General features: G+C 63.9%; 56 protein-coding genes, 2 pseudogenes and 1 riboswitch (1 of these 59 only partly in view). Of the genes and pseudogenes, 20 read left to right on the top strand and 38 right to left on the bottom strand.

The window, feature by feature from the left end; translation table 11 throughout:
- A protein-coding gene (locus S4A8_RS15500; RefSeq protein WP_353220833.1) for an NAD(P)H-dependent flavin oxidoreductase crosses the window boundary here: on the top strand, positions 1–4 show its final stretch. 1,055 nt of this gene lie to the left of the window's left edge; the window shows 4 of its 1,059 coding nt (coding positions 1,056–1,059); its start codon lies beyond the left edge, outside the window; the stop codon is at positions 2–4.
- A 1,005-nt stretch (positions 5–1,009) separates the two neighbouring features.
- Complete coding sequence (locus tag S4A8_RS15495) at positions 1,010–1,528, top strand: nucleoside deaminase (protein WP_353220832.1); 519 nt, start codon at positions 1,010–1,012, stop codon at positions 1,526–1,528.
- On the opposite strand, the gene S4A8_RS15490 is transcribed toward S4A8_RS15495, so the two are convergent.
- The 17 genes from S4A8_RS15490 to btuB form a co-directional block, all read right to left on the bottom strand.
- A complete protein-coding gene (locus S4A8_RS15490) occupies positions 1,502–1,702 on the bottom strand; it encodes a DUF2905 domain-containing protein (RefSeq protein ID WP_353220831.1) in 201 nt (66 codons plus the stop codon). The genes S4A8_RS15495 and S4A8_RS15490 overlap by 27 nt on opposite strands.
- A gap of 26 nt (positions 1,703–1,728) precedes the next feature.
- On the bottom strand, positions 1,729–2,529 hold the full coding sequence (locus tag S4A8_RS15485) for an SDR family NAD(P)-dependent oxidoreductase (RefSeq protein ID WP_353179283.1): 801 nt from the start codon (positions 2,527–2,529) through the stop codon (positions 1,729–1,731).
- An 82-nt stretch (positions 2,530–2,611) separates the two neighbouring features.
- On the bottom strand, positions 2,612–3,754 hold the full coding sequence (locus S4A8_RS15480) for a TAXI family TRAP transporter solute-binding subunit (protein ID WP_353220830.1): 1,143 nt from the start codon (positions 3,752–3,754) through the stop codon (positions 2,612–2,614).
- Positions 3,755–3,899: 145 nt separating this feature from the next.
- Positions 3,900–4,562: a class I SAM-dependent methyltransferase gene (locus S4A8_RS15475; protein ID WP_353220829.1), complete on the bottom strand. Its 663-nt coding sequence runs from the start codon at positions 4,560–4,562 to the stop codon at positions 3,900–3,902.
- Positions 4,563–4,866: 304 nt separating this feature from the next.
- A complete protein-coding gene (locus S4A8_RS15470) occupies positions 4,867–5,784 on the bottom strand; it encodes a cobalamin-binding protein (RefSeq protein WP_353220828.1) in 918 nt (305 codons plus the stop codon).
- A complete protein-coding gene (gene cobD / locus S4A8_RS15465; protein ID WP_353220827.1) occupies positions 5,784–6,809 on the bottom strand; it encodes a threonine-phosphate decarboxylase CobD in 1,026 nt (341 codons plus the stop codon). Before cobD ends, S4A8_RS15470 begins: the two co-directional genes overlap by 1 nt.
- Positions 6,800–7,726, bottom strand: a complete 927-nt coding sequence (cbiB, locus tag S4A8_RS15460; protein ID WP_353220826.1) for an adenosylcobinamide-phosphate synthase CbiB — start codon at positions 7,724–7,726, stop codon at positions 6,800–6,802. Before cbiB ends, cobD begins: the two co-directional genes overlap by 10 nt.
- Complete coding sequence (gene cobS / locus S4A8_RS15455; RefSeq protein ID WP_353220825.1) at positions 7,717–8,511, bottom strand: adenosylcobinamide-GDP ribazoletransferase; 795 nt, start codon at positions 8,509–8,511, stop codon at positions 7,717–7,719. The genes cbiB and cobS overlap by 10 nt, the downstream gene beginning before the upstream one ends.
- Entirely contained in the window at positions 8,499–9,134 is a 636-nt protein-coding gene (locus S4A8_RS15450) for a histidine phosphatase family protein (RefSeq protein WP_353220824.1), read from the bottom strand. Before S4A8_RS15450 ends, cobS begins: the two co-directional genes overlap by 13 nt.
- Positions 9,127–10,185: a nicotinate-nucleotide--dimethylbenzimidazole phosphoribosyltransferase gene (cobT, locus tag S4A8_RS15445; protein ID WP_353220823.1), complete on the bottom strand. Its 1,059-nt coding sequence runs from the start codon at positions 10,183–10,185 to the stop codon at positions 9,127–9,129. Before cobT ends, S4A8_RS15450 begins: the two co-directional genes overlap by 8 nt.
- On the bottom strand, positions 10,182–10,709 hold the full coding sequence (gene cobU / locus S4A8_RS15440) for a bifunctional adenosylcobinamide kinase/adenosylcobinamide-phosphate guanylyltransferase (protein WP_353220822.1): 528 nt from the start codon (positions 10,707–10,709) through the stop codon (positions 10,182–10,184). Before cobU ends, cobT begins: the two co-directional genes overlap by 4 nt.
- 27 nt (positions 10,710–10,736) lie before the next feature.
- Complete coding sequence (locus S4A8_RS15435; RefSeq protein ID WP_353220821.1) at positions 10,737–11,522, bottom strand: heme ABC transporter ATP-binding protein; 786 nt, start codon at positions 11,520–11,522, stop codon at positions 10,737–10,739.
- Complete coding sequence (locus S4A8_RS15430; RefSeq protein WP_353220820.1) at positions 11,519–12,526, bottom strand: FecCD family ABC transporter permease; 1,008 nt, start codon at positions 12,524–12,526, stop codon at positions 11,519–11,521. Before S4A8_RS15430 ends, S4A8_RS15435 begins: the two co-directional genes overlap by 4 nt.
- Entirely contained in the window at positions 12,523–14,001 is a 1,479-nt protein-coding gene (locus S4A8_RS15425; protein ID WP_353220819.1) for a cobyric acid synthase, read from the bottom strand. The genes S4A8_RS15430 and S4A8_RS15425 overlap by 4 nt, the downstream gene beginning before the upstream one ends.
- The gene (locus tag S4A8_RS15420; RefSeq protein ID WP_353220818.1) at positions 13,991–14,764 is read right to left on the bottom strand and encodes an adenosylcobinamide amidohydrolase; all 774 of its coding nucleotides are present in this window, start codon (positions 14,762–14,764) and stop codon (positions 13,991–13,993) included. Before S4A8_RS15420 ends, S4A8_RS15425 begins: the two co-directional genes overlap by 11 nt.
- A 3-nt stretch (positions 14,765–14,767) precedes the next feature.
- Positions 14,768–15,394 carry a cob(I)yrinic acid a,c-diamide adenosyltransferase gene (gene cobO / locus S4A8_RS15415; RefSeq protein ID WP_353179307.1) on the bottom strand — a complete coding sequence of 209 codons (627 nt, stop codon included), beginning with the start codon at positions 15,392–15,394 and terminating at the stop codon, positions 14,768–14,770.
- Between the two features lie 49 nt (positions 15,395–15,443).
- Positions 15,444–17,342 (bottom strand): TonB-dependent vitamin B12 receptor, encoded by a 1,899-nt coding sequence (gene btuB, locus S4A8_RS15410; RefSeq protein ID WP_353220817.1) that lies wholly within the window; start codon positions 17,340–17,342, stop codon positions 15,444–15,446.
- Positions 17,343–17,492: 150 nt separating this feature from the next.
- Positions 17,493–17,720: riboswitch (cobalamin riboswitch) on the bottom strand.
- A 137-nt stretch (positions 17,721–17,857) separates the two neighbouring features.
- Between btuB and S4A8_RS15405 the strand changes: the two are divergent.
- The 3 genes and pseudogenes from S4A8_RS15405 to metH form a co-directional block, all read left to right on the top strand.
- Positions 17,858–18,895 (top strand): annotated as a pseudogene (locus tag S4A8_RS15405) (homocysteine S-methyltransferase family protein); the annotation flags it as partial.
- 38 nt (positions 18,896–18,933) lie between these two features.
- The gene (locus S4A8_RS15400; RefSeq protein WP_353220816.1) at positions 18,934–19,323 is read left to right on the top strand and encodes a GxxExxY protein; all 390 of its coding nucleotides are present in this window, start codon (positions 18,934–18,936) and stop codon (positions 19,321–19,323) included.
- 9 nt (positions 19,324–19,332) lie between these two features.
- Positions 19,333–22,089 (top strand): annotated as a pseudogene (gene metH / locus S4A8_RS15395) (methionine synthase); the annotation flags it as partial.
- Between the two features lie 202 nt (positions 22,090–22,291).
- Here metH and S4A8_RS15390 read toward each other — a convergent pair.
- On the bottom strand, positions 22,292–23,281 hold the full coding sequence (locus S4A8_RS15390) for a T6SS phospholipase effector Tle1-like catalytic domain-containing protein (protein WP_353220815.1): 990 nt from the start codon (positions 23,279–23,281) through the stop codon (positions 22,292–22,294).
- A 172-nt stretch (positions 23,282–23,453) separates the two neighbouring features.
- Here S4A8_RS15390 and S4A8_RS15385 point away from each other — a divergent pair, with 172 nt between their 5' ends.
- Entirely contained in the window at positions 23,454–24,077 is a 624-nt protein-coding gene (locus tag S4A8_RS15385) for a LysE family translocator (RefSeq protein ID WP_353179312.1), read from the top strand.
- A gap of 15 nt (positions 24,078–24,092) precedes the next feature.
- Here S4A8_RS15385 and S4A8_RS15380 read toward each other — a convergent pair whose 3' ends face one another.
- Complete coding sequence (locus S4A8_RS15380; RefSeq protein WP_353220814.1) at positions 24,093–25,247, bottom strand: Na+/H+ antiporter NhaC family protein; 1,155 nt, start codon at positions 25,245–25,247, stop codon at positions 24,093–24,095.
- 71 nt (positions 25,248–25,318) lie between these two features.
- On the opposite strand from S4A8_RS15380, the gene S4A8_RS15375 reads away from it, so the two are divergent.
- From S4A8_RS15375 to S4A8_RS15360, 4 genes are read left to right on the top strand one after another with little or no spacing between them, the layout of a single operon-like run.
- Complete coding sequence (locus tag S4A8_RS15375) at positions 25,319–25,741, top strand: hypothetical protein (protein WP_353220813.1); 423 nt, start codon at positions 25,319–25,321, stop codon at positions 25,739–25,741.
- Between the two features lie 42 nt (positions 25,742–25,783).
- Complete coding sequence (locus S4A8_RS15370; protein ID WP_353220812.1) at positions 25,784–27,010, top strand: Nramp family divalent metal transporter; 1,227 nt, start codon at positions 25,784–25,786, stop codon at positions 27,008–27,010.
- Positions 27,011–27,070: 60 nt separating this feature from the next.
- Positions 27,071–27,496 carry a VOC family protein gene (locus tag S4A8_RS15365; RefSeq protein WP_353220811.1) on the top strand — a complete coding sequence of 142 codons (426 nt, stop codon included), beginning with the start codon at positions 27,071–27,073 and terminating at the stop codon, positions 27,494–27,496.
- 19 nt (positions 27,497–27,515) lie between these two features.
- A complete protein-coding gene (locus S4A8_RS15360) occupies positions 27,516–27,998 on the top strand; it encodes a GNAT family N-acetyltransferase (protein ID WP_353220810.1) in 483 nt (160 codons plus the stop codon).
- A gap of 19 nt (positions 27,999–28,017) precedes the next feature.
- On the opposite strand, the gene S4A8_RS15355 is transcribed toward S4A8_RS15360, so the two are convergent.
- Complete coding sequence (locus S4A8_RS15355) at positions 28,018–29,328, bottom strand: MATE family efflux transporter (RefSeq protein ID WP_353220809.1); 1,311 nt, start codon at positions 29,326–29,328, stop codon at positions 28,018–28,020.
- Positions 29,329–29,491: 163 nt separating this feature from the next.
- Here S4A8_RS15355 and hslO point away from each other — a divergent pair, with 163 nt between their 5' ends.
- Positions 29,492–30,406 carry an Hsp33 family molecular chaperone HslO gene (gene hslO, locus S4A8_RS15350; protein ID WP_353179322.1) on the top strand — a complete coding sequence of 305 codons (915 nt, stop codon included), beginning with the start codon at positions 29,492–29,494 and terminating at the stop codon, positions 30,404–30,406.
- Between the two features lie 47 nt (positions 30,407–30,453).
- Here hslO and S4A8_RS15345 read toward each other — a convergent pair whose 3' ends face one another.
- From S4A8_RS15345 to S4A8_RS15335, 3 genes are read right to left on the bottom strand one after another with little or no spacing between them, the layout of a single operon-like run.
- The gene (locus S4A8_RS15345; RefSeq protein ID WP_353220808.1) at positions 30,454–32,109 is read right to left on the bottom strand and encodes a diguanylate cyclase; all 1,656 of its coding nucleotides are present in this window, start codon (positions 32,107–32,109) and stop codon (positions 30,454–30,456) included.
- Positions 32,090–32,488 (bottom strand): response regulator, encoded by a 399-nt coding sequence (locus S4A8_RS15340; RefSeq protein WP_353179375.1) that lies wholly within the window; start codon positions 32,486–32,488, stop codon positions 32,090–32,092. Before S4A8_RS15340 ends, S4A8_RS15345 begins: the two co-directional genes overlap by 20 nt.
- Before the next feature lie 41 nt (positions 32,489–32,529).
- Positions 32,530–34,920: a PAS domain S-box protein gene (locus S4A8_RS15335; RefSeq protein ID WP_353179325.1), complete on the bottom strand. Its 2,391-nt coding sequence runs from the start codon at positions 34,918–34,920 to the stop codon at positions 32,530–32,532.
- 358 nt (positions 34,921–35,278) lie between these two features.
- Here S4A8_RS15335 and S4A8_RS15330 point away from each other — a divergent pair, with 358 nt between their 5' ends.
- Positions 35,279–36,673, top strand: coding sequence for a YdgA family protein (locus S4A8_RS15330; RefSeq protein WP_353220807.1), 1,395 nt, complete (start codon positions 35,279–35,281; stop codon positions 36,671–36,673).
- Between the two features lie 39 nt (positions 36,674–36,712).
- Here the strand turns inward: S4A8_RS15330 and S4A8_RS15325 are convergent, their stop codons facing one another.
- Positions 36,713–37,138, bottom strand: a complete 426-nt coding sequence (locus tag S4A8_RS15325) for a lysozyme inhibitor LprI family protein (RefSeq protein WP_353220806.1) — start codon at positions 37,136–37,138, stop codon at positions 36,713–36,715.
- Positions 37,139–37,206: 68 nt separating this feature from the next.
- On the opposite strand from S4A8_RS15325, the gene S4A8_RS15320 reads away from it, so the two are divergent.
- Positions 37,207–37,833 (top strand): hypothetical protein, encoded by a 627-nt coding sequence (locus S4A8_RS15320; RefSeq protein ID WP_353220805.1) that lies wholly within the window; start codon positions 37,207–37,209, stop codon positions 37,831–37,833.
- Here the strand turns inward: S4A8_RS15320 and S4A8_RS15315 are convergent.
- The 3 genes from S4A8_RS15315 to S4A8_RS15305 all read right to left on the bottom strand — a co-directional run bounded on the left by S4A8_RS15315 (position 37,811) and on the right by S4A8_RS15305 (position 40,062).
- Positions 37,811–38,041: a DUF3820 family protein gene (locus S4A8_RS15315; protein ID WP_353220804.1), complete on the bottom strand. Its 231-nt coding sequence runs from the start codon at positions 38,039–38,041 to the stop codon at positions 37,811–37,813. The genes S4A8_RS15320 and S4A8_RS15315 overlap by 23 nt on opposite strands.
- An 8-nt stretch (positions 38,042–38,049) precedes the next feature.
- Positions 38,050–38,967: an alpha/beta fold hydrolase gene (locus tag S4A8_RS15310; protein WP_353220803.1), complete on the bottom strand. Its 918-nt coding sequence runs from the start codon at positions 38,965–38,967 to the stop codon at positions 38,050–38,052.
- 351 nt (positions 38,968–39,318) lie between these two features.
- Positions 39,319–40,062 carry an SHOCT domain-containing protein gene (locus S4A8_RS15305; protein ID WP_353179336.1) on the bottom strand — a complete coding sequence of 248 codons (744 nt, stop codon included), beginning with the start codon at positions 40,060–40,062 and terminating at the stop codon, positions 39,319–39,321.
- Positions 40,063–40,260: 198 nt separating this feature from the next.
- Here S4A8_RS15305 and S4A8_RS15300 point away from each other — a divergent pair, with 198 nt between their 5' ends.
- Complete coding sequence (locus S4A8_RS15300) at positions 40,261–40,875, top strand: IMPACT family protein (RefSeq protein WP_353179338.1); 615 nt, start codon at positions 40,261–40,263, stop codon at positions 40,873–40,875.
- Between the two features lies 1 nt (position 40,876).
- Here S4A8_RS15300 and S4A8_RS15295 read toward each other — a convergent pair whose 3' ends face one another.
- Both S4A8_RS15295 and S4A8_RS15290 read right to left on the bottom strand, forming a co-directional pair.
- Positions 40,877–41,155, bottom strand: a complete 279-nt coding sequence (locus tag S4A8_RS15295) for a peptidylprolyl isomerase (protein WP_353220802.1) — start codon at positions 41,153–41,155, stop codon at positions 40,877–40,879.
- Between the two features lie 124 nt (positions 41,156–41,279).
- Positions 41,280–42,038 carry a hypothetical protein gene (locus tag S4A8_RS15290; protein WP_353220801.1) on the bottom strand — a complete coding sequence of 253 codons (759 nt, stop codon included), beginning with the start codon at positions 42,036–42,038 and terminating at the stop codon, positions 41,280–41,282.
- 41 nt (positions 42,039–42,079) lie between these two features.
- Between S4A8_RS15290 and scpC the strand changes: the two genes are divergently transcribed.
- The gene (gene scpC / locus S4A8_RS15285) at positions 42,080–43,597 is read left to right on the top strand and encodes a succinyl-CoA:acetate CoA-transferase ScpC (protein ID WP_353220800.1); all 1,518 of its coding nucleotides are present in this window, start codon (positions 42,080–42,082) and stop codon (positions 43,595–43,597) included.
- A gap of 222 nt (positions 43,598–43,819) precedes the next feature.
- Complete coding sequence (locus S4A8_RS15280) at positions 43,820–44,269, top strand: CBS domain-containing protein (RefSeq protein WP_353220799.1); 450 nt, start codon at positions 43,820–43,822, stop codon at positions 44,267–44,269.
- A gap of 83 nt (positions 44,270–44,352) precedes the next feature.
- Here S4A8_RS15280 and S4A8_RS15275 read toward each other — a convergent pair whose 3' ends face one another.
- Both S4A8_RS15275 and S4A8_RS15270 read right to left on the bottom strand, forming a co-directional pair.
- Entirely contained in the window at positions 44,353–45,354 is a 1,002-nt protein-coding gene (locus S4A8_RS15275) for a hypothetical protein (protein ID WP_353220798.1), read from the bottom strand.
- A gap of 18 nt (positions 45,355–45,372) precedes the next feature.
- The gene (locus S4A8_RS15270) at positions 45,373–46,194 is read right to left on the bottom strand and encodes an MBL fold metallo-hydrolase (RefSeq protein WP_353220797.1); all 822 of its coding nucleotides are present in this window, start codon (positions 46,192–46,194) and stop codon (positions 45,373–45,375) included.
- Positions 46,195–46,388: 194 nt separating this feature from the next.
- Between S4A8_RS15270 and S4A8_RS15265 the strand changes: the two genes are divergently transcribed.
- Positions 46,389–46,775 (top strand): DUF2267 domain-containing protein, encoded by a 387-nt coding sequence (locus S4A8_RS15265; RefSeq protein ID WP_353179350.1) that lies wholly within the window; start codon positions 46,389–46,391, stop codon positions 46,773–46,775.
- A 190-nt stretch (positions 46,776–46,965) separates the two neighbouring features.
- On the opposite strand, the gene S4A8_RS15260 is transcribed toward S4A8_RS15265, so the two are convergent.
- On the bottom strand, positions 46,966–47,412 hold the full coding sequence (locus S4A8_RS15260) for a beta-lactamase hydrolase domain-containing protein (RefSeq protein WP_353179352.1): 447 nt from the start codon (positions 47,410–47,412) through the stop codon (positions 46,966–46,968).
- Positions 47,413–47,610: 198 nt separating this feature from the next.
- Between S4A8_RS15260 and S4A8_RS15255 the strand changes: the two genes are divergently transcribed.
- A complete protein-coding gene (locus tag S4A8_RS15255) occupies positions 47,611–47,868 on the top strand; it encodes a hypothetical protein (RefSeq protein WP_353220796.1) in 258 nt (85 codons plus the stop codon).
- A gap of 75 nt (positions 47,869–47,943) precedes the next feature.
- Here S4A8_RS15255 and S4A8_RS15250 read toward each other — a convergent pair whose 3' ends face one another.
- The 4 genes from S4A8_RS15250 to S4A8_RS15235 all read right to left on the bottom strand — a co-directional run bounded on the left by S4A8_RS15250 (position 47,944) and on the right by S4A8_RS15235 (position 52,268).
- Positions 47,944–49,218 (bottom strand): WD40/YVTN/BNR-like repeat-containing protein, encoded by a 1,275-nt coding sequence (locus S4A8_RS15250; RefSeq protein WP_353179355.1) that lies wholly within the window; start codon positions 49,216–49,218, stop codon positions 47,944–47,946.
- Complete coding sequence (locus tag S4A8_RS15245; protein ID WP_353220795.1) at positions 49,219–50,448, bottom strand: hypothetical protein; 1,230 nt, start codon at positions 50,446–50,448, stop codon at positions 49,219–49,221.
- Positions 50,445–52,058, bottom strand: a complete 1,614-nt coding sequence (locus tag S4A8_RS15240; RefSeq protein ID WP_353220794.1) for a hypothetical protein — start codon at positions 52,056–52,058, stop codon at positions 50,445–50,447. Before S4A8_RS15240 ends, S4A8_RS15245 begins: the two co-directional genes overlap by 4 nt.
- A gap of 84 nt (positions 52,059–52,142) precedes the next feature.
- Positions 52,143–52,268 carry a hypothetical protein gene (locus S4A8_RS15235; RefSeq protein WP_353220793.1) on the bottom strand — a complete coding sequence of 42 codons (126 nt, stop codon included), beginning with the start codon at positions 52,266–52,268 and terminating at the stop codon, positions 52,143–52,145.
- 353 nt (positions 52,269–52,621) lie between these two features.
- On the opposite strand from S4A8_RS15235, the gene S4A8_RS15230 reads away from it, so the two are divergent.
- Positions 52,622–53,443: a YrhK family protein gene (locus S4A8_RS15230; RefSeq protein WP_353220792.1), complete on the top strand. Its 822-nt coding sequence runs from the start codon at positions 52,622–52,624 to the stop codon at positions 53,441–53,443.
- Between the two features lie 19 nt (positions 53,444–53,462).
- The gene (locus S4A8_RS15225) at positions 53,463–53,603 is read left to right on the top strand and encodes a hypothetical protein (RefSeq protein ID WP_353220791.1); all 141 of its coding nucleotides are present in this window, start codon (positions 53,463–53,465) and stop codon (positions 53,601–53,603) included.
- A gap of 89 nt (positions 53,604–53,692) precedes the next feature.
- Here the strand turns inward: S4A8_RS15225 and S4A8_RS15220 are convergent, their stop codons facing one another.
- Positions 53,693–54,421, bottom strand: a complete 729-nt coding sequence (locus S4A8_RS15220; protein WP_353220790.1) for a gamma-glutamylcyclotransferase — start codon at positions 54,419–54,421, stop codon at positions 53,693–53,695.
- Between the two features lie 289 nt (positions 54,422–54,710).
- Positions 54,711–55,562 (bottom strand): hypothetical protein, encoded by an 852-nt coding sequence (locus S4A8_RS15215; protein WP_353220789.1) that lies wholly within the window; start codon positions 55,560–55,562, stop codon positions 54,711–54,713.
- Between the last annotated feature and the right edge of the window lie 94 nt (positions 55,563–55,656).

The following is a 55,656-nucleotide window of genomic DNA, read 5'->3' as shown; positions in this document are numbered from 1 at the left end:
CTGACTATGCATGAAACGCAGCGGGCTTTTTAGGCCAGCAGGTTGTCCGCCAATAAACGCGAATACACGCGAATAAGGCGAAAGACAGATGGTTTGACGGCCACTTAGGCTGCTGCGCGCACCACATGCTGAAAGCCATCCGCAGACGCAGCACGATAGATGCGAATGTCGGTAATCGACTCTGTGATGGCTTCGTTCCTTAAGAACAACCACAGATTTCGCCGATTACGCAGATGAACAAGCGCGACCTATGCGCCAGCACACAGCGAACGACCGTGATTGGCTTTCTTCGATCTGTGTGATCTGCGTCGATCTGCGGACTTGCCCATCAAGCAAGCAGGTTGTCCGCCAATGAACGCAAATACACGCGAATAAAGCGAAAGACAGGTGGTTCGACGGCCAGGCGTAACGACCGCAACCTCCTGTCTTTGATCTGGGTGACCGGCGGACCTTTGCCTACCGCTAGTGCCACCCGAATCAAGGCGCCAATGCGGTCGCTTGCCCACCACGGCCGAATCAACAAATCGGCGTAATCTGCGTAATCTGTGGATAAATGGCTTTTCCCGCGAGCAGGTTGTCCGCCAATGAACGCGAATACACGCAAATAAGGCAAAGACAGAAGTCTCGACGGCCAGACGTGCTTTTACGCCGCATGCGCACCTGTTGGCCCAACCCACAGCTGCCAACATTTGCGTTTATTGGCGTGCATTCGCGGACGGTTTTTGCCTTGTTTTAAGACGAAAGACAGCTCGTTCGAAGGCCGAGGGTGTGTTCGCTACGCATGATCAACGGCCTGTCTACGAAATAGCTGCCTTATATTCGCGTTTATTGGCGTGCATTCGCGGACCGTTTTCCTTGTTTCAAGACGAAGGATAGATGCTCGAAGGCCGGTGGCGCTGTGTTCGCGACGCATGCGGGACTATGCCCATAATCTAGACTCTGTTTGCCCAACTGCACAGCACGGTTTCACGAGAAACGTTATCCCGACAGTGCCTTACGCGAGACAACCATGATCGACGCCAACGACAGAAGCCATCTCGAGCGCTGTATCGCGCTCGCCGAGCGGGCCGTCGAGGCCGGCGACGAGCCATTCGGCTCGGTGCTGGTGGACGGCCGTGGCCAGCTACGCGCCGAAGACCGCAACCGGATCGCCGAAGGCCCGGGCGATGCCACGCGCCATCCGGAATTCGCGCTCGCGCGCTGGGCCGCGGCCCACATGAGCTCGGCCGAGCGCGCGGCGAGCACGGTCTATACCTCGGGCGAACACTGCCCGATGTGTGCGGCCGCCCATGCCTGGGTCGGGCTCGCACGTATCGTCTATGCCAGCAGTTCGGCCCAACTCGTGGCCTGGCTGACCGAACTCGGCGCGCCGCAACCCCCGGTCACGCCGCGACCGATTCACGAAATCGCCCCGGGCGTTGCCGTGGACGGGCCCGTGCCCGATCTGGCCGAGCGTGTGCGTGCGCTACACATCCGCCGACATGCCGAGCGCCAGGGCACCCTATCGGCCAAACAACCAGAACAATAGCGATGCCACCGCGCTGACCAGCACCATGGTGGTCAGCGGAAAATAGAACACGAAGCCCTCGCGCCGGACGACGATATCGCCCGGCAGGTGGCCGAGTCCGAGCCGGCCGAGCAGCGGCCATAGCAGGCCGGCCACCACCAATATCACGCCGAGGACAATGAGCGTACGCGCCACGATGTGTTGGAAAATCTCCGGCTCGTTCAGCCTTTTTCGTTGAACATCTGGATACGCCCGCCGTCGACCACCAGATCGTGGCCGTTGACGAATGCGGCCTCGTCGCTGGCCAGAAACACCGCCGCATTGGCGATATCCACCGCATAGCCCGAACGCGGCAAGGGCGTGGCGTGGGCGAGATTGCTCGTGAGCTTGTCCAGCTTGGCGGCGTTTTCTTCGTCCGAGAGGGTCTGTGCGCGCGCCGACCCGCCCCAGAAGATGGGGGTGGCGATCGCACCCGGCGAGATCGCATTCACGCGAATGCCGTGTTCACCCAGTTCCACGCTGGCGATGCGGGTGAAATGGGCCGCGGCAGCCTTGGCGCCGGAGTACAGATAACCGCCCTGATTGAGCCGATGCGCGGCGATACTGGCGTTGTTGATGATGCTGCCGCTGCCTTGATCCTTCATCACGCGCGCGGCGTGCTTGATGCCGAAGGCCACGCTGCCGGCCAGCAGGCGCATGAAGTGGTCGAAGCTGTCCTGGTCGATCGTCTCGGCGGTGCTGCGCTCGCCTGCGCCGGCATTGTTGAACAGACAATCGAGTCGGCCAAAGCGTTCGACCGTGGCATCCACGAGTGCGGCCATTTCGGCTTCCTGGCTGACATCGGTACGCATGAACGCGACCTTGTCGCCGAGTTCGGCGGCCAGGGCTTCGCCCTTGTCCACGCTGCGCGCGGCGAGCATGAGCGTGGCGCCTTCCTCGGCAAAACGGCGGGCCGTGGCCTCCCCGATGCCGCTGGTGGCGCCGGTGATGATGACGATCTTGTTTTCGAGTCGTGCGGTCATGGGTGATCTCCTGCAACGACGAAACGCCTGCTCGTGCCCAAGGGCAAGCAGGCGTTTCGTCCGGGCTGGGTTTGTCCCGTATCTATTGTTGTTCGAGTTCGGCCAGGGTCTGTTCGCGGCGCTTGTTCCACAGATCGACAAAGGCGTCTTCATCCATGTCCGAGGCCTGACCGACAATATCCTGCCAGGCCCCGCGCAGCGCCTTCAGACGCGCCAGACGGGCCTCGTTCCACTGCGCGGCGTCGTCGTTCCAGACGCCGATCTCCTTGAGATAGCGAATCGCCCCCGGATGGAACGGCGCATCGATCGGCGGTACCGCCGCGTCCTTGATGGCATAACGCGGCGCGGTGGCGGTGGCATTCTTGTAAATGCCGTAGGTTTCATCCAGCGCCTTGGTCACCGCATAGGCGGTATCGTCGTCCATGCCGGCGCGCACGGTCAGCACCGGGTAACGATAGGCCATCAGCTGGGCCGGCTTGTCTTCCGACAGGCCTGCGCCCTGGGTTTCCGAAACCGGCTTGAACAGCGGTGCGACGTTGTTCAGACGTTCCCAGCCGGCTTCGTCGTTCGGATCGAGATCGAGCCACTTGATACCGCGCGCCTCGGCGAGTTCGTACATCTGGCCAGTGGCGGTCACCGTGCAGGTCACATCGGCCTTGTTTTCCGACAACGAAGCCATGGTGGCGGCATAGGTCGGGAACGTCACCACCTCGACATCATCACGGGTCAGCCCGGCGAAGGCGAGCATGGCATCGCACTTGAGGCTGCTCGACGGGTTGGCCGCGGGATAGGCGACGCGTCGGCCCTCGACATCGGCCACCGACTCGATCCCGGCATCGGCTGCGACCGCCATGCCGAAGGAATTGACCTTGCCCATGAGCACGCGCAGATCCTGCGGGCCGAAGCGCGGCGTGGCGAAATCGAACAGGCCTTCGGTGGCGAAGAAGGCTTCGTTACCGAGAAAGCCGATATCCGCGCGTTTGTTCAGAATCGGTTGCAGGCGCCCGATCGCCGAACCCGACGGCTGGATACGAACCCGCATGCCATATTCGCGGCCGAAGGCATCGGCAATCGCCGAGGCCTCGGCATAGCCGGATGCGCCCAGGTCATAGGCCGTCCATACCATCGTACGCGGTAGCCCATCGGATTGGGCCAGGGCGGCTGTGGTCGAAATCGTGGTCAGGGCCAGGCCCACCATCAGGCAACGCGCCAGTGATCGCAGCATCGGTTCTCCTCCGTTCGCTGTGGTTTTATTGAAATATCGTTTTGCGAACTTTTGCACGAACCGCGCACACACGCAATCGCATCGGTCGACCACGTGGCTCGCGAGCGGGCCGGCACCGACGCATTCGCGCCTGGAACCAGGGCTCTTAGGCGCTGGACGCCGGGGTAAGCAAAACCCAGGTCTGGGCGTGCAGGCCGGCAAAGAGCGGTACGCGCTCAACAATACGCAAACCGGCCTGTGCCACTTCCGCTTCGAACGCAGCGCGCGGAATCATCTTCACCCGCACTGTCCTGCCCTTGAGGCGCATCAGCGCGCGCTTGCTCCAATACTGCAGGCAGGCATCGTCGTAATAGGTCAATACGATCTGGCGCCCGTCCCCGGCCAGCGTCTGCAAGGCACGCACGCGCAGCGCGGGATCATGCAGATGCTGGAACAGGCGCACGCACAGCGCGCGCCGGGCCGAATGGGCCTGCTCGGGCAAGGCCTGAAGCACGTCTGCCTGCTGGGCGTGGTCGCGCTCACCGAAGTCCGTGTGATCCCGATAGATATCGACCATGGCCTGCGACTGATCCAGCGCGCTGACCTGAAAATTCATCTGCTTGAGCAATGGGTAGAAACGGCCATAGCCGCAGGGCAGATCCACGATATGGCCGTTGCAGTCAGCATGGGGTCGGGCCAGCAGGCGCGCGGCCAATCGTTGCTCACGCCAGGCCACGACGCGCTGGAAGAAACCGCGATAACGGCGCTTGGCATAGCGCCGGCCGGCATCGGATTTTTGAAAAGGTCGGGTGGATTCAGCTTGGCGCACGGACACGTCTCGGTTAAGGCCCCGAGATGAGCCTACGCGATCGCGTTGGATGAGATATGAATCGCTATTATCGCGCCTTTTTGATCCGGCCGACCGGGCGTGTTCCACTTAAACAGAAAATAAGTAGACCCTTGTATTAGCTGAATTTAGTAATCTGACTTAGCCATTTGAAGAAAAACTCAAATCCTATTAACTGCATGATGACTGCATTTTTATGGGGCTTTCGATGCGCGCTTTGAGCTGCTGGCTCTAAATTCTGTTTTGCATCCCAGGCGCCGAGCCGGTACACACGCTGCGCGGGTGTTCAGTGCGGGTCGCGGCGGACGCTGTCGAGCTGACGACAGAGGGTGGTCGCGCCGTCGAGCACGCGTACCGTCGCCCGCTGAATGAGATCGGGCGGCACGAAAAACAGATGGTCGTTTTCGACTGCCTGCAGCCCGGGCCAATCGCGCCAGTCGTCCAGCCAGTCGGGGCGTTCCTCGCCCATGCCACTGGCCACGATCGCCTGTGGATCGCGTTCGAGCACCGATTCGATCCCCACCTTGGGTGCCAGCGAAACCGCATCGGCAAAGATGTTGCGCCCGCCGCACAGCCGGATCACCTGGCCGACGAGCTGGTCGCCGGCCAGCGTCTGGAGCGGGTCGTCCCAGACCTGGTAGAACACACGTACCGGCGCGCGCTCGCTGTAGCGTTCGCGCAGCGCCGACAGTCGGCGGGTAAAACGCTGCGCTGCGGCATCGGCGGTGGCCGACGTATCGCCCAGCACGCCCAGATCGCGAATGGCGCGGGCGATATCCGTGAGTTGGCGTGGCCGATCGACATAGACGGGAATGCCCAGCGCGTCGAAGCGGGCCAGCGTGGCCGGATCGCCGCCCTGGCCCGAGGCCCAGGCCACCACCAGATCCGGATTTTTCGCGACCACGGCTTCCAGGCTGATATTGGTGTAGCCGCCGACTTCCGGGATCGCCCGTGCAGCGGGCGGATAATCGCTGTACGACACCGCGCCCACGATACGATCACCCAGGCCCGCGCTGTAGAGGTTTTCCACCAGATGCGGGGCGAGTGCAACAATGCGTTGCGCGGGTGCGTCCAGGCGAATGGTCTGCCCACGAAAATCGCGGACTTCGACCGCTGCCGCCGCCGCAGTGGTCGCTCCAAGCAAGGCAGTCAGCGCCGCGATCACAACGACACGCAAACGCGCGATGGCGCGATGATCCGACATCAGCACAATCCTCTTTCAGCCACCGTCTCGAGCGCGGCGCCGAGCCGTGTCTGCGCGGTACCATTGCCCGGCAGACCGAAGCGCAGCCAGCGGCCGTTATCGCCCAGACGGGTCCATATGGCCTGTTCGGCCAGCGCCGCGTGAATACGGCCTGCCTGTTCGCCATCATCGAAAAACACGCTGGTGAATAGCCCGGCACTGACAACGGCCTGTTGTAAAAACACCGTCTCCAGGCGCGTCGTCAGCGCGTGGGCCCCGGCGGCGATACGCGCCTGCTGGGCGGCCTGCCAATCACGATCGGCCAGCGCATGGCAGCCGATCCAGCGCGCCGGATGGCTCACGCCCCAGGGCCGTAACTGCGCCTGCAGGCAGGCAACCTCGGGCGCGCGCCCGATCAGGAATCCCAGGCGCACACCCGCCAGCCCAAAGAACTTGCCCACCGAACGCAGCACCAGCACATTGGCCGGCCACGCAGTGGTGTGGATGCCGGGATTGCAATCGGCGAATGCGGCATCCACCAGCAACAGGCCATCACGCCGGACGAGTTCATCGGCCAGGCCGGCCAGGGTGTCGCTATCCGCCTGTTCGGCGGTCGGATTGTTGGGCTGGATGACCACCGCATGATCCAGGGCGACGGCGATGCCCTCCAACTCGGCCAGATCGTGGTAGCGCACGAGCTCGTGACCGGCCATGGCCCAGGCCTGGGCATGTTCGGTATAGCCCACCGCCGGCACGCCGATCCGTGCGGGCCCGCGCGTCGTGCGCACCGCCTTAGGCAGTGCCTGTATCGCGAACTGGCTGCCGGGCAGGGCGACGATCTCGCCGGCCGGGGCCTGGTAATAGTCCGCCGCGGTCGCGATCAGGCCGTCGTCGGCCTCGGGCAGGCGTGCCCAGACCCGGCTCGGCACCGCCGGCACCGGATACGGCCAGGGCGCGATCCCGGTCGACAGATCCAGCCAGGCGTCGAGGGCAATGCCATAGCGCGCGCTCGCCACGCGCAATCGGCCGCCGTGGTTCAAGGCCATGCCCAATCCAGTATCGCGATGGTCACAATCCAGAGCCAGAGCGTACGCCCGACCAGCACGATCGCGCGTTCCATATCCGCAGCACCCGGCGGCGTATCGCCGCCAAACACCGGCCGCGACTGATAGGCGCCGTGATAATACGCGCCGCCGCCCAGGCGCAATCGCAACGCACCCGCCCCCGCACACATCACCGGTCCGGCGTTGGGGCTGGCCAGCGCCGACGCCTGGGCGTACCAGCTGCGCAGGCCCGCACGGGTATCACCCACGAGCGCAAACGACAGTGCGGTCAAACGCGCGCTCGGCCAGTTGGCCAGATCGTCGGCACGCGCCGCCGCCCAGCCGAACCGCCGGTAGCGCGGCGTACGATAGCCCCACATGGCATCCAGGGTATTGATCGCCCGATGCGCGATCACCGCCGCCACGGCCGCTGCCGGCCCGGCCGCCAGACCACCGACGACAAACCAGAACAAGCTCGCATGCACACCGTCACTGGCGTTTTCCAGCAGCGATTCGAGCGCGGCCCGGCGAATCGCGGCAGCGTCCATCGTTTGTGTATCGCGACTGACCAGCGCGGCGACCGCACGACGTGCAGCAGTGATATCGCCGCCCTGCAAGGCCACTTCAACCGCACGCGTATGTATTTTGAGGCTGTGCCAGGCAATACACAGCCAGAGCCCGAACACCGCCACGATCCAGCCGACAGGCGTCGGCAACGGCGCAATCAGCAGGCCGGCTAGCACGGCCGGCGGTACGACCAGCGCCAACCAGGCGATGGCCCCCGCCCAGCGCCGGCGCGGCAGACGCCGATCAAGCGCCGCGGCCAGACGGCCAAAGCCAACCAGCGGATGGTAGGCCCGTGGCTCGCCCAGCCATGCGTCCACGGCCAGCCCGGCGAGCACCGCCAGGGTCAGGCCCATAGGCCGCCCCCCAGGACGGCCGCGACCAACGCAGCGACGACCAGCGCGACGGCTTCCACCAGCTCGATCAACGCACCGATCACGTCGCCGGTATAACCGCCGATACGGCGCTGCCAGAGCGTGCGCCAGGTCAGGCCCACCACAAACGCCGCCAGTATCGCGGTCAGGCCCAGTGCGATGCCGGCAAAAGCCAGCGTCAGCCCCATGACGATTGCGGCGACCACCGCCACATCGCGGCGCGACAGGTTCAGCGCCATCGCACTGGCCAGCCCCTGGCGGCGCCGATAGCGTGTGGTCGCCATGAGCACGCCAGCTGCCGTGCGCGCGAGCATGGGGACGACGAGCACTACCACGCCGGCCTGGGGCCAGAGCGCAATCAGCGCCGCGCTCTTGAGCGCCAGCGCCAGCACGAGCGCGACCACGGCCATGGGCCCGGCAGCCGGGTCCTTCATCACGGCCAGCGTACGCTCGGCATCCGCCTGCCCGTGGCCGGCGAACAGGGCGTCCACACAATCGGCGAGCCCGTCCAGATGCAGCGCGCCGGTGATCACGACCCACAGCACGACCACCAGCGCCGCGCCGAGCATGGCATCGATGCCATGCAGCGCGCTGGCCAGTCCGGCCAGCAGCGCCCCGATCGCAAGCCCGACCACCGGATAACACAGCACCGACCGGCCCGAATCGGCAGCCGATACGGGGCCCACGATCAGCCGCGCCATCGGTAGCGTGGTCAACAGGACGAAGGCCAGCCATAGCGGCTGAAAGAACGCGATCAGGCGCCGCATGTCTTGGCTGCACCGAAGTCGATATTGTGGGCAACCAGCTGGGTATTCGTACGCGCACCGTCCGCCACCACGCGCAGACGACTCAGGCAGGCATAGGGCACCTCGAGACGATGCATCGCCGCGCCAGGCATGGCGAGCAGATCGGCCAGCAGGGCCCGCATCAGCCCCCCATGGGCGACCAGTACCACATGGCCGCCGGCATGGGCGGCCACTGCGTCCTCGAAAGCCGCCCGGGCACGCGCACGCAGCGCGGCCAGCGATTCACCGCCCGGCGGGCCGTTTTGTTCCGGGTCGTCGAACCAGGCCTGGGCCGCATCATGATCCTGATCCCAGACCTCGGCGACGGGCCGGCCTTCCCAGCGGCCGAAGTCGATTTCGCGCAGGCGCCTGTCGATCGTGCAGCCCAGCCCGCGCTCGGCCGCCAGTTTTTCTGCAAAGACCCGACAACGGCGCAGCGGCGAGGCAATGACGTGCTGCCAATGCGGCTGCGCATCGGCCTGGGCCTGCATGCGGGCCAGCCCGGCAGCGGACAGCGCCACATCCAGGCTGCCACGAAAGATCGCGCCGCCTTCACATTCGCCGTGGCGCAGCAGATCGACGAGCGTTGCCGTGGCTTCAACCATCGCTGCTTGTCACCCCGGCTTCGTCGAAGGTCGCCATGTCGGCATGCAGGGCGAGCGCGTCGGCGATCACACCCAATGCGAGTGCGGCGCCGCTGCCCTCGCCCAGACGCATATCCAGATCGAGCACAGGCCGGGCCTCGAGCCGTGCGAGCACGCCTGCATGGCCGGTTTCCGCCGAGCGGTGGCCAAACAGTTGCCAGTGCCGACACGCGGGCGCAATCCCGACGGCACACAGGGCGGCCACACTGGCGATGAAACCATCCACGAGCACGGGCACGCCGGCCTGGGCCGCGGCCACGAACGCGCCGGTCAGTGCGGCAATTTCGAAACCGCCCACACAGCGCAGCACGGCCAGCGCATGGGCTGCGCCCGTCAGGCCCTGCCAACTGGAACCATGCCGCGCCAGCCCGGCCGCGACCACGGCCTGTTTACGGGCCAGCCCGGCGCTATCCACACCGGTCCCCCGGCCGACCACCTGGGCCGGTGTCGCGCCGGTCAGGCCAGCCAGCACGGCGGCCGCGCTGGTGGTATTGCCGATGCCCATCTCGCCGCCAATAAACAAATGCGCCGACGCCCATACGCGCTCGCGACCGGCGCGTAACGCCTGTTCGAGTTCGTCGGCCTGCATCGCCGCACCGGTGGTGAAATCCGCCGTGCCCGGGCCGATACGGGCATCGATGACATCGGGGCAATCGACCGGCGGGGCGACGGCGCCCAGATCGACGATCGCAAGCCGGGCGTGGTGGCGTCGCGCCAGTACACAAATGGCCGCGCCGCCTGCGGCGAAGTTGGCGATCATCTGCCCGGTCACGGCCTGATCGAAGGCCGATACCCCCTGCGCCGCCACACCGTGATCACCGGCGAAAACAACGATATCGATATCGCTGAGCACCGGCACCGCACGCCCCTGCCAGCCGGCGAAATCAGCGGCCAGCTGCTCCAGCCGGCCCAGCGAACCGGGCGGCTTAGTCAGCACGCCCTGGCGGGCCTGAGCGGCGGCGCGCGCTTCGAGATCAATCGGGGCAATCGGCTGCGTCAGCCAGTCGGTCATGCGTCGTTCTCCTTGAGCGTCAGCGGTAAACCGGCCACCACCAGCGTCACCCGATCGCAGCGCGCGGCCAGCGCCTGGTGCAGACGCCCGGCCTCGTCGGCAAAACGCCGCGACAACGCGCCGAGCGGCACGATGCCCGAGCCCACTTCGTTGGACACGAATAACAACCGGGCCCGGCTGGCGTCGACCGCGGCGAGCAGGGCATCGCGTTCCTCGGCCCAGCACCCGGGGTGGGTCTCGTCGCCGAGACAATTGCTCAGCCACAGCGTCAGACAATCCACGAGAATACAGCGGTCGGGCGCATCCAGCCGGCGCAGGCATGCACCCAGTGCCTGCGGCGCTTCGATCGTCTGCCAGCGCGCATCCCGCTGCGCGCGGTGGTGCTGGATACGGGCCGCCATTTCCTCGTCACCCGCAAGCGCGGTGGCCACATAGACCCAACGTGACACGTCGAGCGACAGCGCCCGTGTTTCTGCGTGGCGACTCTTGCCGCTGCGCGTGCCGCCGAGCACGAGTTCCTTCATCGCCTTCTCCTGCGACAGACAGCCCGCTCACCCATGCAATACCACCGGTGTATGGCTATCGGGGTGGGTGATCACCCGCGTGTGCGTATCGAACAGACATTGCATGCGTTCGGCGGTAACCACTTCGGCCGGCGTGCCGGCGGCAATCGTACGCCCGTCGCGCAGGGCCAGCATGCGATCGGCATAGCGCGCGGCCAGGCTGATATCGTGCAGCACGCTCACGATCGCCACGCCCTGGGCGGCCAGCTCCGCGACCTGTTGCATGACCAGACGCTGGTGGCCGAGATCGAGCGCGGCTACCGGCTCGTCGAGCAGCAACAGCCGTTCGCCGGCGTCCTCGGCGCGCCAGATCTGGCTCATCACCCGAGCCAGCTGCACGCGCTGTTTCTCGCCGCCGGACAGGCGCGTATAAGGCCGATCGCGCAGATGGGCGATATCGCAGGCCGCCAGCGTCTGCCCCACGATCCTGCGGTCGGCCACGCTGCCCGAGGCATGCGGGCCACGGCCCAGGCGCACGACCTCGGCCACGGTGAACGGGAAATTCAGCGCGCTGGCCTGCGGCAACAACGCGACCCGGCAGGCACGCTCGCGTGCTGGCCAGTCGGCGAGGGTACGTCCGGACAGACGAATCGCCCCGGCCGCGGGCGCCAAATCGCCGATCAAGGCATGAATCAGGGTCGACTTGCCGGCCCCGTTGGGCCCGATCACGGCCAGATGCTGGCCGGCCGCGAGTACGAACCCGACGGCTTCGACGACAGTGCGCCCGCCCGCGCGCAGGCTCAAGGCCTCGACTTCGAGTATCGGCGCCGTCATAGCCCGTACTCGCGCCGCCGGCGCAACAGCGAGATGAAAAACGGCGCGCCGAGCAAGGCCGTCAGCAGGCCCACCGGCAGCTCGGTGGGCGCGACCACGATACGGGCCAGCGTATCGGCCAAAAGCAAAAGAATTGCCCCCGCCAGCGCCGAGGCCGGCAGCAACCAGCGATGATCGGGGCCGATGAGCATGCGCACGATATGCGGCACGACCAGCCCCACGAAGGTAATCGCCCCCGCGACCGCCACCGAAACACCCACGCCGGCAGCGGTGAGCAGCACCAGCCGACGCTTGATGCGATCCACCGCAATCCCCAGATGCCGCGCCTCCGATTCGCCCAGCAACAGGGCATTGAGCGCATCGGCCTGGCGTGGCAGTACCCAGAACACAAGCGCGCTCACCCCGGCCACGATCGCGACCCGTGGCCAGTTGGCGCCATCGAGCCCGCCCATGCGCCAGAGGCTGATCCGGCGCAGCATTTCGTTATCAGCATGAAACTCCAGCAGCGAGCCCACGCTGCCGGCCAGCGCGCCGATGGCAATCCCGGCCAGCAGCATGGTCGCCACCGATGTACCGCCCGGGCCGGTGGCCAAGCGATAGACCAGCAACACCGCCGCGGTGCCGCCGACGAACGCGCCCAACGACACCAGCGACAGGCCGATAAAGCCGGCCGCCCCGCCTGCGAATACGATGACCAGACTCGCGCCCACCGATGCGCCCGCGGTTACGCCGATCAGCGAGGGATCGGCCAGCGGATTGCGAAACAAGCCCTGCATGGCCGCCCCGCAAATCGCCAGCATCGCCCCGACCAGGGCGGTAAGCAGCGCGCGCGGCAGGCGCAACTGACGCACGATCAGCGCCAGCCGATCCAGGCCATCATCGCGGCCGACCAGCACCGCCAGCACATCCAGCGCCGGCAGGCGCACCGCGCCGAGCATCACCGCTGCCAGCAGACAGACCGGCAGGGCGAACGCGAGCAGCCAGACGAGCCGGCGCGGACTCATGCGCCAGCCTCGGCAAGTAGCGCGTCGAGATCGATCGCAGCTTCCACGGCATCGGCCAGCCGTTCGAACTGGCGCTCGCGCAGGCCCGCGAGATCTTCGGTGGCCGCGTTTTCCAAACCCGCCCAGGCGAGCACCGCCGCACAGCCGGCCGCGCTGTCGAACAGCCCGTGCAGATAGGTGCCGGCGACCTGGCCATCGGCGCTGATCGCGCCGTCGAAGCCGTTATCGAGCGCGACAAAGGGGCGCACCAGATCGGCGCCGCGGGTCACGCCACAATGAATTCGATAGCCGGCGACCGCTGCCTCGCCATTGCTCTGACTCTCCACCAGCCGGCCGCTGACGTTTTCGAGCCGTTTTTCGGTGCCGACTTCTGTCGCGATATCAAGCAGGCCCAGCCCAGCAACCGCGCCCGGCGCGTCTTCCACACCGTGCGGGTCGTCGATCGCCTGCCCGAGCATCTGATAGCCGCCACAGATGCCGAGCACGTGTCCGCCGTAGCGCAGGTGCCGGGTGATATGCGTATCCCAGCCATTGGCTGCTAGCCATTGCCGATCCGCGCGCACATTCTTGGAGCCCGGCAGCACGATGAGATCGGCCCCGCCCGGGCGCTGACCGGGCCCGACCCATTGCAGATCCACACCCGGCTGCAGACGCAGCGCGTCGAAATCGGTGTGATTGGAAATCCGCGGCAAGGCGGGCACCTGGACCACGAAACGGGCATCGGCATCGACGCGCTGATCGCGGGCGATGGCATCCTCGGCGTCGAGATAGAGCCCATCCAGCCAGGGCAGCACGCCAAATACCGGTTTGCCGGTCTCGCGCTCCAGCCATTCCAGGCCGGGTTCGAGCAGGGCGATATCGCCGCGAAACCGGTTGATCACGAAACCGACGATGCGCGCCCGCTCGGATTCGGACAAAAGGGCCAGCGTGCCCACGATCTGGGCGAACACGCCGCCCTTGTCGATATCGGCCACCAGCACGACCGGACAATCCACTGCCTCGGCGAAGCCCATATTGGCAATATCGTTGGCCCGCAGATTGATCTCCGCCGGGCTACCCGCGCCTTCCACGAGCACGAGCTCATATTGTTCGCTCAGGCGTGCATGCGAGGCGCGCACCGCAGCCATCGCGGTCGGCTTGTAGTGGTGATAGTCGCTTGCCGACATGCCGGCCACCGCGCGGCCGTGGATGATGACCTGGGCGTTGCGATCGCTGGAGGGCTTGAGCAGTACCGGGCTCATGTCGATGGTGGGCGCGACCCCGCAGGCCGCCGCCTGCACGGCCTGGGCGCGGGCGATTTCGCCGCCGTCGCTGGATACGGCACTGTTCAAGGCCATGTTCTGCGGCTTGAACGGGGCGACCGACACACCGCGCCGGTGCCAGGCGCGGCCCAGGCCGGCCACCAGCGTCGACTTGCCGGCATCGGTGGCCGTGCCCTGGATCATGAGCGTCTGAGGGCGTGTCCTAGCAGCCATCGGCCCAACCCGGTTGCGGGCGAATGGCATCGGTGAGGGCATCGATCACGAGCCGCGCGGCATATTCGCCAAACCGGGTGTGCTTGCCCGTGTAGCGTAACGGCTCGCCGGCGCTGTTACAGAATACGGCGCTGGCATCGGTACCGGTACCGGTCGCGATTTCATTCGAAATCGGGCTGCGCGCATCGAGCGCTTGCAGCGCCGCGGCCTTGGCTTCGGTCAGCGTGGCCAGGGTTTCGACCTGTGCCGCCGGGGTCAGGGCTAGCGTGGTCGCCAGGGCGAGATTGATGGTGCCTATTTCGCAGGGGCCGGGGCGCAGTTCACGCCGATCCGCCCGATCGCCGGCCCGCCGGGCGTTGGCCAGGCCGGCGGTCACGACCACACACAGACGCTCGCCCTCGATATCCACCGTAGCGAACCGCAGACTGCGCATCGAAGCGGCGGTGAGCATGCCGACACAGTGCGCGGCGAGCCCGCGCTGGGCTGCGAAATCGGCAATGAGGCTGTCCGGCGTATTCAACGCGGCGCGATCGTCGTCGCCGACATGGCGGTTGGCAAAGCCCTGCGCCATGCTCCAGCCACCTCTCGCCGCCGCAGAACTCAGACAATGCCAGGGCCGATCGAAAGCAATCGCCAGCCCGCCGTCGGCCACGCCGGCCTGCCAGCCCGGCAGCAAACGCGCTGCGGGAATGGTCTGCACCGTAGCCGATGGCAGATCGTCGCGTGCAGACCAGCGCCACCAGGTAGCCGGGGCTGGCGCCATTACCTAGTAGTCGACGCCCTTGCGCGCCTTGATGCCCGCCTTGAAGGCGTGCTTGATGTCCTTGATCTCGGAGACGGTATCCGCCAGTTCGCGCAGGGCCGACCCGCCGCCGCGACCGGTGACCACTACCGACTGTTCGCGTGGCCGGTTGGCCAGGGCGTCCAGCACTTTTTTCTCATCGAGATAGCTGTAGCCGATCATGTAGGTCAACTCGTCGAGTACGACCAGATCGAAGCTGTCGTCGGTAAGCATCGGCTCGACCTTGGCCCAGGTCGCCTCGGCGGCGGCGATATCGCCACTGCGATCCTGGGTGTTCCAGGTAAACCCGGTGCCCATCTGATGAAAAGCCACCTGCGGGCAATGATCGCGCACGTAGATCTCTTCGCCGGAGAGCTGTTGGCCCTTGATGAACTGCACCACGCCCACGCGATGCCCGTAGCCCAGCGCCCGCATGACCATGCCGAAGGCCGAGGAGGACTTGCCCTTGCCGTTGCCGGTGAGCAGCAACAACACGCCGCGTTCAGTATCGGCCGCCTCGATGGCGGCATCCACCCGGGCTTTTTGTTTCTGCATGGTCGCCTTGTGGCGTTCGGCCTTGGCGTCGTCGTCGCTGCGGGATTCGTCGCTCATGAGGGCTCCGTTGATAGCGCACGGCCCGAACGGGCCGTGCGACTTAAGGCTACTGCGGCTGGTAGCGCAGTGTGAAAAACACGTTGCGATCGGCCTGATTGTAGAAGCGGGCGGTCTGGTATTCCTCGTCGAACAGATTATTGAGGCTGGCCTGTACCAGCCAATCGCGGGCCAGTTCGACCGAGGCGCGCAGGTCGACGACCTGATAGCTGTCCAGTTCGTTTTCGTTGGCGGCATCGTCGTAGCTGGAATCGGCCACGGTCAGGCTCGCCCCGGCACTGTAGCGCCCGAAGGCGCGGTCGACATCGAACTGACCCGTATGGCCGGGCCGGCGCGGCAGTTCGTTGCCCTGATTCGGGCCACGCGTACGGTTTTCGGCATCGAGCCAGGTGAACTGGGCATTGAGTTGCCACTCGGCGATCGCGGTACCAATACCCGCTTCCACACCCCGAATCCGGGTTTTCTCGAGATTGGCCGGGGCGAAGGTGGACGAGTCGTAGGCAATCAGATCGTCGATCTCGGTCTGATAGGCATGCAGCGACCAGCGGCCCCAGTCGTGATCGCCGTCGAGGCCGACTTCGACGCTGTCCGATTCTTCCGGGTCCAGCTCGGGATTGCCGTAGTTGGGAAAATACAGTTCGTTGAAGGTCGGTGCCTTGAAGGCGGTGCCATAGGAAATACTGGCGGTATAGGCGTCGGCGAAATCGATGCCGTAGGCCGCACTGCCGGTAGCGTGCTCGCCGAACTGTTCGTTGTCGTCGCCACGTCCGGACAACTGCAGGTGATGGCGGCCCCAATCGCCCAGGTACTGAACGAACAGGCCCTTGTTATCACGGCTGTCTTCGCGCATGGCGCCGGTGAAGTCGTTCGCGCGATCGCCATCGGTGTCGCCATCGACGCTTTCATGCTCGTAGTCCAGGCCGAGCGTGAACAGATCGTCGTTGGGCAGGCTGATGTCGTTCTGCCAGATCAACTGGTGGCGCCGGGTTTTGAACGCCGTGACATAGCGCCCGTCGAGGAAGTTGTCCGAGTCATCCAGGCTATTGCCATAGGCGATTTTGGTACGCCACGCCGCCAGCGGCTGCCAGGCCAGCGAGGTACCGATGATCTGCTCGACGCTGTCGGTTTCATTCTGGGCGGTGCCGTCGAACTCGACATTCGCCTGCGAGCGCAGAAAGTTCAGATCCCATTCGACCCCGTTATCGAAGATATAGCCGTAGTCGAAGGCCACCGCGACCCGATCGTAGCCGTCGTCGTCCGGCTCGTCGGTAAAACAGCCGCCGGTGCCGGCCGCATCGGCGGTGCAGGCATCGAAGCCGTCGGTCCGGCGCCCGCTCACGCTCAGGTTGTAGTGGGAATTGGCATCGCTGCCAGCCACGCCCACCTGGCCTTCATAGCTGCTGTCGCTGCCCGCGCCGAGCTGAAAATAGGGTCGGGTACCGGCCACGCCACGCCCGTCGCGGGTAAAGATCTGGATCACCCCGCCGATCGCATCCGAGCCATACAACGACGAGCGCGGCCCGCGCACGATCTCGATACGTTCGATCTGTGATACCGGCAGGTCCTCGATCGCGGCCGACCCGGCCGTGGCCGAGCGATACTCCACGCCATCGACCAGCACCAGCGTATGGTCGGACTCGGTACCGCGCAGAAAGATCGAGGTGGACTTGCCCGGCCCGCCGTTGTTGGCGATGGTCACACCCGGCGTGCGTCGCAGCAGATCGCGTACCGACCGTGCCTGCAAGCGCTCGATCTCGGCGCGGTCGATGACCGTGGTCGCGGCCAGCGTGTTGCTCACCCGTTGCGGCGTACGCGTGGCGGTGACCTGAATATCCGCGAGCCGGTCGTTACTGGCCGCACTCTGAGCGAGTGCGGGCGCGGCTACGAACACGGCACACAGCACCACCGCCGGCGCTGCCACGCCGCAAAAAAGACGATCGATAAACATTGTTTCCCCAATAACCCCTGGCGCACACGCCCGTGCGCCGCGATGGACACGGCCACGACCCGCCATGGGACAGATTGGAGAAACAGTCAGGGATACGACACGCGCGAATACGACGCCGTCGCTCTGCCGTCTCATCGCCCGCCGCGATGTCGTTGCCTCGTATCGCAGGCCGGTCTCCGGACTCACGAGCGCCTGTCATGGCCATTCGACACGCCTTCCCGGGCCAGGGCCCAGTGGCATGAAGTGTCGAAGTCGACTCGCCTACCGTTGCGGGGGCAGCGCCGGCCTTGTCGACACGAAACTTCGTGGCGACGCACCGGCTTCCCGTTTCACCCGAGCGTGTGAACACGCCCGGACACCTGCAATAACGCAAAGCCTAGCAGGCCCGCGGGTGCCGTCAAGCACGCCAACGCCGCGTCAAAGCGCTTGCGGCGGGCGATGGCAGGCCCGTTCGGCTTCCTGTATATCCGGATAAACGGATATACTGCGCCTCCATACACATATTCAAGGTATCCATGAGCGATCTGATAGCCGCGCTCGCGCAGCGCATCCTGGTACTCGACGGCGCCATGGGCACGATGATCCAGAACCACGATCCGGACGAAGCCGATTATCGCGGCCAGCGTTTTGCCGACTGGGAAAGCGATCTCAAGGGCAACAACGATCTGCTGACCCTCACCAAGCCGGAACTCATCCGCGAGATCACCGCGCAATACGCCGCGGCCGGCTCGGATATCCTCACCACCAACACCTTCTCGGCAACCACCATTGCCCAGGCCGACTACCACATGGAAGACCTGGCCGTGGAGATGAACCTCGAAGCCGCGAAGATCGCACGCAGCGTCGCCGAGGAATACGCCACGCCCGACAAGCCGCGCTGGGTGGCCGGCGTGATCGGACCGACCAACCGTACTGCCTCGATCTCGCCGGACGTAAACGACCCCGGCAAGCGCAATACCGATTTCAACCAGCTGGCCCAGGCCTACGGCGAAGCCGCCGAGGCGCTGCTGGATGGCGGTGTCGATATCATCCTGATGGAAACCATCTTCGATACGCTCAACGCCAAGGCCGCGATCTATGCCTATCGCAAGATCCTGCGCGCGCGAAACATCGACGTGCCGTTGATGATTTCAGGCACCATCACCGACGCCTCGGGGCGCACACTGTCCGGCCAGACCACCGAAGCCTTCTACAACTCGGTTGCCCACGGTCGACCGCTGACCATGGGCCTGAACTGTGCGCTGGGCCCGGACGCCCTGCGTACCTACGTGGCCGAGATGTCGCGTATCGCGCCCTGCTATGTGCATGCCTATCCGAACGCCGGCCTGCCCAACGAATTCGGCGAATACGATCTCACCCCCGACGAAATGGCCGAGCATATCGGCGAGTGGGCCGAGTCCGGCCTGCTCAACATGGCCGGCGGCTGCTGCGGCTCCACGCCCGAACATATCGGCGCGATCGCCAAGGCCGTCGAAGGCAAATCACCCCGCCGGCGCCCCGAGATCAAGCGCGCGATGCGCCTGTCGGGCCTGGAACCGTTCACTGCATCGGCTTAAGACATTTTTCCGCAGATCAACGCAGATCGACGCAGATGAAAAGCGAAGAACGAGATGCGCAGACCTATGGGATTCTGGGTGCCGCGTTCGAGGTTCATCGCTATTTGCGCAACGGCTTTCTCGAGGGCGTTTATCAAGATGCATTAGCAATCGAACTAGCCGAACGCGACATACCATTCATACGCGAAGCCGCACTCGATGTTCAGTACAAAGGACGTGCACTGAACAGCCAGTTTCGGGCCGATTTCGTTTGCTTTGGAAGCGTCATCCTGGAGCTCAAGGCCGTATCGCGCCTCCTGCCACAACACGAGGCACAAGTAATCAATTACTTGAAGGTCACGGGCCTGACCCGCGGACTGCTACTCAACTTCGGAACGCCAGAATTACAACACCGGCGCCTAGTGCGAAGCAATCGCCAGCGTTAGCTAGTTTTCTTATCTGCGTCGATCTGCGGACAAACAGAGGTTTCAATGACGTCAGCAACCAACTTCATCAACATCGGCGAGCGCACGAACGTTACCGGTAGTGCGCGCTTCAAGCGCCTGATCAAGGAAGAGGATTACGACACCGCACTGTCGGTGGCCCGCGAGCAGGTCGAAAACGGCGCCCAGATCATCGACGTGAACATGGACGAGGGCATGCTCGACTCGGTCGCGGCGATGCGCAAGTTCCTCAACCTGATGGCCGGCGAGCCGGATATCGCCCGCGTGCCGGTGATGGTGGATTCGTCCAAGTGGGAGGTCATCGAGGCCGGGCTGCAATGTATCCAGGGCAAGGGGATGGTCAACTCCATCTCGCTCAAGGAAGGCGAAGAGAAGTTTCTCGACCAGGCCCAGGCCTGTCTGGACTACGGCGCGGCCGTCGTGGTCATGGCCTTCGACGAAGCCGGCCAGGCCGACACCGAGGATCGCAAGGTCGAGATCGCCGAGCGCGCTTACCAGCTGCTGATCGACAAACTCGACTTTCCGCCCGAAGACATCATCTTCGACCTCAACATCTTTGCCATCGCCACCGGCATCGAAGAGCACAACAACTACGCGGTGGACTTCATCAACGCCACGAAGCGCGTACGCGAATCCTGCCCCGGATGCCACGTCTCCGGCGGGCTGTCGAACGTGTCGTTTTCGTTTCGCGGCAACGAAACCGTGCGCCAGGCCATGCACTCGGTGTTTCTCTATCACGCGATCCCGGCCGGGCTGGACATGGCCATCGTCAACGCCGGCCAGCTGGAAGTCTATGACGACATCCCCGACAAGCTGCGCGAGGCCTGCGAGGATGTCGTGCTCAACAAGCGTGACGACGCCACCGAACGCCTGCTGGACCTGGCCGAGGAATACAAAGGCAAGGGCAAGAAGAAGGATTCGAAAGAGGATCTGGCCTGGCGCGAATTCGAGGTCAACAAACGCCTCGAGCATGCGCTGGTCAAGGGTATCGACTCCTACGTGGAAGCCGACACCGAAGAAGCCCGCCAGAAGGCCGACAAGCCACTGGAAGTCATCGAAGGCCCGCTCATGGACGGCATGAACGTGGTCGGCGATCTGTTCGGCGCCGGCAAGATGTTTTTGCCGCAGGTGGTGAAATCCGCGCGCGTGATGAAAAAGGCCGTGGCCTATCTGCTGCCTTTCATCGAGGAAGAAAAGGAAGAGGCCGACAAAGGCTCCAACAACGGCACCATCATCATGGCGACCGTGAAGGGCGACGTGCACGACATCGGCAAGAACATCGTGGGCGTGGTGCTTCAGTGCAACAACTTCGAGGTGATCGACCTGGGCGTGATGGTGCCGATGAACGACATCCTCGACGCTGCGGAAAAGCACAACGCCCATGTCATCGGCCTGTCGGGGCTGATTACGCCCTCGCTCGACGAAATGGTGAATGTCGCCGCCGAAATGCAGCGGCGCGGTATGAATACGCCGCTGTTGATCGGGGGCGCCACCACCTCGCGTGCGCATACCGCGGTCAAGATCGACCCGGCTTACGCGGGTGCGGTGATGTGGGTCAAGGATGCCAGCCGTTCGGTGCCGGTGGCCTCGCGCATGGTCAGCCCCGATGCCCGCGAAAAGCTCATCGCCGAACTCAAGGACGACTACGACAAGCTGCGCGAGCGCCATGCCAACAAGAAAAAGGACAAGTTCCTCACCCTGGCGGACGCGCGTGCCAACGCGGTGAAGCTCGACTGGGACAACTACGAGCCGCCGCGCCCGAAGCTGCCCGAAACCACGGAATACGCCCTGCGCGAGGCGCCGCCCTATATCACCGGCGAGGCCAGCGACGAATCCGGCGTTTATGTGTTCGACGACTTTCCGCTGGAAAAACTCGTGGACACGATCGACTGGACGCCCTTCTTCATGTCGTGGGAGATGAAAGGGCGCTACCCGAATATTCTCAACGACCCGAACAAGGGCCCGGAGGCACGCAAGCTCTTCGACGAGGCGCAGATCATGCTCAAGCGCATCGTCGAAGAGAAATGGCTTACCGCCAAGGGTGTCGCCGGCATCTTCCCCGCGCACCGCGTGGGCGACGATATCCACGTGTTGAGCGACGATCGCAGCGAAACCGTGCACGTACTGCACAACCTGCGCCAGCAGACCGAGCATCGCGACGGCGTGCCCAACCGCTCACTGGCCGACTTCATCGCCCCCGAAGATTCGGGCAAGGCCGACTGGGTGGGCGCCTTCGCGGTGACCACGGGCCTGGGCTCGAAAGAGATCGTCGACCGCTTCAAGGCCCAGCACGACGACTACAACGCCATTCTGGTGGAGTCACTGGCCGACCGGCTGGCCGAGTCCTTCGCCGAATGGCTGCACAAGTTCGTGCGTACCCAACTCTGGGGCCATTCACCCGATGAATCCCTGTCCAACGAGGATCTCATCGGCGAGAAGTATCACGGCATCCGGCCCGCGCCGGGCTATCCCGCCTGTCCGGAACATACCGAGAAGGACACCCTCTGGGAGATGCTCGACGTACAGGCACGTACCGGTATCGAGCTGACCGAATCGCGGGCGATGTGGCCGGGTGCCGCGGTATCCGGCTGGTATTTCAGCCACCCAGAATCGCGTTATTTCGTGGTCGGGCGCGTCGCCAAGGATCAGGTCAAGGACTACGCCGCACGCAAGGGCTGGGATATTGCCACCGCCGAGAAATGGATCGGCACCAATCTGGGCTACGAGCCGGGCGGCGGCGAAGACTAAGGCCTGTCGTCGCGACAGGCCCTTAGGCTTGTCTTGATGATGTATGAAAGCCGGCTGGCTTTTCTCAAGCAAGCAGGTTGTCCGCAAATGAACGCGAACACACGCGAATGAAGACGTAAAGCCAGATACCTGGAAGCCCAGGTGGTCTGATGTTCAGGCCCCGTGCCGAACTGCGGACGCTATCGAAAGCCCTGCTGATGCATCAGTCGGCGCCCGCCGCTTCGGCGAGGCGCTTGCGCACGTCGGCGGGCACATTGTCCGGTGTGTAGTCGGGCACGCGGCGCAACCGCTCGCCCACCGATGGGTGAAAGACATCGTCGCGTTGCGGGTGGCGCACATACCGGCCGAGCAACGGCCACAGGCCATCGTAGGAATCATGTAGACGGCCGGTGGCATCGCCGTTAATCGCGGCGATCGCGCCCGGCTTCAACGCCAGGCCCTGCGTCCGGGCCTGTTCGAGCATCCAGCCCAGGGTGATATCGGCCAGCCCGCGTTCGTCATAGCCGCCGCCAACATCGCTATGCACGCCGACAAACCAGCGCTGGCGTGCATGCTGGCCGGGTTTGAGCGCGCTTTCGTCCCAGGGCGTGGGCTCGAACTTGCGCCGCTGCTCGTCGATGGCCAGTGCATGCACGGCATGGCACACGCCGGGGCTGAGCTTGTTGTCGTGAAACCGGCGCAGGCGAATCAGTACGCCCAGCGCGCCGACGGTCTCCCAGACGCCCACAAAATGCGGGGCGCAGCGGGTCAACGGCTGCTGATAGCGCGCCACGACCGATGTATTACCGTCGAGCCAGGCCTTGACGATTTCCTTGGCGCGATCGCGATCGTCCGGCGCGAGCACGCCCACCTGGTCGATCAATGCCGCGAGCGAGCGCGCCGCGAATGCCCCGCGGCTGAAGCCGAACAGGAATACGCGATCGCCGGGCGTATAGGTTTCGATGAGAAAACGATAGGCCCGTACCAGGTTCTGGGTAATACCGTAGCCAAACGCCGCGCCCAGGCCCTTGCCCAGCGTTTCGCCCACGTTCACGCCCAAAACGCGGGCACCGAAGGTCCCCACGCCGGGCTCGTAAAAGGCGCGCTGATCGGCGTCATCTGCAAGCGCCCGGTAGAGATGAACGACATTGGTGTCCGAGCTATCGAACTGGCTGTTGGTGCCGTCGCAGCACACCACGATGTTCTTGGCCATGGGCTATGTGCCCCCGGGAAATAACACCGCCACGGTCACAGCGATTACCGCGAACCACAATCCGGGTGTCTGCCTAGGTGATCGAAAACACACCGGGCGAACGCTAAAATAGCGCCCCGTTGTCCGCTCGCCGGCCCGGGCCGTTCCCCCAAAAATGCAGGATCTCGGGTCGATGCTCGATCTACCGAAACTGTCCGTATTCGTTCCCACCTTCATGCTGGTGTCGCTGACCCCGGGCATGTGCATGATGCTCTCGCTGAGCCTGGGCATGAGTATCGGCGTACGTCGTACGCTATGGATGATGATCGGCGAGCTGGTAGGCGTGGCCCTGGTGGCGGTTCTGGCAGTGATCGGCGCGGCCACGCTCATGCTCAGCTACCCGACGCTGTTCACCGCCCTCAAGCTCGCAGGCGGCCTCTATCTGGTCTATCTGGGCATTTCGATGTGGCGCGCGAGCGGCGAATCGGCGCTGCCCGCGGCCAAACGTAACGACGGCGCCCTGCGCCCGGCGGGGCTGATCACCCAGGGCTTTGTCACCGCAGTGGCCAACCCCAAGGGCTGGGCCTTCTTCATCGCGCTGTTGCCGCCGTTTCTCGATCGCGACAATGCCCTGGCGCCCCAGCTTCTGGTGCTGGTCGGCGCCATTCTGACCATCGAGTTCTGCTCGTTACTGGTCTACGCCGGCGGCGGCCACGCCGTGCGCAGCTTTCTGCGCGAGCCGCGTAACGTGGTGCGGCTCAATCGCGTGGCCGGCAGCCTGATGATGGCGGTCGGCGTTTGGCTGGCGCTGGGCTAAGCGCGCCAACCCGGCTCAGCCGGGCGTCGCACGGGCGATCAGCCAGATCGCCACGGTCTGGATGACCAGACCCGCCAGCAACAGCACCCAGGCCGAGGCCACCACCATCGACGCCAGGTAGAGCACGCCGGCCACCGCCGCCGGTACCAGCGCATAGGGAATCTGGGTGCGCACATGGGCGATATGATCCGAACCGGCAAAGATCGACGACATGACCGTGGTATCCGAAATCGGCGAGCAGTGATCACCGAAGATGGAGCCGGAGAAGATCGCGCCGATGGCCATGTGCACGAGGGTGATATCGCCAATGTTGTAAGCCAGCGGTACCGCCACGGGCGTGAGAATCGCCATCGCGCCCCAAGAGCTGCCGGTCGCAAACGAAATCACCATCGCGATCGCGAAGATCAACACCGGCAGCAACCCCGGCGAGAGCCAGTCGCGGGTGGCTTCGATGACGTGCTCACCGGTATCCAGCGCACCCGTGACGGTACCGATCGTCCAGGCCAGCACCATGATCACCAGCGCCGGCAGCATGGTCCGAAAACCCGCCAGCAGCGTGTTTTCACAGTCCTCGAGGGTTTGTCGCTGCAGCAATGCCAGCGCCATGGCCGTACCGACCATCGCGAACGCGGCCCACGACAGTGATACGGCCACATCGGTATTGGCCAGGGCATCCATGAGCGGCTTGCCCTCGGCGCCGCCGCCGGTATACCACAGCGCCCAGCAGGCCACGCCGAGCAGTACGCCCAGCGGCAGCAAGAAGTGATAGAGCCGGCCGTTTTCGGTATCGGCTTCGCCGAGATCGTTTTCCACGGCCGATAGCGGCGTATCGCCCGGCGCGACCAGATCGCCATCGTCTTCGGCCCGTTTTTCGGCCGCGCGCATGGGCCCGAAGTCGCCCAGAATCACGATCGTAGGCACCGCCACCAGACACAGCAATGCATAGAAATTCCACGGAATCGACTGCAGGAAAGCCATATACGGTTTTTCCGTGGTCAGGCTCAGGGCGGTGAGCGCCGCCGCGATCAGCGACACCTGGTAGCCGATCCAGTCCGAAACCGGGCCAAGCGTGGCCATGGGCGCCGAGGTGGAATCCAGCAGATAGGCCAGCTTTTCGCGCGATACGCGGTGTTCGCCGGTCAGATCGCGGGTGGCATTGCCCACGATCACCGAATTGACGTAGTCGTTGAAAAAAGATCACCAGCCCCAGCAGCCAGGTCAGCAGCTGGGCGCTGCGACCAGTGGAAATACGCCGCGACAGCCAGCGCGATACCGCATGCGAGCCGCCGGTGCGATACATGAATGCCGCACCCGCGCCCAGCAGTGAAACGAGCACCAGAAAACGCGCGTTCCATTCGTCAGTCATCACCTCGGCGAACCAGTCGAAGCTCTGGCCCACCGCGGCCACCGGATTGCCGGCCACGAACCAGCCGCCGATCCAGATCGCCAGAAACAACGACAGGTTCACGCGCCGTGTCGCCAGCGCCAGTAGCACCGCAGCCAGCGGCGGCGTAAGAGAGATAATCAGATCCATAGCCCAGTCCGCCTGCAGCGCATGTCGCGCAGACGCCCCCAAAGAATTCAGCGCGCAGGTTGGCATGATTTATCGGGCGGTTGAAGACAACCCGGGCACGCGCCGCACGATCGCGGTCAGTGTGGTGTAATCGGTTGACGGTTTTCTCGCGTCTGCAGACACGCAGGGCACCATGCTGCAAAGGCTCAAACAATTCGGCCCGGGGCTGCTGGTCGCAGCGGCCTTCATCGGCCCCGGTACGGTCACCACGGCCAGCGTGGCCGGTGCGGAAACGGGCTATGCACTGCTCTGGGCGCTGGTGTTCTCGATCTTTGCCACGCTCGTGCTTCAGGAAATGAGCGCCCGCCTGGGCCTGGTCGCACGCCTGGGCCTGGGGGCCGCGCTGCGCCAAAGTATCGACACTCCGCTGCTGCGCTGGGCGGCGATCATCCTCGTAGTGGTCGCGATCGGCTTTGGCACCGCGGCTTTTGAAACCGGCAATATCACCGGCGCCGCGCTCGGGCTGGAAACCATTGCCGGGCTGTCCACACGCGTCTGGGCGTTGATCGTGGGTAGCGCGGCCCTGGCCCTGCTGGCGACCGGGCACTACAAACTCATCGAACGGGTACTGGTGGCGCTGGTGCTGACCATGAGCGTGGTCTTCCTCCTGACCGCGATCATCGTCCGCCCGGACATGGGCGCAATACTGGCCGGTATATTCACGCCCGGCCTGCCCGACGGCTCGGTGCTGACCGTGATCGCGCTGGTGGGCACTACGGTGGTGACCTATAACTTCTTCCTGCATTCGGCCGCGGTCCAGGACAAATGGCCGCGCGATATGCCAACCGAGCGCGCGCTGGCCGAATCGCGTCTGGACAGCGGCTTGTCGATCGCGCTCGGCGGGCTGATCACACTCGCGATCGTAATCACCGCCGCGGCGGCGTTCTTCAACAGCCAGACAACGATCGAGGACGCCGGCCAGATGGCCGCCCAGCTGGAGCCATTGCTTGGCCCGGCCGCGAAATGGTTCTTTGCCATCGGGCTGTTTGCGGCCGGCATGACCAGCTCGGTGACCGCGCCACTGGCCGCCGCTTATGCGGTCACCGGCGCGCTCGGCGTGAAGCCGGATCTGGCCAGCAACGGCTTTCGCGCAATCTGGGCTGCGATTATCGTCATCGGCATGGGCTTCGCCTGGTTCGGCGCCGAACCGGTACAGGCGATCGTGATCGCCCAGGCCGCCAACGGCATTCTGTTGCCACTGATCGCGGTATTTCTGCTCGTGGTGATGAACCGGCGCGAGCTGCTCGGCACGTATCGCAACGGCGTGCTGGGTAACCTGCTCGGCGCGATCGTCGTGCTGGTGGCCACGGGTCTGGGGCTGTATACGCTGCTGAGCGTATTCGGCGTCGTCGCCGGCTGAACTTGCTGTCGTCGACGCGGCTGGCCACAATCGTCGCCGGCATTCCTTCAGGACGCTGTCATGGCGCTATCGCCCTTTCATCTGGCCATTCCGGTTCACGATCTGCCCGCGGCCCGGCGTTTCTACGGTGAAACCTTCGGCTTGAGCGAGGGCCGCTCGAGCGAGCAGTGGGTGGATTTCGATTTCTATGGTCACCAGCTGGTCATTCACGAACACCCCAAAACCCCGTCGCAGGAAAACGCCCATACCAACCCGGTCGACGGCCACGACGTGCCGATTCCGCATTTCGGCATCGTGCTCGAATGGGACGAATGGCAAGCGCTGGCCGATCGCCTGCGCGAACGCGGCACCGATTTCGTGATCGAGCCGCATATCCGTTTTCAGGGCCAGCCCGGCGAACAGGCCACCATGTTTCTGCTCGATCCCTGTGGCAACGCACTGGAATTCAAGGCGTTTGCCGACCGCAGCCAGTTGTTCGCCAAGTAAACCACCGATACCGAACCCCATGACCGATCTGCATATTCGCGCCGCCGAACGCGCCGACACGCCGTTGATTCTGCGCTTCGTGCGCGAACTGGCGATTTACGAAAAAGCCCTCGACGAAGTGGTCGCCACCGAGCAAACGATCGAGCAATCCCTGTTCGATAAGGGCGCGCGGGCCTTTGCCTTCATCTGTGAAGATGCCGGCGAGCCGATCGGTTTTGCCGTGTGCTTCTACAGCTACTCGACGTGGCTGGCCCGCAACGGCCTGTATCTGGAAGATCTCTACGTAACCCCTGACGCCCGTGGGCGCGGTGCCGGCAAGGCACTGCTGCAGTATCTGGCCCGGCTGGCCGTCGATGAAGGCTGCGGGCGTTTCGAATGGAGCGTGCTCGACTGGAATACACCGGCGATCGAGTTCTATGAAGCTGCCGGCGCGCGCCCGCAGTCGGAATGGACTACCTACCGGCTGGCCGGCGACGCGCTCGCGCGATTCGCCGGCCGCTGAAGATTGGCCGGCGGCCTGTTCAGGCGCCCGCGATGGCCCAATGCTCGGTACGTGTACGCCAGACCACCGCCACCATGCGGGTGACCAGAAACATCGTCAGCCCCACCCAGATCCCGGTCAGCCCCCAGCCAAACGCCCAGGACAGCCAGATCAGCGGCAGAAAGGCGCCCATGGCACAGGCCAGCGTCGTGGTACGCAGAAAGCGTGTGTCTGCCGCGCCGAGCAATACCCCGTCGAGCGCGAATACGATACCGGCGACCGGCTGCTGGGCCACGAACAACCACCAGGCATACGGAATCTGCGCAAGCACGCCCGCGTCATCCGTGAACAGGCGCGGGATAACCCCGGCCAGGGCAGCGAACACCCCAGCCAGGCAGACGCCCAGACCGAACGAATAGCGCGTGATCTGCCAGGCCACGGCCCGGGCGCGTTCGACGCGGGCCGCGCCCAGCTCCGCGCCGATCAGCGCCTGGGCGGCGATCGCCAGCGAGTCGAGCACCAGCGAGAGAAACACCCAGAGCTGATAGACGATCTGATGCGCGCCCAGGGCCGCGGCCGACTCGCGTGCCGCCACCGCCGCCGCCGACAGGAAACAGATCTGAAACGAGGCGCTGCGCAGGATCAGATCGCGGCCGAGCACCATCTGCGCTTTCATGATCGCCCAACGTGGGCGCACCAGCGCCCGCTCGCCGCGCAACGCGCGCACGAACAGAATGGCTGCGGTGTACTGGGCGAGCACATTGGCCATCGCCGAGCCTTCCAGCCCAAAATCCAGCGGGTAGACCAGTACCGGGCAGGCGATCGCCGACAGGATATTGCCCGCGAGGATATAGCGCAGCGGGCGCACCGTATCCTGGACGCCGCGCATCCAGCCATTGCCGGCGAGGGTGATCAGAATGGCCGGCGCGCCGATCAGGGCGATACGCAGCCACGAGACGGCCGCCTCGGCGACCGCCGGATTGCCGGCCAGAGCCGCGAGTATCGGGTCGGCGAACAACTGGCCGAGTACCAGTACGGTCAGGCCGACGAAGATGGCCAGCCAGCTCGCCTGGCCGCCCTCGGCGACCGCATCCGCCCGCCGGCCGGCCCCGAACAGACGCGCAGTACGGGCCGTGGTGCCGTAGGACAGAAAGGTCAGCTGACTGGTGAGTACCGATAACACGGTGCCACCGAGGGCCAGGCCCGCCAGCGGCCGGGCGCCCAGATGACCGACAACGGCGGTATCCACCAGCACATAGAGCGGCTCGGCCGCGAGCACGCCCAGCGCCGGTACCGCCAGCCCCAGAATCCGCCGGGCGGTGACCGGTGTGGCGGTATCGTCGTCTGTCATCGCGCGGCCTGCCCGTCAGCATGATCGCGACGCATGCCAAAGGCGGTGGCATGCATCGCAAGGATCGCGCAATTTATCATTTCGTATCCAGCGCGCCAGCCCTGTTCGTATTGAATTCGCCGGCACGGGCACGCACCTTGTCGATGGACCCAGGAGAATACCCATGTCTGCCATGCCCACCGATCGACTACAGCGCTTTATCTTCGACGACACCCAGGTACGCGGCGAGATCGCGCAGCTACACAGCACGTACCGCGATGCCATCGCCAATCACGGCTATCCACTGGCCGTCGAACGCCTGCTGGGCGAGCTGCTGGCTGCCTGTGCACTGCTGACCGCCACGATCAAGTTCGACGGCACGTTGAGTATCGAATTTCGCGGCAAGGGCGCATTGAAACTGCTGATGGCCGAATCCAACCCCGGCGTGGGCGAACGTGCCCAGCGCCTGCGCGGCGTGGCACGTTTCGATGACGATGCCCTGGCCCGCATCGCCGAACCCACCCTGCAGGCACTGGCTGAAGGCGGCCATGTGGTCATCACGCTCGACCCGGAAGAAGGCCAGCGCTATCAGGGCATCGTCGCGCTGGACAAACCCGATATCGCCGGCTGCCTGGAGGAGTATTTCGCCCAGTCGGAACAGTTGCCGACCCGGCTATGGCTGGCCACGGACGCCGAGCATGCGGCCGGGCTGCTGATCCAGAAACTGCCCGAAGAAGTCGTGCACGACGCCGAGGCCGGCGATGACGACGCCTGGGATCGCATCAACCATCTGGCCGATACCATCACCGGCGAGGAACTCACCGGCCTGGGCGCGGAACAGGTATTGCACCGATTGTTCCACGAGGAACAGGCGCGGGTGTTCGACCCGGCGCCGGTCAAGTTCAGCTGTACCTGTACCCGCGAGCGCTTCGGCCGGGCCCTGCACCAGCTCGGCGCGGACGAGCTACGCAGCGTGCTCGAAGAACAGGGCCAGGTGGAAACCCAGTGCCACTTCTGCAACGCGGTCTATGTATTTACCCCGGCCGATGTGGAAGCACTGATCGACAATCCCGACGCCGAGCCGCCCACCGTGCATTGACTACACGCGCCGCTGGCCGCGCTTGGCCAGCGGCGTGCGCGATCCGGCTAGGCCGAGATGGCAGAATGACCGACGACCCGGTTGCGGCCGGCGTTCTTGGCGGCATACAGACAGGCGTCGGCGGCCGCGATCAACGCTTGCAGATCGTCGTTTTCGCCGGGCACCTTGACCCCGGCACTGAAGCTCGACGTAAACGACTCGCCCGCCGCGTTGAAGGTGAATTCGGCGAAGCTTTCGCGTAGTTCGTCGATAATCTCCACCGCCTTGGCTTCGCTACAGCCAGGCAAGGCCACCACGAACTCCTCGCCGCCATAGCGCCCGAGCAGATCCGAGGTGCGCAGACGTCGCCGCAGCAGGTTGGCCAGCGCGCGGATGACTTCGTCGCCCACGAGATGGCCGTAGGTGTCGTTCACGCGTTTGAAAAAGTCGATATCGAGCATGACCAACGCGATCGGCTCGCCCCGTCGGCGTGCCTGCGACATGGCACTCGCCACGCGTTCCTTGATATCGGCATGCTTGAGCAGACCGGTCAGACTGTCGCGCGACAACGCCGCCGACAGTTCACGGGCACGGCGCGCGCGCGCCTGAACCGCGGCCACGAACGCGTTGGGCGTGATCGGTTTAATCAGAAAATCGTCGCCGGCCTTGGTCATGGCCTCGAGCTGGGCGTTGGCGTCTTCGGTGGCCGACAGATACGTGATCGGCATCTGCAGCCAGCGCGCGTGATAGCGCACCATCTGGGCGAGCTCGGGGCCGCTGCAGCGCGGCATACGCACGTCGAGCACCAGCACATCGGGGCTGAAGTGCTCCATAACGGCCAGCGTTTGCTCCGGCGCGCTCAGGGTCTTGACCGTAAACCCGGCGCTTTCCAGCACCAGCCGGTGGTAATCGAGCATGGCCTGGTCGTCGTCGACCATGAGCACGCGCAGCGGTGTAGCGCGGTGCGCACGCATATGGCTTTCCAGCAGGCCGGCGACGCGCACCGGCTCCAGCGGCTGGGCCATGAAGCCGACCACGCCGGCACGCACGGCACGCAGTTGCATGGCGAATTCGCTGGACTGCTCGGTGGCGAACAACGGCAACGGCTTGTCCATCTCGGCCTGGATGGCCTCGCCGACTGCCAGACCGCCGATTTCGCTGGCGTCGGCGAAATGCAGATCCAGAATCAGCGCATCGGGGCGCTGGCGACGACAGGCCGCGCGCAGCATCTGGCCATCGTCGAACATTTCGGCGCGATAATCGAAGCTTTCCAGAATCCGTATCAGCTGGGCGCCGGTTTCCGGTTCGTCCTCGAGGATATAGATGAGCGGTTCATGGGCCTCGACCACTCCAGCCTGCGGTTCGGTGACCGCAGCCGCCTCGGCTTCGGCTGGATCGTCGTCGCCGAGCAGGTCCGGCAGTGCGGCCACGCGCGCGATTACGCTGGCATAGTCGACTGGTGCTCGGCCACACAGCATGGCATCCAGTTCGCGCTCGCTGGCGCGACAGCTGTTGCCGATCTCGAGATAACCGAACGTCGACGCGCCACCGGCGAGCTTGTGCAGCCGATCGCGAATCTGCTGCCAGTCGTCGACACTGGCATTCGCGCTGTCCTGCTGCTGGGCCCAGACAGCGAGATCGGCCAGCTCGCGCGCCAGACCCACGCCGTAGTCCCGACGCATCTGGGCGAGCTTTTGAGCAACATCAATCGTCGGGGTCGGCATCGAACTGTTCCCATATCTGCCGAATTTGATCGCTGAGCGTGAGCGGGTCGAACGGCTTGACGATCACCGCCGCCGCGCCCAGCGCATAGTAGTTCGCATGATCGGCCGGCTGGGTCTTGGCGGTCATGAACACCACCGGCACGCGCCCGAAATCGAGCACATCGGCGAGTGCCGCCAACGTGGTCGGCCCGTCCATGCCCGGCATCATGACGTCGAGCAATACCAACTCGGGATCGAAATCTACCGCCTTTTCCAGTGCTTCGAAACCGCTGCAGCAACTGAGCACTGTCAATCCGCCCACGTTTTCCAACGCTACACGCGCGATCGCGATAATCGATTCATCGTCCTCGACATGCAGCACCCGTTGCAAAGCCACTATTACTTCACCTGTCACTGCGTTAATCCTCGTGGGTTATTCTTTTACAGGGTTTTAAGCGGTAAGGTCACCTGAAAGGTGGTACCTACACCTTCAACGCTTTCGAAATCGATCGTGCCGTGCATCTGTTCGACCAGTTGTTTTGTGATCGCAAGCCCCAGACCGGTGCCGCCCTGGCGGCGGGTATTGCCGCCATCGGCCTGCGCGAACAGCTGGAAAACCTTGTCGCGAAACGACACCGGAATACCCGGGCCGTTATCGGCAATAGAAATGACCGCCTGGCCATCGCGGGCCGCATACGACAACGTCACCCGGCCGGCAGCGGGCGAAAATTTGATCGCGTTGGACAAAAGATTGGCCAACACCTGGGCAAAGCGCAGGGCATCGACCGAAACCTGTAGCGATTCGTCGCCGACGAGCTGCAGCCCGACATCGAAGCTATCGGCATAGCCTTTATTACTATCCATCGCCTCGACGAGCAGACCGCGCAGATCGTGGATATGGAAATCGAAGGCCACCCGGTCGGCGGCGAGTTTCTCCCAATCCAGCAGATCGTCGACGAGCAGCCCCAGGCGCTCGGAATTCTTCTGTGCCACCGCCAGCATTTCCTCGAACCCGGGTGGCACCGCGCCGAGCGCGCCCGACTTGAGCAATCCCAGCGCGCCCTTGATGGAGGTGATCGGCGTACGCAGCTCGTGACTGACCACGGCCACGAACTCGCTTTTCATGCGATCGAGCTCGCGCTCGGCGGTAATATCCTGAATCTGGGCCACATAATTGAGCGGCGCACCATCGCTATCGCGGGTCACACCGACCGACAGCTGTGCCCATATGCATTCACCGGAACGCGAGAAATAGCGTTTGGCGATCTGGTAGGAGCCGATCTCCCCTTCGACGAGCCTGCTTAGATGGCCCAGATCGTTGTGCAGATCGTCAGGATGGGTGAGCGTCTGAAAATCGGTCTTGAGCAGATCTTCGCGCGCATAATCAAGCATGTCGCAAAGCGACTGGTTGACTTCGACAAAGCGCCCCTCGAGCGAGACCAGCGCCATACCCTGGGGCGCGCTGTCGAACGCGATGCGAAACCGCGCTTGGCTGGTATACAAAGCCTGCTCCATAGCCAGTAGCTGGGTGCGGTCGATCGCGATGCCCAGAAAACCGATGACCGCGTCAGCATGATCGCGAATGGCGCTGAGTACCAGCCTGAGCATGCGCTGGCTGTGATCGGCACACACGAAATGCCAGTCGCGACTTTCGATCTGCCCACGCAGCGGGCGTGCGGTAATGGCCTCGATAGGCGTGAGTTCACGCCCCGCTTCAGCCTGCACCTCGGCGACGAAAGCCGCCAGTTCGTCGCGATCGTACAGGTCGAGCAGACTCATACGGGCGACCGCATCGGACCACGAATAGCCAAGCAGGCGTTCCGCGCCGGGATTGAACAGCGTGATGGTGCCCGCGTTATCGGTCGCCATGATGGCGACTTCGGTCGAGGCATCGACCACTGCCTGCAGATACTGGCGTACCTGGGCAATTTCGCGTGCATGTGCCTTGCGCGCGGTGATATCGAACATCGCCGCGACCGCACCGATCAAGCGCCCCTGAGAGTCGAAGAATGGCCGCCCACTGCACACCACCGATCGCGGCGCCAGGTCATGTGTTTTGATACACATTTCGACATCGCGTACCGATTCACCCCCCAGCGCGCGAATCAACGGCACGCGTTCGGGCACGAGCAGGGTTTCGCCATCGGCCTCGTATAAATTGAAGTATTCGGCCCACTGCGCCTGCGGAATATGCATCGGGTCGCTCTGGTGCCAGGTACGCGCTCTGGAATTGAATAGCGTGAGTTCGCCCTGGGCGTCGCAGGCCACCACACCGCCCGGCAGCGCTTCCAGCAGGCTGCCAAGCATCGCTTCGCGGGTTTCGGCATTCCGCTTGGCCAGGCGTTGTTCGATCAGGGCCACGGCCAGGTCGGCCAGATCTTGCAGCCCCTCGCGCTGGCGCTCGTCGAGCGGTCCGGGCAAAGAGTCGAATACACACAACGAACCCAGCCGGTGACCAGCGCCAACCTTGAGAATGATGCTGCTATAAAAGCGTACATGCGGTTCGCCGGTCACCATCGGGTTGTCGGCAAAGCGGGCATCGTCGCGTGCATCGGGCACTTCGATCAGCCCGTCTTCGCCAAGCACGGCCGCACACATCGAAATATTGCGCGGCGCTTCGGTGGCCTCGACCCCGAAGCGGCTCTTGAACCATTGTCGGTCGGCGTCGATAAATGTGATCAACGCGTGTGGGACGTTGCACAGCCGGGCCGCCAGGCGCGCGATGGCATCGAACTCGGCTTCGGGCTCGGTATCGAGCAACGCATAGTCGTCGAGCACGCGCAGGCGCTCGAGTTCCATATCGTTCGAATACATGTGTTCGGTTACAGCCATCGTTGCCGCCACAAGCGGTGATTTTGGATCATATCGGTCGATATCGGCCGTTCTGTACTGTTTCTGTAAATATGGCGCAAAGGATAAACACCCGACCGACGCAAACCCGCGCGCCAAAAATGAGACGAGCTGGCGGCCGCTGACCGCTACTGTATGGCCGCAGATGCGCGCAGCCAAAATGTCTTTTCCAATCAGCCGATTGGGTCAGTTTTCGAGAGTATCCGAATTACCCCCCAAAAACAGGTTATTGGCGCAAAAAGGTGGCCGCTGAAATGATTGCCTGCACGATAATGATGCGCACGCCGGCTACGATGCATAAACTCGCGCCCTTGTTACCCTTGCGAACAAGAAAGCCTCGATGAGTAAAAAGACGATCGGCATCGCCGTCGTAGCGATCCTATTGGTGTTGGTTGCCGGCGTTGCGCCCTACTGGATCGGTACCAAGGTGGAAAACGAGTTCCGTGACGGCATTGCCCAGGCACGCACCGAATTCGGCTACCCCATCGAGGTGACCGGTTATGAGCGCGGCTGGCTGCATTCGCATGCAGTCACACAGCTACGTATCGAGGACAAGACCTTCGATATCGAGCACGACATCACCCACGGGCCGCTGCTCGTTTTCGGCTGGGCTCGCATCCACAGCACGATGCCGCTCGATGTGGCCCCAAAGCTCGACCACTTTTTCGACGGCCCGCCGCTGGTGGCGGACACGCGACTCGGCTTCGGCGGCGGTTACCGTATCGATATCCACTCGCCGTCGTTCGACAAGGATGTGCCGGACTATCCGGATGCGCATGTCCGCTGGGACGGCCTTGAAGGCCATTACGCGCGCGACGACAACCAGGTGGATTTCCAGCTCGGCGGCGGCGGTCTGCAAATCGACGCCGGCGATCGCCATGTTCTGGTCGAGGATATCGCCCTGAGCGGTTCGGGCAGTGCCATGGCCAACCTCGGCAACGATGATGCCGCGCTGGACTGGGGCAGCCAGTTCGAAGCCAGCGTGGGCAATTACCGTGTCTACGAGAAACCCGGGCTATTCGATATCAGCTACGGCATGCGCCTGAAGGCCAACAGCACACAGGCCGAAGACGACACGGTCGAACTGCATGCCGGTTACGACATCACCGATCTGCGCGTTAAAGGCACGCCGAGCGAGGGCGAACCGGTCGATATCGACATCGACAACGCCGCCATCAAACTCGACCTGACCGGCTTGCAGGCCGATCCGCTGGAGCAGTTGATCGTGGCAATGCGCGATCTCGACCCGGCCAATCTGTCGCCCGAACAGATCCAGGCACGTACCGGTCGGGCGCTGATCGAGCTGGGGCCACAGATCCTGTCGGGCACGCCCAAGCTCAGCGTGGCGATCCCGGCGGTCGAGACCGGCCACGGCAAGGCACGTGCGCTCGCCAGTGTGGGGCTGTTTTCGCCCGACGAGTTACCACAGCAGCTCAAGGAAATGGCGCGCGAGATGCCCGTGATGGCGCTGGCCCAGCGGCTGACGCTCGATGCGGATGTATTCGTCGACCAGCAACTTATCGACTGGACCGCGACAAAGCTGGCCAGCGAAAAGCCGGCCATGGCACGCGATCTGCGCACGCAGCTCGACGCCCTGGTGCAACAGGGGCTGCTCATGCGCGAAGACGGCGCCGTGGGTTTGAAGCTGCATACGGATGTGAACACCGTGGTGCTCAACGGGCGCACCATCCCGGCGCAACAGCTCAAGCCCCTGTTCGACAGCCTGTTTCAGTAGGCCAACTCGCGGTAAGGCCGGCCATCTCGCCAGCTGGCCTTACCGCTGTTCGAGATACGACCACAGCGTCCGGGCCCGGGCGCGCACCAGCGCGTTGCGGGCCTGGCCGACATCCAGCGCGGCCGAGGTGCCATGGCTTTCGCGCGTGAACAGCCGGTTCAAGAACTCGAACTCGGCGTCGAGGAAGGCCAACCAGCGGCGCTGACTGGCCCGTAAGCCCGCTTGCTGGGTCGGGGTCAGGCGGGTCATCAGCTGCTTATAGGCAGTATTGAGCTCGTCGTCCAAGGCCTGGGCCATGTCGGTGCTGGCCTGATTCATGGCCCGCGTCGTCGACGCATTGGCAAGCCGTGCGTCATAGGCGGCCATGCGCGCCTGGAAGTCGTCGACATAAGCCGGCGCATCCGGATTGGTGATTGCGCCGGCGCTGGCGGCCACGCAGAGTAAGAGCATTGCCAGATATTTCATTATCCACTCGGCTTACGCGCTAGGATGAAGCGAATGCATCGACGCTGTCGCGCCTGAGCTCGCCTATCATGACCCAGATCGCCGCCTTTGTTCGCTCACGACCCACCATACCGCCGGTGCTGCTCGCCGCGGTCTTGCTGTTACTGCTCAGCGGCTGTGCCGTACTCGACCGGCAAGGCGATAAATCCTCGCCGGCCGACGGCGAGACCCAGAGCACGCGCGCCCAGCTCAATGCCGGCTATAGCGATCTGTATTCCAACGCGAGCGGGCTGGCGAAGGTCGACACCCTGTTGTACGTGAAATTCGAATCCGACGACGTGGAGCGCGTTGTCACCGAGATGACCGACTACTGCGCCGCGCTCGCGCAACGCCTGGAAGCGCTCGCGGCCGATTATCCCGCGCTCGATCTGCACCAGCAGGTTGACCCGCCGATCATCAAGGCTGCACGCGACGCCCAGAAGAAAGCCAATCTCAAACGCTTCGCACCGGTGGTCGGCGATTCCGGCACCGCCTTCGAGCGCGGCCTGCTCATCCGCCTGCTGGGCGCGGCCGACCAGCAACACTATATGGCCGCGACACTGGCCGAACGCGAACCCAATCCCGCGCTGTCGAAAATCATGGCCGAGACGGGCGAACGCTTCGCCGGTTTCTATGACGAAATCGACCGTCTGCTCAAGGCGCGTTTTTATCGTTAGCGCCGCGTAGCGGCGCCAGCAAGGGTTTCAAGCCGTTGTGGTCGATTTCGTGCATGAGCGCGAGCAGCCGACCAATCTCGCCCTGAGGAAAGCCGCTGCGGGCGAACCAATTGAGATAATGGCCGGGCAGGTCGGCGATCACACGGCCTTCGTACTTGCCGAAGGGCATCGTGCGGGTGACCAGTTTTTGCAGGTCCGCCGTATCCATCGGGCTTTTCAGGCCGGGGCGCCGAGCGCGGCGAGAAAACGACCATAAGCGTCGAAGAACGCGTCCGGCTGCTGAAAATAGGGCAAGGCGCCCGCATCGAAGGATGTCACAAGCGACTGGGTATGCGCCTCGACGATATCGCGGGCGGCGGCATCGGAGAAATCACTGCGTTTACCGTAGGCTAACCAGACCGGCTGGCTCAGGCCACGGTACAGTCCGGCCGCGTCGGCACTGAACAGATAACCGGAAAGAAACGACCATGGCGCATGGCGCGCGCCCGGCTGGTGGGCGCTGCGATAGGCATAGTCGATAAGGCCCGGGTCTACATCCTTGCCGCCAAAGGTTTTTTCCAGAAAGTAACGAATACTGGCCCGGCTCGAAAGCGCGCTGAAAAGCCCGCGAGACAGCGCGTTCGATGCCGTGATCGCGCCGTACAGCCAGGGCTTGCCCCGCGTTGCATCGCCATGCGGGCGCGCCGATGCCCGGGTGTCGACACCTGCCGGGCTGACCAGCGCGATACTGCGATAGCGCCCGGGTCGCTGCTGGGCCGCGCGGGCCAGATACTGGCAAGCGACCGAACAGGCCATCGCATCGACCTGGTCTGCCCCGGTATCGGCCGCAATCTGCTCGATCCAGGCATGGATGGCATCGGTCATCACGCCTGGCGTGTAGCGTATCGCCGCTCGCGTGCTGAAACCGTAGCCGGGCAGATCGATCGCGGCGACCGGTCGTCTGCCGCGATAGCGATCGTAAACCGGCTTGACCTCGTAGGCCGACGCCGCCGCGTTGATACTGTGTACCAGCACCAGCGGCACTCCGCCCGCGCCATCGCCCTTGTCGAAATAATAGCTGATCGTGCCGACATCGGTTTCGAACGTGCGCCGTTCGCCCGCCAGGGCCGCCGGTAGGTTATCACTTGTGTTCATGGCAGCTCGCTGCTCGAAAAAGGAATGGCCGCGCCTGTGCATGCTACGCCATGGCTCGTTACGGTACGCCTAGGGCGTGTCGTCATAAGATATGACGTCGCATTGCCCGCATCGGGCGTGTCAGGCAAGGCGCGGGCCGCCGAGCGTGGCCCGCCACGGTCAAGGTCCGCAACGCCGCATGGCACGTCCGACGCGGGCAACCCGGAGGGTCGGCGGCCAAGCCCCGGCAACCCGGCGCCATAGTCGATTTTCAGGGGCTCGCTCACGTGGCATGGCCACGCGACGCTCGCGATGCCTTGTCTTGCCGGCGCTTGGCTGCCGATGCGACGCCGTATCTTATGACGACACGCCCTAGAGTCTGGCCAGCAGTTCCTGTTTCTTGGCCGCGAACTCGGCTTCGCTGAGCACGCCCTGTCGCTTGAGCTCGCCCAGGCGCTCCAGTGCATCGAGAATGGCGTCGTGCGGCGAGCCAGTCGCACCCGCTCGCGCTGCGGGCGCCGAATCGCCCGCGTCGTGGTCGGCGATACATGCCAGATCGGCGAGCACGACTTCACCGATCTGGCTGGTGAAAACGATCTCGCCTGTCTCGGCGGTCTGCGCCTGAGCCACGCCGGTAATATGATGCGCACCCGTGGCATAAAGCGTGACCCGCCCCGCGCGACGAATCGCCAGCCGCGCCGGGCCGTCGAAATAGGCATAGGCCAGGCTGGCATTTTCGCCACGCGCGGCCGGCTCGCCCAAATCGGCCGGCCACCAGCGCTCGTGCGCGGGCACCACGGTATCCCAGCCACGCGCATTCGGATTGATTCGCCAGGGTTCGTGACGCCGGTCTGCGGCCTGTTCGCGAAACAGGCGCGACAGGGCATTACACAAGGCATCGATACGATTTTTGAGCACCTGATTGGCCGGCTCGGTGATCATGATCAAACCGCCGCGCATCCACTGGCCCGGGCCCGCGAACTCCGGGTGATCGAACATCGCCATATCGCCGCCGCCTTGGACCACGGCAGACCACAGATGCGCCACCGCGGCCACGCTAAAGCCAAAGCGTTCGGCATGATCGGCAAGCTGAGCCGGGCTGGCGGAATCGTTCATGGCGAGATAACGGGCGAATGCATGAGGTGGCCTATTCTAGGGTCTGTCGCGGCATTCGCGTGCCGCAGGTTTGTGTTGCAATACAGGCTTCGGTCCACACCGGTTATCAAGCCGGCAGCCAACAGCCGGGCCGGTCAGCGGTTTTCAATGGCGTCGCAGCCGGCGGCCGCGGCAACGGTTTGCCCGTGAGGAGTTTCCATGCGCTTTCGCATGCCGCGCGCGTCGCTCGATGCCCCCTATAGCGTCAGTCTCGAGATCAAGAAGAGCCAGTTCATCGGCTGGTGCGCGGCCATCGATCGCGCCGAGGAGGCACAGCGACTGGTCGCGCTTGCCCGTGAGCGCTATCCCGATGCCACGCATCATTGTTCGGCGTTTATCGCCGGCGCGCCGGGCGAGTATCAGGCCATCGGTTTTGCCGATGATGGCGAGCCCGGCGGCACCGCGGGCCGGCCGATGTACCAGGTGCTCGAGGGTAGCGGTCTGGGCCGGATCGCCTGTGTGGTGATTCGTTATTTCGGCGGCATCAAGCTGGGCACCGGCGGTCTGGCGCGGGCCTATGCACAGACCGTGAGCGCGCTGCTGGCCGATCTGCCCACCTGCGAATACATACCGCGCCGCCCGCTCGTGCTCGAGCTCGGCTTTGCCGACGAACAGCCCGCCCGTGCCTGGCTTGCCGAGCACGAGGGCGATATCGTCGATGCTGCCTACCATGCGGCGGGCGTTAGGCTGACCGTGGCCTGGCCGTTAGACGCAGGCGTCACACTGGCCGAACTCGACGCCCGCCTGGGCGGGCGCCTGGTCTGTTGCGAGTAGCTCAACCGCGCTCGGTGACTTCTAGCAGGTGATAGCCGAACTGGGTTTTCACCGGGCCCTGTACTTCGTTGAGCGGCGCGCTGAAGACCACTTCGTCGAACGCCGGCACCATCTGGCCACGACCGAAGGTGCCCAACTCGCCACCCTTGCGGCCAGACGGGCAGGATGAATGCTCACGCGCGACCTCGGCGAAGTCACGACCGTTTTCGATGTCTTTCTTGAGCTCGAGGCACTTGTCTTCGCTGTCGACGAGAATATGACGGGCGCTGGCTTTGGCCATGGCAGATACTCCTGCTTTGAAAGATAGGCCCGCCATATTACGGCAATTTCTGCCCAAACGACCGCCGATACCGACCCACGAACCGGGCCCGGCCGGAACTGACCCAAAACCGCGACGCGTCTGCTTAATCGGACAGGGCGTTGATGTCGTTGATCAGCTGTCGAAGAATGTCATCGAGCGCGGCCTTGGTGGATTGCTGAACGGCATTTTTCTGGCCGAATGCGCCGGCGAGCATCATCTTGCCCATCTGCGATTTGCCGCTCGATTCGTACACTTTCGACAACCGTTCGCGCCCGCCCGCTTGCAAGGTCACATGCATGGAGATCTGGGCGGCAAAATCGTTGAACGAATACGTTTGCAACGCGAATGTCAGCAAGCCATCGCTTGCCGCGTTGGCATCGGCTACCTTGCGAAGCCCATTGAAGGCGGTCTGTACATCACGCGACTGCAGCGTGTCGTCGAGCATTTCGCCGATGTCCACGACCCACTTGTTGGCCACACCGGTGCTGAACGCTCTGAATTCATAGCTCAACGCCGCCGTTCGGGGCGGCAGATAATAAGCCGAAGCCCGGTCGGTGGACGGCAGGTTCGAATCGCCAGCGTTTTTCTCAAGATACTGCGGATAGTCGCTCGCGACATGGGTCGCACAGCCGGTCGAAAGCACCGTCACCGCAACGAAGCAGCACAGCAGAACATGACGGCTTAGCCGTCGAGCGGATACGAACATCTTTTCCCCCAATGAATAGGCATATACCCGCCGCACCTGGAGCCACCCCCGGCTCGTCGACGTGGGTTCGGCGTTACCGGGTAATCTAGCCATAGTCGGTGGATAAGCCAAATCGGCAATCCGTAAGCGGTATCGTCCCCATGGCCGGCCGATCAATCGACTAAAATGGCGGTTTGTTTGCCCGCCGAATCGCGCCCATGATCGAACTCGCCGCCCAACGCTGCCAACTACCGGGCTGGCGCGACCGCCTGCACAGCGCGGATGAGGCGGCGGCGCTCATCCACGATGGCATGACCGTGGGCATGAGCGGCTTCACCCGAGCCGGCGAAGCCAAGGAGGTACCGCTGGCGCTGGCCCGGCGCGCCGAACGCGATCCGCTCAAGATCACCTTGATGACCGGGGCGTCGCTCGGCCACGATATCGACGGCATTCTCGCCGATGCCGGCGTGCTGGCCCGGCGCATGCCGTTTCAGGTCGATAAACGCCTGCGTGCCGCCATCAATCGCGGCGAGGTCATGTTCGTCGACACGCATCTGTCGGAAATGGCAGAACAGTTGCGCCACGATCAGCTCGGCGCGCTGGATATCGCCGTAATCGAAGCGGTGGCGATTACCGCCGACGGCGGCATCATTCCCACCACTTCGGTGGGCAACTCGGCAAGCTTTGTCGCCCAGGCCGACCAGATCATCATCGAACTCAATGTCGCCGCGCCCGAAGCGCTGATCGGGCTGCACGATATCTATCTGCCCGAAAAGCGCCCTGGACGGCGACCGATCCCCATCAGCGCGCCGGATACACGCATCGGCACGCCGCATATTCCGGTCGATCCGGACAAGATCGCAGCCATCGTGCTCACCACGGAACAGGACAGCCCGGCCGAGATCACCCCCGCCAACGCGACCACCGAACGTATTGCTGAGCACCTGATCGAGTTTTTCGAAAACGAAGTGGCCGCTGGCCGGATGAGCTTGTCACTCATGCCGCTTCAGGCCGGCATCGGCAGCGTGGCCAACGCCGTGTTGCACGGCTTGATGGCCGGGCCGTTCGAAAATCTGACCATGTATTCGGAAGTCCTGCAGGACAGCACCTTCGAGCTGCTCGACCACGGCACGCTGCGTTTTGCTTCGGCGAGCGCAATCACGTTATCCGATGCTTACGGCGCCAGGGTATGGAACAACCTGGCGCACTATCGCGAGCGCATCGTGTTGCGCCCGCAGGAGCTATCCAACCACCCCGGCATGTCGCGCCGCCTGGGGGTGATCGCCATCAATACCGCCATCGAATTCGATATCTACGGCAACGTGAATTCGACTCATATCAACGGCACGCGCATGATGAACGGCATCGGCGGCTCGGGCGATTTCGCCCGCAACAGTCATCTGTCGATCTTCGTGACCACCTCGACCGCCAAGACCGGCGCCCTGTCGAGCGTGGTGCCCTTCGTCAGCCATGTGGATCACGTCGAACACGATGTGGACATTCTCGTCACCGAGCACGGGCTTGCGGATTTGCGCGGGCTCGCACCGCGGGAACGCGCGCGTGTGATCATCGATCGCTGTGCCGATCCGTTTTATCGCCCGGCACTGGCTGACTATTTCGAAACCGCCTGTGCACGCGGAGGCCATACGCCGCATTGCCTGGAACAGGCACTGGCCTGGCATGTGGCCGCCGAACGCGATGGCTCGATGCATGCGATGGTGGCCGGACAGACCTAATCCAGCCGGTACGCGCCTGTCATACCCGCATCGCACGCGGCTCAGGCTTGCGCCCTGGCGGCCGATAGACGCATAACGGCTCGCGTGCGCACGCCCGCCGCTGCTGTTGATCGCCATAGCGTTTGCAGACATCGTCGAACCCGAGGCCCAGCAACCCGCCCGGGTTGAATCACTGCCGTGCGATATCGTGCCCACACTGCCGCCATCGGAGAATAAGGATTCATGAGCACTGCGACCCGTGCCCGCGTTGCCGACATCATGACCCGCGAGGTCATCACGCTGAACCACAACCAGACGCTTTACGACAGTCGCGAGCTGATGGGCGTACATCAGATTCGCCATATACCGATACTCGACGAGGACCAGCAGCTGGTCGGGCTCGTGACCCAGAAGATCGTGCTGCGTGAAGCGCTCAAGATTGCCGAAACCCACGGTTCCGATCAGCTGGGCCATCGCATGGGCCAGATACCGTTGGCCGATGTGCTCCAGCACGACTTCAAGACCGTTACCAGCGATACGCCGCTGGTCGACGCCGGCAAGCTGCTGCTAAGCCGCCGCCAGGGCACGTTGCCGGTGGTCGATGACGGCGTACTGGTCGGTATCGTGTCGCATATCGACTATGTTCGTATGGCCATCGACCTGATCGAAGCCGAGCACGCGTCGGCGTCCTAGTTCGGCGCACCTGAACCGGCAGCGGGCCATTCGCGGGTTGGGCCGTTCTAGCATCGGCTAAACCGATGCGCCGATGTCGGCGATCACCCGCGCACGCCGACACGGGCCACGATGTCGTCGACCTGACGGATTTGCTCATCGCTGAGCTTGTGGCGCCAGCTGTCCACCCGCTCGCGAGCACTCAGATGCGCGCGATGTGCCGAGGTCGTGCTGCTGTTGAAGCCATCCGAGCGGGCGCGTTTGACGTCGAACCCCGCCTGGGCGAGTCGCGCTGCCAGGTCGAATTCGCCGGTGGCCAGCGCTTCGTAGGGCACCTTGATGTAATGCTCGGCATGGGCATCCACGAATTTCTCCGTCAGCGCCCAGTAGGCCACCAATCGCTGGTCGGCATTGCCTTTGTCGAGCTCGTCGATCAGCGTCGCCATCGGCGCGAAGAACGCCGCCCGCCCGTCGTCTATCTCGAGCAACAGCCGGCGCAGGCCGATGCGATCGGCCTGAAAATCCTGCCAGCCGGCGCTTTTGTAGCTGGCCAGCACGCCGTGCGGGCAACGCCGGATATGAAAGACGGGCACGGCCAAGCGCTGGCGCAGGGCAGGCACGAGCAGCGCGCCCCGCACGAACTTGGCCACCACGCGCGGGCGCATCGCCAGACCATGCTGCATGATCGACTCGGGCACGCCCCGCGGGCCGCGGCCGTGGGCGCTCAGATTGGAGCGCGAGCGCTGGATACGCACATCCACCAGACCATAGCGCAGCACCCGGCTCACATACCGCGCCAGGCTGTCGTCCAGCGCGTAGGGCATGAGGTAATGATCGGTGCGGCCGCGTTCCATCGTTGCCGGCACGAGCGTATCGAGTACCGCACGATAGCCCGGCAATTCCGGCTGGAACGGCTCGAACACGGGTTTGGCACGCCACAGTTGCGTGAGCTGTTCGAGCAGAAAAGTCGTGCCGCTACGCCAGAAGCCGGTCACGACGACGCTGTTGCCCGGCCGCAGGAACCCGCTCATGGCCCAGTCCACGGCACCACCGCCGGCCAGCCCCTGTCGAAGCGCCTGGCGGTCGCATCGGCTCGCGATATTCATATCGCACCCGGCATGGCGCTAATCCGGCATCGCGAGTTCATCGAAACGCGCGGCGAGATCCTTGAGGTTCATGCGCAGTTCGTCACTGCCCATCGCCATGCCGTGCCCGGTCATCGCCACCGAGGGTTCGAGCGCGGCCAGGCGCTCGACCGAGGCTTTGGCCTGGGCCCAGTCTTCGGTGAGATAGCGCGGCGGGCCGCTGATTTCGCGCTGCTGGGTGAAGACCTTGTACAGCGACTCCTGTTGCACGGTCACGAAGGCATCGCCGGCGATCAGCGCGCGGTCGGCCTGGCGAAACAGCGATACATGCCCCTGGGTATGGCCCGGCGTGGCTACCCAGCGCCAGTCCGGCAGCTCGGCGATGGTGCCGTCTTCGGGCAGCGCACGCACATGCGCGCCGAGATCCACCGGTTCGGTCGGAAAGAACGGCGACACCCGCGCGACCAGGCCGCCGCCCACGCTCGGATCCGGCTTGGGGTAGGCCTTCTCGCCGGTCACAAAGGGCAGCTCGTCGGCATGCACATACACCGGCACGTCCCAGTGCTCGGCCAGTTCGACCACGGCACCCACATGATCGAAATGCCCATGCGTGAGCACGATCGCACGCGGCGGTACGTGGACGCCGAAACGCTGCTCGGCGGCTTTTCGGATCGTGTCTTCGCTTTTGGGCATGCCGGCATCGACCAGCACCCAGTCCTGCGCACGCTCGGGATGGCCCACGAAATAGACGTTGACGATCTGAACCGGCAGGCAATAGACGTCGTCGAGCACTTCGTGCCCATCGCCGCTGCGCAGCGAGGTGACCGGCAGTGTCTTGTCGTGAAGGGGATTGAAGGGCATGGCGCACTCCTTGTTCGCACGGGTGTGGCGTAAGGCGCACACCTTGCGCTTCGCTGGGCGGATACGCCTATCCGTAGAAATGCGCGCAGCGGGCGTCAGGGTTAATCGGTATATCGCCGCTGGCGGGGGCGGTCCAAGCTGACTGGCATATTCAAACGGCGCCGCCCGTTCGCGCCACGAACAGGATATTGATCATGCAAACCGACCGTTTCATCGCCCAGGTCTACGACGCCTGCCCGCAGCTCGATCCGGACGTCGTCCATCAGGGCACGCTGATTACGCTGGACACCCTCTGCGAGCACCTGCCCAAGGGCCAGGCCAAGGAAATGGCATCCCAGTTGCCCGACGAAATCGCCGATGCGGTCATTGCCGGTGGCAATCGGGCGGATACGACAGACGTCCCCATCAGTCTGGAGGCGTTCTATTCCAAGCTGATGTTTCGCGCCGAGCTGGAACAGGCCGATGCGCAAGCGCTCGCACGTGCCGTGGCCAGCACGCTCAACGACGCGCTCAGCCAAGGCGAAGCAGACAACACCGCCTTCGATTTGCCCGGCGAACTGGAGAACCTGCTCGCCGACTGACCGGCGGCTCAGCACCAAGCCACGGTCGCGGCGGCTCGTTCGCCGGCTACCCGGCCCGGCCTCTCGTGGTCGCTGATCGCAAGGTTCGGGCAGGGCGTTGGCTTGCCGTGGTGTCGGTGTCACACCGCGTAAGCGAAAAACCGCCTGTCGAAGGGGCGCGCCAAAACGCGCGCCTTGCGCACGCGCCAGGTCAGCCGATCTTGGCGGCCACCGCGTCGAGCAACGGCGAATCCGGGTCGAGACCGGCGGTAATCCCCAGCCCCATGGATTCGTGATCGCTCTTGTGCTCGATGAAACGCGCACGATAGGCGATCAGCGCGCCCACCCGGTTGGCGCTGCCGCAATGCACGAGCGCCGGCAGGGCACCGGGCACCAAGGCTTCATCGAGCAGCCGTGCATTCGCGTCGTTGATATCGTCCGGCCCGGCGACCGGGATATGCACATAGTTCATACCGGTTTCTTTGACGACCGCAGCCTCATCGAAATCCTGCAGTTCGCCCTCGGGCCGCAGGTTGATGACGGTTTTCACGCCCTGGGCCTGTGCGGCTTTGAGCTGGGCGGCGGTCGGCTGGCCAGCGGTAACGATACCGCGCTCGAAGCGGCGCGCGTTTACCAGGCCATCGGTGTAGTCGGACATACGGATTGCTCCTGCCTATAGGTCATAAGATGGGCGGGCGCGCGCAAACGCGCCGCGCCGGCGAGCGATGAGGTGATCGACGCATCGGCATTCGATCCGTCGTCGCATTATTTGCCATTGTCCAATGGTAACGTAACGGCAACGCTCAGGTAAGAAAACACACGGTTGACGCCATGCATGCCTTTCCACGCGCTGCGAATGCGCGCCGGCGAGCAGGGCCGCAGGTTCGCCGTGGCCGCATCCGAAGTCCACGCACCCTGGCCCAACACAGCGCGGGTCGAACAGTCGGCCGCCGCCGCCGAAAGCCTGCGCAGCCAGGCCATGGACCTGGTGAAGCTGGTTCAACAATTCCGCCTGGCCGGGTCGTCGGTCAACGCGACCGCAACCGGCCGCGATGAAAAGACGCTTTCCGGCGCGCCCCGGGCGCTAGGCATGTCCACCCCAGCCTATGGCTAACCTCGTCGGGGCGGTGCCCATCGCGGCGCCGCCCGGCGGCCAGGGCCGACCGATACGCCAAAAGCGCGATAAACCCTAGGGCCGAATCCAGCGATAGCCGTAGTAACCCTGGCGATTACGATAGCCAAAACGCAGCCAGCCCGGCTTCGTCGGCGCGAATTGCGCGCGTTCGTCATAGCGCAGACTGGCCATTGCCCGCCAGTGCGCACCGCCATCTTCGCTAAGCAATAGGTGTTCGCCGTCGCCGATACCTTTTTCGACCAACAGGGCGTGGGCATTGGCACGCAGATTGTTCAGCCGAACATCGCCGCTGGCCAGGACAGGCGTCCACTCGCCCGTCCGCAGGCGATAGAGCGTATAACGCTTGGGCTCGCGTGTGGCATAGATACCGAACAGCTGCCCGCCCGGACCATTCGCGAGCATGGCAAAGCTGCCGCGGTGGCGCGAGACCGCCAGAATCTCGCCGCTATGCGCATCCATGCGCACGATCGTCATATTCTCGTTGTCGCTATACCGGTCGCCCGTGATGGCATACAGCTGGCCCGCGTCGTCCAGCCACCAGCGAAATGACTCGCTGGTGTCGCTTTGCAATTTCTTCGAGATCAGCACGTCGTCGTGGGCAATGAGCCGGGCTTCGTCGGCGAGCACACGCCAGTGCGCACCGCCATCTTCGGAGCGATACACCCGGCGATAGCCCTCGACCCAGACATTAGCGCCATCGATGGCGAGGATATGCGGCACATAGGCTTTGTTCAGCACGTTGTGTGCGGCCACGTGCCAGTGCTCGCCAAAATCCCGGGACGCAAAGACCGTGTTGTTCTCGTAATCGGGCAGTTGGGCAATCAGATAACAATGGCCGGCCGGGCCACAGTCCAAAGTCTTTACTTCCCCCTGCAGGCGGGCGGCGACCTGCAGGCGCTGGTCGTCGCCGCGCAGCAGATAGTTGATCTGCTGGGTGTCGGTATCGCCCATGAGCTGGTCGACACGACGCGCGATTTCGTCCTTTTCCACCGTGTCGGCGGGCACCAGGCAATTGAGCACGGGTTGCTTGTCGCCCACCGCGATCTCGCCGCCGGCCGGGCAGGGCGTTGGGCAGTCGCCATCCTGCGCACAGGCTTCCACCTCACCGTCGCGGCCGCTGGAAACCAGGCTGGCCAGGATATGCCCGCCTGCGCCGGCCAGCTTGAGCTTGGTTGCATCCACCGGCTCGGCCAGCCGGGTGGCGAGCCGTTGTTCCGGCTGCTCGTGCCAGCTATCGGCATAACCGACGAACAGATACCAATACAAGCCGAATACCGCGTATGCCAATAGCGCCGCGAGCACCCACGGCCGTAACCAGACCGGAATCATTCAGGCAAGCTCATTGATGATGGCGCTTCGCTGTTGGCGTAGCCGCCACTGAAACGCGAGACCCAGGATCTTTTCGAGCGGCACGCGCGCTCGTGCTCGAAAATAGAAATAATGGATACGCTCGGCGATCAGGCCGATCGCGCTGAAAAACAGCAGCAGCATCAGTCCGACCGCGCCGAGCATCCGCGCCACCTCGAGCCAGTCCCAGTAATCGGGCCCGACACCGCGCTCGTACCAGTCATAGAACGAAATACCGAGCAGGATGACGCTCATGAACGCGCTTATGAGCCCGACGAGCACCAACACGAGCCACCGCGCCATGGACGTATAGGGCGTACCCTTGAAGGCCACATGGGCGCTGCCGTCGCTATGGTTGAGCACGCCGCGGATTTCGCCATCGGCCATGGAGGTCAGCAGCGCCACGCGATCGCCCTGGGCCAGAAACAACGGCGAGCGGCGCGCGAGAATCGGGTCCAGCGCGCGGCGCCAGTCGCCGGCCTGTGTCTGCAGACCGAATGTCGCGCCACCACAATCCAGCTGGTATTCGTGCACGCTGTATTGGGCGCGCCCACTGCCATACGTTTTGAGCGCGACCCGGACCTTACGCAAGCGATCCTGTATCAGCCCGATATCGCCATAGACGCCATCGGGGCGGGCCAGCGCTGGGGGCGCTTCAAACGACGGCGGCGCGCTCAGCGTCGGCTGCTGGCCGCGCTTCGTGGCCGCGAGCGCACGGCGCAGCCGCCGTCGGCCCGGATGCAGGGTCATCAACACCCGGTAGAGCGACCACCCGAACGCGGCGGCTGCGACACAGAACAGCACGATGCGCAGCAGCACCCAACCGATATTGACCGCGCCCGGCAATACCAGCGCCAGGGCGATCGGCAGCCAGCTCAAGGCCAGCACCAGCGGTGCCAGCCAGCGCCGGCGCGTGGGCTCGCCTGCCCATACCTGACCATCCGCGGTCTTGACCCAATGCAGCCAGGCGTTGCCATCTTGTAGCCGATGGGCACCGACGGTCACCTGTTCGCCGCGGCGCAGTTTGCGCGCCAGGGCGTCGACATCGAACTGCTTCGCATCGAAAAAGAACACGCCGCCTTCAGTACGCAGACGATAGAGGGTCGTGCTGTCGGTGATGATCAGCTGCGTAAGATCACGACAGGTCACGCGTACGAAAAATACTGCGCCGGGACGTTGCGACACGTCGGCCACGGATTCACGGGCTGTCATCGGCTGGGCTCCTGCACGGCGGACGCGGCGTTCGCGGAAGTCCGATCCGCCGTGGCTTGGTCGTTGACGGGCGTCTTGCGAGTCGTGCCGTTGGCGAAACGCCGGGTTGCAAACGCCGTGGTGTCAATGTCGTGGCGCTCGAAATCCTGCTTGATCACATCGACAGCGGCCTCGAAGTCCGCCTCGGTCATGCCGTAGTAGTGCGCGCCGGCGACCATCAGGCGCGGTGGCGGTGTCATCTGCAGCCAGCGCGTCACCAGCGACATCGGCAGGCGCGTGCTCGCCTGCGCCATCTGCTCGGGAATATCGGCGACATCGCGATAGCGCACTCGCCAGGTGATATCCGGCATCTTGCGGCCGGTGAGTTTTTCCACGTCCACGCCCTCTGGCGGCAGCAGGAAGAAGAACAGCCGGTGTTCGCCGGCCACCGGCCGCAGCGAGATCTTCGAATAGTCCGACAGGGTCAGCGTGTCGTCGTGCTGAACACCCATGCGATAGCCTTCGGCTTCACCGTCGACGATGAAACGCGAGATACGCCCGGCGGTATTCATCATGTCGAGCGTGTCGATACCCACATTCTGCATATCGACATTGGGCGCAAGCACGGGCTTGGCGGCGTCCCCGGCCACGTTGCTCCACAGATAGACCGGGCCTTTGTCGGCGATTGCCTGCTGCAGCATGCTGGCGCTTTTGTCCAACGCGGCCGGCGCGCGTTCAGCCATGTTGTCGAACGGGCCCGGCGCAAATGTCGACTTGACCCAGCCCATGTCGCAGGCCCGGATGGTATAACTCAGCGACAACAGCACCATGCCCAACGCGGCCCATTTGCTGTTGCGTTTCATCTGCTCGCGAAAGCGCTGCCCGGCCTGCCGATTGGCCTGGCTAAGCCGGCTGGCCACCGATCCATCGCCTTCGTCGGCATTCGGGCTGGCCTCGGCACGGGCGGCGGTAGCCGGGCGCGGGCGCGTGACCCGATCGGGTGGCGTGCGTTCGCGTGCCGCGCTCGACCCGGCCGATGGCTCGCGCTGCGCGGCCGGCGCCGGCGCGGCGCCGGGATGTCGAGACGCCGGCGTCGCGGCCACGGACTCACCAAACCACCGCGCGCTGCCGAATACCGCAGGGGCTGGCTCGTGGCTGCCAGCGGCGGCGGATACCGTATCCACGAACGCCACGTAATCCAGCAGATCCGATTCGTAGTGGCGCGCGTCCAGGTGAAAACGCAGGCGCCGCTTGTCGGTAAGCTTGAGGATCAGCGCCGGCGCGCCGTATTCCCAGCGCCAGAGCTTGGTATCGCGGGCGATCTTACAGCGCGTGATCTGGGCATAATTCACCCGGCCGAACAGCTTCGAGCTAAACCCGCTGGCGTCCAGGGCCAACGTATCCGCGCGCCCGCTGGCGGCACGCACCCGCCAGATCGCCACGCCCAGCGCAGCCAGCCAGATAACGATCGCAATCGCCGCAATCAACTGATCGTAGGGCGCGGCCACACGCTGGCCGACCAACGCCAGACCGATCGCCAGAACCACGGCCCCGCCCAGACCCAGCAGCCACGCCACACCGCGCAGGTCGGCCCGGTCGTGGTGGTAATGCAAAAGATCCGGCGAACTCATCGCAACTCGCTTATCAATGTCTGCTACGTGCCGGTCGGCGATCCAGAACGCCCGATCGATCGCCGCCTGAAATTACGCATTCCATCAGCCCAGGCGCGCTACGCGCATGGCCACCCGAGATCCGAGCGCGGTCACAAGCCGGTTGAAATGCGTTGCACGCCTGTCGACATAACCGCCTTCCTGATCGGGTACACAGTTGTGCATGCGCATGCACATCAGACTCTCCGGGCTGCGAGCGATCTGTCTTTGCCTTAGTCGCGTATCTTCGCGTTCACTGGCGGACCACCTGCTTGCCTGAATGCGGCCCACGTTTCATACAACATCAAAAACGCCGCTGAGCCACGTGCCGCGTATCCGCATACCTGGCCCGAACCCGTAGGTGGCGGAAGAATAAAGCAAAACCCGCGCGGCGCCGATAAAACATTGCGCGCCGCCTGATTGGGCACGAGGTTTATTGGGCACGTTTATCCGCCACGCGGGTGGCGCGGTGGCTGCATCTTGCATCAAAAGCGTTGCTACCATAGCGAACATGCCGATCGCCGGCACAGCGAAGGGATCGCCCCGTGCCCCACCTGTTTACCAATCGCCATAAACTGTCCGATCTGACCCGCGACACGCCGAACCTGCGTGACGATTTCCGCTGGGAAACGGCCAACGCGATCCTCTACAAGGTCGGCGGTTTTCTGTTCATCGTCGGCAGCGTGTTTTTCTTTCCGCGACTCGAGGCGTATCAGAATATCGGTGCCTGGGTCTTCTTCGTCGGCTCGATTCTCTACCTGGTGGTGACCGGGCACGACATGTTGGAAGTGCGCAAGTTCTGGCACCAGCACAACCGTCACGCCCCCGACCGGCGTCTCGAACTGATTGCTGCGGCCAGCTACCTGGCGGGCACGTTGCTGTTTACGGTAGGCAGCCTGTTCTTTCTGAGCTGGTGGGGCTGGTTCGTCGCCGGCGCCTGGTGCTTCATTATCGGTTCGCTGCTTTTCGTGCTCGGGGCGGGCGTGAATGTGCTGCAGATTGTCCAGGCCCCCTCGCTGCTGTCCATGCAAATGACCAATCTGACGGCGGTCACTTTTGTGGTCGGCTCGGTGCTGTTCGCGATCGCCTCGGTTCCCTACCTGTGGACCTTCGATAACCTGGCGAGCAAGCAGCGGTTGTTCACCTTTCTGGCCTGGCAGTACCTGATCGGCAGTCTGCTTTTCTTTCTCGGCGGTGTCTTCAACTACTACCGCGCCTATCTGCTCATGTGCCGGCATCGCGATGGCGAAAGCCGCCACGCCAACGACGATGTGCTGCTCATGTCGTATATGCGCGGCGACATCAGTGCCGCCGAGTTTCGCCGCGCCTGGCGCGCCAAAGCCCCATCGGCACAGAGTCTTTCCTGAAAAGGCCTGGCTGCGTGACATGGCCGAACAGCTCCCAGACAAAGCCGAGCACACACGCACCCAGATGCCCTGCCAATCCAAGGTGATCGATCAAATCGTCGATGAAATAAAGCGCTACGCTGCGCGTCTGCTCCGACAGGTGCGCATCGCGGCCGGGTAAGTCGTCCGTGTTATCCGGCCGCCGTTATAGCGAGCATGCCGCAGAGTGCATCCGACGATCGCAATGCTTAATCGCACATCGGGTCGCGATCACGCCTCGGCATTGCGCGCGGCGACCGCCGCGTTCACCCGTGCACGCAGCGTGCGCAGCCGATGATCATGGATGCCCTGGTCGTCGAGATGGGCCACGGTACTGTTCAGATATTCCGCGGCCGAACCGATCATGCCGTGGCCGGTGGCCAGCATGTTAATGACCGCCGAATCGTCCAGGCGTGCGCAAAAACTCGGGTGCGCCGCGTTGGCGACAAAGGTCATCGCCGGCAGCGACGCGCCGTCGCGGTCGTACAGCGTGACCCAACGCGGCGTATAAACGCCGGTAAGCATTTCGCGCCGCCAGATCATCAACAACTCGTGAGACAGATCGTCGGGCGGCAACCGCAGCCCCATGCCCCGGCAGGAACCGCCGGCCACCAGGCCGAGCATCAACCCCGGCGCGTCGGCCGAACCACGGCCATGCGTCAGCCGAATACGAAAATCGCGATGGAAACCGTAAAGCAGCACGTCGCGCCACTCGGCCACCGGCACGCAAGGGTTCCAGAGCAGCGACCCATAGCCGAAAACCCACACCCCCGCATCGAGATCCACCGTGGGCGGGCGCTGCTTGAGCATTGCGCCAATAGAGCTTTGCATCTGCGCATCGCTGAGCATCGCCACGCCCGGATGCGCCAGCGCCAGCGCCCGGCGTAGTTCGTCGCGTTCGAGCACCTCGCGGGTAATCCCGTTGGGTAACGCACGATTGCGAGGGTCGGATTGCGTCATGCCGCTATTATTGCGCCGCATAGGCGTTGCTGATCAAAAAGCGTCAGCAAAGCCAGTGCAAAAAACGGGCCCGATTGAGATCTTCCGCTCAGCCAATCGCGGCGGGTCAAGAACGATCACACCAGTGATAACCGTGGTCACACCTAAACGGTTCACGGATGTCTACCGACACCAGTTCTTAAATCAAATCGCGATAAACTTGATTAATACACCGTTCCCCGTATCGACGCCTGACATCCCCAGGATTTGCGGCCTATTCGCAACCGGCGCCATTCGACCCTAAGTAAAGTCAAAGACGAACATCGAGCCCCGATGCTGGCGTGGGCGTACCGGAGTCGGACTCACGCAGAAGGAGTGAATAGACGTTACCGTCGAAGGCGACGAGATAGCCTCGTACACCCAACAAAAATGATTTAACCGGTTGGACAGCCTGCGCCTTCAAACCGGCGTCGTTTGCGATCCCTTTGACTAAGTAATACGCCGTGTTGATGTACTCATTGGCATCGTACTTGCCTTTATACGCGGGCGCCTTTTGCGGAAGTGCGATGTAGAGCTGATCGCCCGCTTGACTTGAGGAAATCCGGAATTTCACGCCATCTAACGACAAATTCAGCTGCGCACCAAAAAGCGTGGAACAGTGCCTTGTTAGCGAGTAGTAATTATTACAAGTCAGCTTAATTTGCGATACAGACTGGCTGTCCGGCGGGACATGGATCTCTGCATCCGGATCCGATGCTGCCTGTTGCTCCGCGCGCGTCGCCCGAAATAGTGTCAACGTGCCCGAACGGTTGCAGTCTGCAACACCGTAAAACCGCGGACTATGACTGTTGCTGGCGTAGACCATGCCGGATGCATAAGCGATGTCAGAGTGAAACGCTTCATCTTCGCGAAGATCGTAGCCATAGTCATCGCTTTGGCACAGTTCTGCAGCACGCCGGTGCCAAAGCGCTCTCGCCTGTTTTGGCGAGGTATACGCGTTCGCGTTGTAATAGATTTCGTGGACACCCGGCTTAATCTCGCGATCTACATAGCCGGACGCATCCGCGTGGGCGTTAGCATCACGCGGCCCGTACGCCGTGGCACACCCCGCGACGACCAAGACCCAACCCCAACTCAAGCACAGCCAAAACCACTGGCGCATACATCCCCCTTCATACCTTTGCTCACACAGTAGCGCGGTTAAGTGACTTTCCGAAACCGTGCACGTCATTCAGGGGTTATTCGGGTTATTCGGG

This window comes from Salinisphaera sp. S4-8 (assembly GCF_040361235.1).
Taxonomy (GTDB): domain Bacteria; phylum Pseudomonadota; class Gammaproteobacteria; order Nevskiales; family Salinisphaeraceae; genus Salinisphaera.
This window is presented reverse-complemented; position numbering and strand designations above follow the sequence as displayed.

What these genes read in the sequence shown, in the direction of transcription:
- S4A8_RS15495 (WP_353220832.1), top strand. Translation starts at nt 1,010, where the DNA reads ATGATCGACGCCAACGACAGAAGCCATCTCGAGCGCTGTATCGCGCTC.
- S4A8_RS15485 (WP_353179283.1), bottom strand. Translation starts at nt 2,529, where the DNA reads ATGACCGCACGACTCGAAAACAAGATCGTCATCATCACCGGCGCCACC.
- S4A8_RS15480 (WP_353220830.1), bottom strand. Translation starts at nt 3,754, where the DNA reads ATGCTGCGATCACTGGCGCGTTGCCTGATGGTGGGCCTGGCCCTGACC.
- S4A8_RS15470 (WP_353220828.1), bottom strand. Translation starts at nt 5,784, where the DNA reads ATGTCGGATCATCGCGCCATCGCGCGTTTGCGTGTCGTTGTGATCGCG.
- cobD (WP_353220827.1), bottom strand. Translation starts at nt 6,809, where the DNA reads ATGGCCTTGAACCACGGCGGCCGATTGCGCGTGGCGAGCGCGCGCTAT.
- cbiB (WP_353220826.1), bottom strand. Translation starts at nt 7,726, where the DNA reads ATGGGCCTGACCCTGGCGGTGCTCGCCGGGCTGGCCGTGGACGCATGG.
- cobS (WP_353220825.1), bottom strand. Translation starts at nt 8,511, where the DNA reads ATGCGGCGCCTGATCGCGTTCTTTCAGCCGCTATGGCTGGCCTTCGTC.
- S4A8_RS15450 (WP_353220824.1), bottom strand. Translation starts at nt 9,134, where the DNA reads ATGGTTGAAGCCACGGCAACGCTCGTCGATCTGCTGCGCCACGGCGAA.
- cobT (WP_353220823.1), bottom strand. Translation starts at nt 10,185, where the DNA reads ATGACCGACTGGCTGACGCAGCCGATTGCCCCGATTGATCTCGAAGCG.
- cobU (WP_353220822.1), bottom strand. Translation starts at nt 10,709, where the DNA reads ATGAAGGAACTCGTGCTCGGCGGCACGCGCAGCGGCAAGAGTCGCCAC.
- S4A8_RS15435 (WP_353220821.1), bottom strand. Translation starts at nt 11,522, where the DNA reads ATGACGGCGCCGATACTCGAAGTCGAGGCCTTGAGCCTGCGCGCGGGC.
- S4A8_RS15430 (WP_353220820.1), bottom strand. Translation starts at nt 12,526, where the DNA reads ATGAGTCCGCGCCGGCTCGTCTGGCTGCTCGCGTTCGCCCTGCCGGTC.
- S4A8_RS15425 (WP_353220819.1), bottom strand. Translation starts at nt 14,001, where the DNA reads ATGGCTGCTAGGACACGCCCTCAGACGCTCATGATCCAGGGCACGGCC.
- S4A8_RS15420 (WP_353220818.1), bottom strand. Translation starts at nt 14,764, where the DNA reads ATGGCGCCAGCCCCGGCTACCTGGTGGCGCTGGTCTGCACGCGACGAT.
- cobO (WP_353179307.1), bottom strand. Translation starts at nt 15,394, where the DNA reads ATGAGCGACGAATCCCGCAGCGACGACGACGCCAAGGCCGAACGCCAC.
- btuB (WP_353220817.1), bottom strand. Translation starts at nt 17,342, where the DNA reads ATGTTTATCGATCGTCTTTTTTGCGGCGTGGCAGCGCCGGCGGTGGTG.
- S4A8_RS15400 (WP_353220816.1), top strand. Translation starts at nt 18,934, where the DNA reads ATGAAAAGCGAAGAACGAGATGCGCAGACCTATGGGATTCTGGGTGCC.
- S4A8_RS15390 (WP_353220815.1), bottom strand. Translation starts at nt 23,281, where the DNA reads ATGGCCAAGAACATCGTGGTGTGCTGCGACGGCACCAACAGCCAGTTC.
- S4A8_RS15385 (WP_353179312.1), top strand. Translation starts at nt 23,454, where the DNA reads ATGCTCGATCTACCGAAACTGTCCGTATTCGTTCCCACCTTCATGCTG.
- S4A8_RS15370 (WP_353220812.1), top strand. Translation starts at nt 25,784, where the DNA reads ATGCTGCAAAGGCTCAAACAATTCGGCCCGGGGCTGCTGGTCGCAGCG.
- S4A8_RS15365 (WP_353220811.1), top strand. Translation starts at nt 27,071, where the DNA reads ATGGCGCTATCGCCCTTTCATCTGGCCATTCCGGTTCACGATCTGCCC.
- S4A8_RS15360 (WP_353220810.1), top strand. Translation starts at nt 27,516, where the DNA reads ATGACCGATCTGCATATTCGCGCCGCCGAACGCGCCGACACGCCGTTG.
- S4A8_RS15355 (WP_353220809.1), bottom strand. Translation starts at nt 29,328, where the DNA reads ATGACAGACGACGATACCGCCACACCGGTCACCGCCCGGCGGATTCTG.
- hslO (WP_353179322.1), top strand. Translation starts at nt 29,492, where the DNA reads ATGTCTGCCATGCCCACCGATCGACTACAGCGCTTTATCTTCGACGAC.
- S4A8_RS15345 (WP_353220808.1), bottom strand. Translation starts at nt 32,109, where the DNA reads ATGCCGACCCCGACGATTGATGTTGCTCAAAAGCTCGCCCAGATGCGT.
- S4A8_RS15335 (WP_353179325.1), bottom strand. Translation starts at nt 34,920, where the DNA reads ATGGCTGTAACCGAACACATGTATTCGAACGATATGGAACTCGAGCGC.
- S4A8_RS15330 (WP_353220807.1), top strand. Translation starts at nt 35,279, where the DNA reads ATGAGTAAAAAGACGATCGGCATCGCCGTCGTAGCGATCCTATTGGTG.
- S4A8_RS15325 (WP_353220806.1), bottom strand. Translation starts at nt 37,138, where the DNA reads ATGAAATATCTGGCAATGCTCTTACTCTGCGTGGCCGCCAGCGCCGGC.
- S4A8_RS15320 (WP_353220805.1), top strand. Translation starts at nt 37,207, where the DNA reads ATGACCCAGATCGCCGCCTTTGTTCGCTCACGACCCACCATACCGCCG.
- S4A8_RS15315 (WP_353220804.1), bottom strand. Translation starts at nt 38,041, where the DNA reads ATGGATACGGCGGACCTGCAAAAACTGGTCACCCGCACGATGCCCTTC.
- S4A8_RS15310 (WP_353220803.1), bottom strand. Translation starts at nt 38,967, where the DNA reads ATGAACACAAGTGATAACCTACCGGCGGCCCTGGCGGGCGAACGGCGC.
- S4A8_RS15305 (WP_353179336.1), bottom strand. Translation starts at nt 40,062, where the DNA reads ATGAACGATTCCGCCAGCCCGGCTCAGCTTGCCGATCATGCCGAACGC.
- S4A8_RS15300 (WP_353179338.1), top strand. Translation starts at nt 40,261, where the DNA reads ATGCGCTTTCGCATGCCGCGCGCGTCGCTCGATGCCCCCTATAGCGTC.
- S4A8_RS15295 (WP_353220802.1), bottom strand. Translation starts at nt 41,155, where the DNA reads ATGGCCAAAGCCAGCGCCCGTCATATTCTCGTCGACAGCGAAGACAAG.
- scpC (WP_353220800.1), top strand. Translation starts at nt 42,080, where the DNA reads ATGATCGAACTCGCCGCCCAACGCTGCCAACTACCGGGCTGGCGCGAC.
- S4A8_RS15280 (WP_353220799.1), top strand. Translation starts at nt 43,820, where the DNA reads ATGAGCACTGCGACCCGTGCCCGCGTTGCCGACATCATGACCCGCGAG.
- S4A8_RS15275 (WP_353220798.1), bottom strand. Translation starts at nt 45,354, where the DNA reads ATGAATATCGCGAGCCGATGCGACCGCCAGGCGCTTCGACAGGGGCTG.
- S4A8_RS15270 (WP_353220797.1), bottom strand. Translation starts at nt 46,194, where the DNA reads ATGCCCTTCAATCCCCTTCACGACAAGACACTGCCGGTCACCTCGCTG.
- S4A8_RS15265 (WP_353179350.1), top strand. Translation starts at nt 46,389, where the DNA reads ATGCAAACCGACCGTTTCATCGCCCAGGTCTACGACGCCTGCCCGCAG.
- S4A8_RS15260 (WP_353179352.1), bottom strand. Translation starts at nt 47,412, where the DNA reads ATGTCCGACTACACCGATGGCCTGGTAAACGCGCGCCGCTTCGAGCGC.
- S4A8_RS15255 (WP_353220796.1), top strand. Translation starts at nt 47,611, where the DNA reads ATGCGCGCCGGCGAGCAGGGCCGCAGGTTCGCCGTGGCCGCATCCGAA.
- S4A8_RS15250 (WP_353179355.1), bottom strand. Translation starts at nt 49,218, where the DNA reads ATGATTCCGGTCTGGTTACGGCCGTGGGTGCTCGCGGCGCTATTGGCA.
- S4A8_RS15245 (WP_353220795.1), bottom strand. Translation starts at nt 50,448, where the DNA reads ATGACAGCCCGTGAATCCGTGGCCGACGTGTCGCAACGTCCCGGCGCA.
- S4A8_RS15240 (WP_353220794.1), bottom strand. Translation starts at nt 52,058, where the DNA reads ATGAGTTCGCCGGATCTTTTGCATTACCACCACGACCGGGCCGACCTG.
- S4A8_RS15235 (WP_353220793.1), bottom strand. Translation starts at nt 52,268, where the DNA reads ATGCGCATGCACAACTGTGTACCCGATCAGGAAGGCGGTTATGTCGAC.
- S4A8_RS15225 (WP_353220791.1), top strand. Translation starts at nt 53,463, where the DNA reads ATGGCCGAACAGCTCCCAGACAAAGCCGAGCACACACGCACCCAGATG.
- S4A8_RS15220 (WP_353220790.1), bottom strand. Translation starts at nt 54,421, where the DNA reads ATGACGCAATCCGACCCTCGCAATCGTGCGTTACCCAACGGGATTACC.
- S4A8_RS15215 (WP_353220789.1), bottom strand. Translation starts at nt 55,562, where the DNA reads ATGCGCCAGTGGTTTTGGCTGTGCTTGAGTTGGGGTTGGGTCTTGGTC.